The sequence below is a fragment of the Ectopseudomonas oleovorans genome, from assembly GCF_029845265.1.
Classification (GTDB): Bacteria; Pseudomonadota; Gammaproteobacteria; order Pseudomonadales; family Pseudomonadaceae; genus Aquipseudomonas; species Aquipseudomonas oleovorans.
On record NZ_JAOCLK010000029.1, the window covers coordinates 1 to 57,671 of the forward strand.

The 57,671-nt window shown below is 61.3% G+C and carries 46 protein-coding genes, 2 tRNA genes and 5 pseudogenes; 13 read left to right on the top strand and 40 right to left on the bottom strand.

Annotated features, from left to right (window positions below):
- Nucleotides 1-109: 109 nt before the first annotated feature.
- The 15 genes and pseudogenes from pnp to N5J71_RS15050 form a co-directional block, all read right to left on the bottom strand.
- Nucleotides 110-2,215, bottom strand: a complete 2,106-nt coding sequence (gene pnp, locus N5J71_RS14980; RefSeq protein ID WP_004424390.1) for a polyribonucleotide nucleotidyltransferase — start codon at nt 2,213-2,215, stop codon at nt 110-112.
- Between the two features lie 171 nt (nt 2,216-2,386).
- On the bottom strand, nt 2,387-2,656 hold the full coding sequence (gene rpsO / locus N5J71_RS14985; protein WP_074860168.1) for a 30S ribosomal protein S15: 270 nt from the start codon (nt 2,654-2,656) through the stop codon (nt 2,387-2,389).
- Between the two features lie 170 nt (nt 2,657-2,826).
- Nucleotides 2,827-3,747: a tRNA pseudouridine(55) synthase TruB gene (gene truB / locus N5J71_RS14990; protein WP_279917162.1), complete on the bottom strand. Its 921-nt coding sequence runs from the start codon at nt 3,745-3,747 to the stop codon at nt 2,827-2,829.
- A gap of 2 nt (nt 3,748-3,749) precedes the next feature.
- The gene (gene rbfA, locus N5J71_RS14995) at nt 3,750-4,139 is read right to left on the bottom strand and encodes a 30S ribosome-binding factor RbfA (protein WP_013716991.1); all 390 of its coding nucleotides are present in this window, start codon (nt 4,137-4,139) and stop codon (nt 3,750-3,752) included.
- 111 nt (nt 4,140-4,250) lie between these two features.
- Nucleotides 4,251-6,737, bottom strand: coding sequence for a translation initiation factor IF-2 (infB, locus tag N5J71_RS15000; RefSeq protein ID WP_084340908.1), 2,487 nt, complete (start codon nt 6,735-6,737; stop codon nt 4,251-4,253).
- Nucleotides 6,738-6,764: 27 nt separating this feature from the next.
- The gene (gene nusA, locus N5J71_RS15005) at nt 6,765-8,246 is read right to left on the bottom strand and encodes a transcription termination factor NusA (protein WP_104729468.1); all 1,482 of its coding nucleotides are present in this window, start codon (nt 8,244-8,246) and stop codon (nt 6,765-6,767) included.
- A gap of 161 nt (nt 8,247-8,407) precedes the next feature.
- Nucleotides 8,408-8,866, bottom strand: coding sequence for a ribosome maturation factor RimP (rimP, locus tag N5J71_RS15010; RefSeq protein ID WP_004424406.1), 459 nt, complete (start codon nt 8,864-8,866; stop codon nt 8,408-8,410).
- 129 nt (nt 8,867-8,995) lie between these two features.
- Nucleotides 8,996-9,072 (bottom strand) — tRNA-Met (locus N5J71_RS15015).
- 97 nt (nt 9,073-9,169) lie between these two features.
- Nucleotides 9,170-9,255: transfer RNA gene (locus N5J71_RS15020), tRNA-Leu, on the bottom strand.
- A 7-nt stretch (nt 9,256-9,262) separates the two neighbouring features.
- Entirely contained in the window at nt 9,263-9,640 is a 378-nt protein-coding gene (gene secG / locus N5J71_RS15025; RefSeq protein ID WP_279917163.1) for a preprotein translocase subunit SecG, read from the bottom strand.
- A 3-nt stretch (nt 9,641-9,643) separates the two neighbouring features.
- On the bottom strand, nt 9,644-10,399 hold the full coding sequence (gene tpiA / locus N5J71_RS15030; RefSeq protein ID WP_074860157.1) for a triose-phosphate isomerase: 756 nt from the start codon (nt 10,397-10,399) through the stop codon (nt 9,644-9,646).
- Between the two features lie 65 nt (nt 10,400-10,464).
- Nucleotides 10,465-11,802, bottom strand: a complete 1,338-nt coding sequence (glmM, locus tag N5J71_RS15035; RefSeq protein WP_104729467.1) for a phosphoglucosamine mutase — start codon at nt 11,800-11,802, stop codon at nt 10,465-10,467.
- Between the two features lie 13 nt (nt 11,803-11,815).
- Nucleotides 11,816-12,667, bottom strand: coding sequence for a dihydropteroate synthase (gene folP / locus N5J71_RS15040; protein WP_104729466.1), 852 nt, complete (start codon nt 12,665-12,667; stop codon nt 11,816-11,818).
- A gap of 8 nt (nt 12,668-12,675) precedes the next feature.
- Nucleotides 12,676-14,589, bottom strand: a complete 1,914-nt coding sequence (gene ftsH / locus N5J71_RS15045) for an ATP-dependent zinc metalloprotease FtsH (RefSeq protein WP_257597770.1) — start codon at nt 14,587-14,589, stop codon at nt 12,676-12,678.
- A 172-nt stretch (nt 14,590-14,761) separates the two neighbouring features.
- A pseudogene (locus N5J71_RS15050) lies at nt 14,762-15,366 on the bottom strand (RlmE family RNA methyltransferase).
- 90 nt (nt 15,367-15,456) lie between these two features.
- Between N5J71_RS15050 and yhbY the strand changes: the two are divergent.
- Nucleotides 15,457-15,768, top strand: coding sequence for a ribosome assembly RNA-binding protein YhbY (yhbY, locus tag N5J71_RS15055; protein WP_004424422.1), 312 nt, complete (start codon nt 15,457-15,459; stop codon nt 15,766-15,768).
- Nucleotides 15,769-15,794: 26 nt separating this feature from the next.
- Here the strand turns inward: yhbY and N5J71_RS15060 are convergent, their stop codons facing one another.
- The 4 genes from N5J71_RS15060 to carA are packed head-to-tail and all read right to left on the bottom strand — an operon-like array spanning nt 15,795 to nt 21,092.
- A complete protein-coding gene (locus N5J71_RS15060; protein ID WP_004424423.1) occupies nt 15,795-16,235 on the bottom strand; it encodes a hypothetical protein in 441 nt (146 codons plus the stop codon).
- Nucleotides 16,213-16,689, bottom strand: a complete 477-nt coding sequence (greA, locus tag N5J71_RS15065; protein ID WP_074860149.1) for a transcription elongation factor GreA — start codon at nt 16,687-16,689, stop codon at nt 16,213-16,215. Before greA ends, N5J71_RS15060 begins: the two co-directional genes overlap by 23 nt.
- Entirely contained in the window at nt 16,686-19,907 is a 3,222-nt protein-coding gene (gene carB / locus N5J71_RS15070) for a carbamoyl-phosphate synthase large subunit (protein ID WP_074860147.1), read from the bottom strand. Before carB ends, greA begins: the two co-directional genes overlap by 4 nt.
- Nucleotides 19,908-19,943: 36 nt before the next feature.
- Nucleotides 19,944-21,092, bottom strand: coding sequence for a glutamine-hydrolyzing carbamoyl-phosphate synthase small subunit (gene carA, locus N5J71_RS15075; protein WP_074860145.1), 1,149 nt, complete (start codon nt 21,090-21,092; stop codon nt 19,944-19,946).
- Between the two features lie 277 nt (nt 21,093-21,369).
- Between carA and N5J71_RS15080 the strand changes: the two genes are divergently transcribed.
- Nucleotides 21,370-22,782 (top strand): DNA cytosine methyltransferase, encoded by a 1,413-nt coding sequence (locus N5J71_RS15080; protein WP_074860144.1) that lies wholly within the window; start codon nt 21,370-21,372, stop codon nt 22,780-22,782.
- Nucleotides 22,783-22,786: 4 nt separating this feature from the next.
- On the opposite strand, the gene N5J71_RS15085 is transcribed toward N5J71_RS15080, so the two are convergent.
- From N5J71_RS15085 to grpE, 5 genes are all read right to left on the bottom strand, one after another.
- Nucleotides 22,787-23,518, bottom strand: a complete 732-nt coding sequence (locus N5J71_RS15085) for a PmeII family type II restriction endonuclease (protein ID WP_004424432.1) — start codon at nt 23,516-23,518, stop codon at nt 22,787-22,789.
- Between the two features lie 57 nt (nt 23,519-23,575).
- Entirely contained in the window at nt 23,576-24,379 is an 804-nt protein-coding gene (gene dapB, locus N5J71_RS15090; protein ID WP_004424433.1) for a 4-hydroxy-tetrahydrodipicolinate reductase, read from the bottom strand.
- A gap of 62 nt (nt 24,380-24,441) precedes the next feature.
- Nucleotides 24,442-25,569, bottom strand: a complete 1,128-nt coding sequence (dnaJ, locus tag N5J71_RS15095) for a molecular chaperone DnaJ (protein ID WP_004424434.1) — start codon at nt 25,567-25,569, stop codon at nt 24,442-24,444.
- 135 nt (nt 25,570-25,704) lie between these two features.
- Complete coding sequence (gene dnaK, locus N5J71_RS15100; protein ID WP_074860142.1) at nt 25,705-27,621, bottom strand: molecular chaperone DnaK; 1,917 nt, start codon at nt 27,619-27,621, stop codon at nt 25,705-25,707.
- 99 nt (nt 27,622-27,720) lie between these two features.
- Nucleotides 27,721-28,467, bottom strand: a complete 747-nt coding sequence (gene grpE, locus N5J71_RS15105; RefSeq protein ID WP_306811897.1) for a nucleotide exchange factor GrpE — start codon at nt 28,465-28,467, stop codon at nt 27,721-27,723.
- On the opposite strand from grpE, the gene recN reads away from it, so the two are divergent.
- The gene (gene recN, locus N5J71_RS15110) at nt 28,448-30,124 is read left to right on the top strand and encodes a DNA repair protein RecN (protein WP_004424438.1); all 1,677 of its coding nucleotides are present in this window, start codon (nt 28,448-28,450) and stop codon (nt 30,122-30,124) included. The genes grpE and recN overlap by 20 nt on opposite strands.
- A gap of 280 nt (nt 30,125-30,404) precedes the next feature.
- On the opposite strand, the gene fur is transcribed toward recN, so the two are convergent.
- Complete coding sequence (fur, locus tag N5J71_RS15115; RefSeq protein ID WP_003240531.1) at nt 30,405-30,809, bottom strand: ferric iron uptake transcriptional regulator; 405 nt, start codon at nt 30,807-30,809, stop codon at nt 30,405-30,407.
- 94 nt (nt 30,810-30,903) lie between these two features.
- Between fur and N5J71_RS15120 the strand changes: the two genes are divergently transcribed.
- Nucleotides 30,904-31,422, top strand: coding sequence for an outer membrane protein assembly factor BamE (locus tag N5J71_RS15120; RefSeq protein WP_206408280.1), 519 nt, complete (start codon nt 30,904-30,906; stop codon nt 31,420-31,422).
- 69 nt (nt 31,423-31,491) lie between these two features.
- Here the strand turns inward: N5J71_RS15120 and N5J71_RS15125 are convergent, their stop codons facing one another.
- From N5J71_RS15125 to N5J71_RS15135, 3 genes are read right to left on the bottom strand one after another with little or no spacing between them, the layout of a single operon-like run.
- Entirely contained in the window at nt 31,492-31,812 is a 321-nt protein-coding gene (locus tag N5J71_RS15125) for an RnfH family protein (RefSeq protein WP_279917164.1), read from the bottom strand.
- Nucleotides 31,805-32,239 carry a type II toxin-antitoxin system RatA family toxin gene (locus tag N5J71_RS15130; protein WP_074855250.1) on the bottom strand — a complete coding sequence of 145 codons (435 nt, stop codon included), beginning with the start codon at nt 32,237-32,239 and terminating at the stop codon, nt 31,805-31,807. The genes N5J71_RS15125 and N5J71_RS15130 overlap by 8 nt, the downstream gene beginning before the upstream one ends.
- 5 nt (nt 32,240-32,244) lie before the next feature.
- Complete coding sequence (locus N5J71_RS15135; protein ID WP_004424450.1) at nt 32,245-33,648, bottom strand: sodium-dependent transporter; 1,404 nt, start codon at nt 33,646-33,648, stop codon at nt 32,245-32,247.
- 128 nt (nt 33,649-33,776) lie between these two features.
- On the opposite strand from N5J71_RS15135, the gene smpB reads away from it, so the two are divergent.
- A complete protein-coding gene (gene smpB / locus N5J71_RS15140) occupies nt 33,777-34,259 on the top strand; it encodes an SsrA-binding protein SmpB (RefSeq protein WP_039965015.1) in 483 nt (160 codons plus the stop codon).
- 186 nt (nt 34,260-34,445) lie between these two features.
- On the opposite strand, the gene N5J71_RS15145 is transcribed toward smpB, so the two are convergent.
- On the bottom strand, nt 34,446-35,213 hold the full coding sequence (locus tag N5J71_RS15145) for an FCD domain-containing protein (RefSeq protein WP_004424455.1): 768 nt from the start codon (nt 35,211-35,213) through the stop codon (nt 34,446-34,448).
- A 294-nt stretch (nt 35,214-35,507) separates the two neighbouring features.
- On the opposite strand from N5J71_RS15145, the gene N5J71_RS15150 reads away from it, so the two are divergent.
- The 3 genes from N5J71_RS15150 (at nt 35,508) to dld (ending at nt 40,140) form a co-directional block, all read left to right on the top strand.
- Nucleotides 35,508-37,199: an L-lactate permease gene (locus N5J71_RS15150; RefSeq protein ID WP_279917165.1), complete on the top strand. Its 1,692-nt coding sequence runs from the start codon at nt 35,508-35,510 to the stop codon at nt 37,197-37,199.
- An 84-nt stretch (nt 37,200-37,283) separates the two neighbouring features.
- Nucleotides 37,284-38,423, top strand: a complete 1,140-nt coding sequence (gene lldD / locus N5J71_RS15155) for an FMN-dependent L-lactate dehydrogenase LldD (RefSeq protein ID WP_004424458.1) — start codon at nt 37,284-37,286, stop codon at nt 38,421-38,423.
- A 4-nt stretch (nt 38,424-38,427) separates the two neighbouring features.
- Nucleotides 38,428-40,140, top strand: a complete 1,713-nt coding sequence (dld, locus tag N5J71_RS15160; protein WP_279917166.1) for a D-lactate dehydrogenase — start codon at nt 38,428-38,430, stop codon at nt 40,138-40,140.
- A 200-nt stretch (nt 40,141-40,340) separates the two neighbouring features.
- On the opposite strand, the gene clpB is transcribed toward dld, so the two are convergent.
- From clpB to N5J71_RS15180, 4 genes are all read right to left on the bottom strand, one after another.
- Nucleotides 40,341-42,905: an ATP-dependent chaperone ClpB gene (gene clpB, locus N5J71_RS15165; protein ID WP_074855253.1), complete on the bottom strand. Its 2,565-nt coding sequence runs from the start codon at nt 42,903-42,905 to the stop codon at nt 40,341-40,343.
- 119 nt (nt 42,906-43,024) lie between these two features.
- Nucleotides 43,025-43,762: a nitroreductase family protein gene (locus N5J71_RS15170; RefSeq protein ID WP_279917167.1), complete on the bottom strand. Its 738-nt coding sequence runs from the start codon at nt 43,760-43,762 to the stop codon at nt 43,025-43,027.
- 134 nt (nt 43,763-43,896) lie between these two features.
- Nucleotides 43,897-44,382, bottom strand: a complete 486-nt coding sequence (locus N5J71_RS15175; protein ID WP_279917168.1) for a glutathione peroxidase — start codon at nt 44,380-44,382, stop codon at nt 43,897-43,899.
- A gap of 180 nt (nt 44,383-44,562) precedes the next feature.
- Nucleotides 44,563-45,048: an FKBP-type peptidyl-prolyl cis-trans isomerase gene (locus N5J71_RS15180; RefSeq protein ID WP_108235101.1), complete on the bottom strand. Its 486-nt coding sequence runs from the start codon at nt 45,046-45,048 to the stop codon at nt 44,563-44,565.
- 87 nt (nt 45,049-45,135) lie between these two features.
- On the opposite strand from N5J71_RS15180, the gene N5J71_RS15185 reads away from it, so the two are divergent.
- From N5J71_RS15185 to N5J71_RS15200, 4 genes are all read left to right on the top strand, one after another.
- Complete coding sequence (locus N5J71_RS15185; RefSeq protein WP_371254512.1) at nt 45,136-45,345, top strand: DUF3565 domain-containing protein; 210 nt, start codon at nt 45,136-45,138, stop codon at nt 45,343-45,345.
- Nucleotides 45,346-46,530, top strand: a complete 1,185-nt coding sequence (locus tag N5J71_RS15190) for an acetate kinase (RefSeq protein ID WP_279917169.1) — start codon at nt 45,346-45,348, stop codon at nt 46,528-46,530.
- A 9-nt stretch (nt 46,531-46,539) separates the two neighbouring features.
- On the top strand, nt 46,540-48,633 hold the full coding sequence (gene pta / locus N5J71_RS15195; RefSeq protein ID WP_116617985.1) for a phosphate acetyltransferase: 2,094 nt from the start codon (nt 46,540-46,542) through the stop codon (nt 48,631-48,633).
- Nucleotides 48,634-48,876: 243 nt separating this feature from the next.
- Entirely contained in the window at nt 48,877-49,773 is an 897-nt protein-coding gene (locus N5J71_RS15200) for a 1-acylglycerol-3-phosphate O-acyltransferase, YihG family (protein ID WP_279917170.1), read from the top strand.
- Nucleotides 49,774-49,788: 15 nt separating this feature from the next.
- On the opposite strand, the pseudogene N5J71_RS15205 reads toward N5J71_RS15200, so the two are convergent.
- From N5J71_RS15205 to N5J71_RS15230, 6 genes and pseudogenes are all read right to left on the bottom strand, one after another.
- Nucleotides 49,789-50,318, bottom strand: a pseudogene (locus N5J71_RS15205) (EAL domain-containing protein); the annotation flags it as partial.
- Nucleotides 50,296-50,940: pseudogene (locus N5J71_RS22420) on the bottom strand (CHASE domain-containing protein). The pseudogenes N5J71_RS15205 and N5J71_RS22420, both read right to left, overlap by 23 nt.
- 204 nt (nt 50,941-51,144) lie before the next feature.
- Nucleotides 51,145-51,801, bottom strand: coding sequence for a YiaD family glycine zipper/OmpA-like lipoprotein (locus N5J71_RS15215; RefSeq protein WP_084340893.1), 657 nt, complete (start codon nt 51,799-51,801; stop codon nt 51,145-51,147).
- A gap of 144 nt (nt 51,802-51,945) precedes the next feature.
- Nucleotides 51,946-52,614, bottom strand: coding sequence for a YiaD family glycine zipper/OmpA-like lipoprotein (locus N5J71_RS15220; protein WP_004424484.1), 669 nt, complete (start codon nt 52,612-52,614; stop codon nt 51,946-51,948).
- A 64-nt stretch (nt 52,615-52,678) separates the two neighbouring features.
- Nucleotides 52,679-53,326 (bottom strand): MBL fold metallo-hydrolase, encoded by a 648-nt coding sequence (locus N5J71_RS15225; protein ID WP_004424486.1) that lies wholly within the window; start codon nt 53,324-53,326, stop codon nt 52,679-52,681.
- A pseudogene (locus N5J71_RS15230) lies at nt 53,326-54,126 on the bottom strand (AraC family transcriptional regulator); the annotation flags it as partial. The pseudogene N5J71_RS15230 and the gene N5J71_RS15225, both read right to left, overlap by 1 nt.
- Nucleotides 54,127-54,253: 127 nt before the next feature.
- Here N5J71_RS15230 and N5J71_RS15235 point away from each other — a divergent pair.
- A pseudogene (locus tag N5J71_RS15235) lies at nt 54,254-54,628 on the top strand (IS5 family transposase); the annotation flags it as partial.
- Nucleotides 54,629-54,678: 50 nt separating this feature from the next.
- Here the strand turns inward: N5J71_RS15235 and N5J71_RS15240 are convergent.
- Nucleotides 54,679-57,420: a winged helix-turn-helix domain-containing protein gene (locus N5J71_RS15240; protein WP_279917171.1), complete on the bottom strand. Its 2,742-nt coding sequence runs from the start codon at nt 57,418-57,420 to the stop codon at nt 54,679-54,681.
- Nucleotides 57,421-57,671 lie beyond the last annotated feature (251 nt).

Genomic DNA, 57,671 nt, shown 5'->3' on the forward strand with positions numbered 1-57,671 from the left:
TTACGAAGCGCGGCGTCAGTATCTGGTGCGGACGGTTGCGCGCCATGCCTGGCGCACCACAAAAAAGGGCTCCCGCAGGAGCCCTCTCGTTCGAACAGGCGAACCGTGCTTAGACGCCAGAGGCCTCGGCAGCAGCTACGTCCTTGATCGACAGTTTGATACGGCCGCGGTTGTCCACGTCCAGTACCAGTACCTTCACTTCCTGGCCTTCCTGCAGCACGTCGGTGACCTTCTCTACGCGCTGATCACTGAGCATGGAGATGTGCACCAGACCGTCCTTGCCCGGCAGGATGTTGACGAAGGCACCGAAGTCGACGATGCGCTCGACCTTGCCGACGTAGATCTTGCCGATCTCGGCTTCGGCAGTGATGGCCAGCACGCGCTGCTTGGCAGCCTCGGCCGCGTCCTTGGTTTCGCCGAAGATCTTGATCGAGCCGTCGTCTTCGATATCGATCGAAGCCTTGGTCTCTTCGCAGATGGCGCGGATGGTGGCACCACCCTTGCCGATGACGTCGCGGATCTTGTCCTGGTCGATCTTCATCGCAATCATGGTTGGCGCGTTAGCCGACAGCTCGCTGCGCGATTGGGCGATGACCTGGTTCATCTGACCAAGGATGTTCAGACGAGCTTCCAGCGCCTGCTCCAGCGCCTGCTCCATGATCTCTTCGGTGATGCCCTGGATCTTGATGTCCATCTGCAGCGCGGTAACACCCTTGGCGGTACCGGCTACTTTGAAGTCCATGTCGCCCAGGTGATCTTCGTCACCGAGGATGTCGGTCAGCACGGCGAATTTCTCACCTTCCAGTACCAGGCCCATGGCGATACCGGCAACCGGTGCCTTCATCGGCACACCGGCGTCCATCAGCGCCAGGGAAGCGCCGCACACCGAAGCCATGGAGGAAGAGCCGTTGGACTCGGTGATCTCCGACACCACACGGATGGTGTACGGGAACTCGTCGGCGCTCGGCAGCATGGCGGCAACGCCACGACGGGCGAGACGGCCGTGGCCGATTTCGCGGCGGCCAGTGGCGCCCATGCGACCACACTCACCGACCGAGTACGGCGGGAAGTTGTAGTGCAGCATGAAGGGGTCTTTCTTCTCGCCTTCGAGGGTGTCCAGCAGCTGTGCGTCGCGGGCGGTACCGAGGGTGGCAACCACCAGCGCCTGGGTTTCGCCACGGGTGAACAGCGCCGAGCCGTGGGTCTTGTCCAGTACCCCGACTTCGATATTCAGGCCACGTACGGTGCGGGTGTCACGACCATCGATACGCGGTTTGCCGTTAACGATGTTCTCGCGCACGGTGCGGTATTCGATCTCGCCGAAGGCTTCCTTGACTTCACCGGCAGTAGGCTGACCTTCTTCGCCGGAGAACTTGGCGACGACCTGATCGCGCAGCTCGCCCAGACGCGCATAGCGATCCTGCTTGACGGTGATGGTGTAGGCCTGGGAAATCGCCTCGCCGAATTCGCCACGGATGGCGTTCAGCAGAGCGGTGTTTTCCGGCTTCGGCTGCCAGTCCCAGGTCGGTTTTCCGGCTTCGGCAGCCAGCTCCGCGACAGCCTGGATGACCACCTGGAACTCCTCATGGGCAAACAGCACGGCGCCCAACATCTGGTCTTCGGTCAGCTCTTTGGCTTCCGACTCGACCATCAGCACGGCGTCCTTGGTACCGGCCACGACCATGTCCAGGCTGGAGGCCTTGAGCTGCTCGTAATTCGGGTTCAGCAGGTAGCCAGTTTCCGGATGGAAGGCGACGCGCGCGGCACCGATCGGGCCGTTGAACGGGATACCGGAGATGGCCAGAGCGGCCGAGGTACCGATCATCGCCGCGATGTCCGGATCGGTCTTCTTGCTGGTGGAAACCACGGTGCAGATGACCTGCACTTCGTTCTGGAAACCTTCCGGGAACAGCGGGCGGATCGGACGGTCGATCAGGCGCGAGGTCAGGGTTTCTTTCTCGGAAGGACGCGCTTCACGCTTGAAGAAACCGCCAGGGATCTTGCCGGCTGCGTAGGTCTTTTCCTGATAGTGAACGGAGAGCGGGAAGAAGCCCTTGCTCGGGTCGGCGCTCTTGGCGCCTACCACGGTGACCAGCACGCTGACGTCGTCATCGACAGTGACCAGCACGGCGCCGGAAGCCTGACGGGCGATACGGCCAGTCTCGAGGGTAACGGTCGACTGACCGAACTGGAATTTCTTGATTACCGGGTTCACGGTGTTTTCCTTCTCTTTGTTGCCTTGGGGGAAATTGGAAAGAAGCGCGGGAGTCGGACCCGGTGCATCCCTCGAAAAGCCAAAAGCTGGAAGCCCAGCGCCACGAGGTGAGGATCACTCCCCACTCGCGACGCCGAACTCCCAGCTTCCAACTTGTGCAGCTCGCGTCTATTAACGACGCAGGCCCAGGCGACCGATCAGGGCGCTGTAACGACTGGAGTCTTTACCCTTCAGGTAGTCCAGCAGCTTACGACGCTGGTTCACCATACGGATCAGACCACGACGGCTGTGGTGATCTTTACCGTTGGCCTTGAAGTGGCCTTGCAGCTTGTTGATGTTGGCGGTCAGCAGGGCAACCTGCACTTCCGGGCTACCGGTATCGCCTTCAGCTTGCTTGTAGTCGTTAACGATCTGGGCTTTTTCTTCAACGCTGAGTGCCATGTTGGCTTCCTCTCATCTGGAAACTGCCGAAGCAGTCTCAATAGGCCGGGAATCGCTCCCCGTGTTTTAAAAAGAGGTATGACCGTGCCTACTAACAGCCACCCTCGCAGCACCTGATGACGACGTCGTCAGCATCAGGCTTTCAGCCTTCTCGGCCGAACCGTTCGGTGCTACGCACCGGTATAAATCAATCGACGCGGGGCGATACGCCCATCGTCACTCACTTCACCGATGCCGATGAAGCGACCATTGTGATCCTGCACCCGCACCATGCCGAACTTCGGTGCTTCCGGCGCTCGCACCGGCTGCCCTTGCAACCAGTAGAACGCACTGTGCTCGGAGAACTGCAGCAGCGGCCAGTCCTGCAGACCGCTATCGGCCGGTAGCAGGAAGCGATCCAGCGCCTCGTTACCACCTTCGGCGTGTGCAGCCTCCAGTTCTTCCAGCGTCACGGTACGCGCCAGATCGAACGGGCCGGCCTTGGTACGACGCAACTTGGCGACATGTGCACCGCAGCCGAGCAACTGGCCGAGGTCCTCGACCAGCGTACGAATATAGGTGCCTTTGCTGCAATCAACCGCCAGACGGGCCTGCTCGCCTTCGCAGGCCAGCAGTTCCAGGCGCGCAATAGTAACAGAACGCGCTTCGCGCTCCACTACTTCACCCGCACGAGCCAGCTTGTAGAGTGGCTGACCATCCTTCTTCAAGGCCGAGTACATTGGTGGTATCTGTTTGATTTCACCGCGAAAACGCGGCAACAGCGCCTCAATCTCGGCGCGACCGACGGTCACCGGGCGCCGCTCGATAACATCGCCTTCGGCATCACCAGTGGTGGTAGTGACGCCCAGCTGAGCGACGGTCTCGTAGCCCTTGTCAGCGTCGAGCAGATACTGAGAAAACTTGGTCGCCTCACCGAAACACAGCGGCAGCACACCGGTGGCCAACGGGTCGAGGCTACCGGTGTGACCGGCCTTCTCGGCATTGAGCAGCCAACGCACCTTTTGCAGGGCTGCGTTGGAAGTGAAGCCGCGCGGCTTGTCGAGCAAGATGATGCCATCGACCTTGCGGCGAATACGTTTGACCTGCGCCACGCTTAACCCTCGCTGCCGTCCTGATGCTTGCGGTCTTCCGCCACCGCGCGCTCGATCAGCGCCGACAGCTCGGCGCCGCGACGAATGCTGGCGTCGTACTGGAAGTGCAATTGCGGGATGGTGCGCACTTTCATCGACTTGCCCAGCAGCATGCGCAAGTAACCAGCTGCCTCGCCGAGGATCTCCAGGTTGAGCTTGATCTGCTCGGCATCGTCGTCCTTGCCCATCACGGTGATGAACACCTTGGCATGGGAAAGGTCGCGACTCACGTCGACCGCAGTGATGGTTACCAGACCCAGTCGTGGGTCCTTGATCTCGCGCTGGATCAGTACCGCCAGCTCACGCTGCATCTGATCACCGATACGCTGGGTACGGCTGTAATCTTTGGCCATTTCTTACTTACCTTTCCTTCGTCTGCAGCCTAGCCGGCAGCGGACGTAAAAGCGGCAAACGCCCGGCCGCGCTTGAGCGGGGCCGGGCGTTGCATGATCGGCATGGTGCGCTTACAGGCTGCGCGCCACCTGGACCTTCTCGAACACTTCGATCTTGTCGCCGACCTTGACGTCGTTGTAGCTCTTCACGCCGATACCGCACTCCATGCCGTTGCGCACTTCGGCAACGTCGTCCTTGAAGCGACGCAGCGATTCCAGCTCGCCTTCGAAGATCACCACGTCCTCGCGCAGTACGCGGATCGGACGGTTGCGGTAGACGGTGCCCTCGATGACCATGCAGCCAGCGACAGCGCCGAATTTCGGCGAACGGAATACGTCACGCACTTCGGCGGTGCCCAGGATGTTCTCGCGAACATCGCTGCCGAGCATACCGGTGAGCGCCTTCTTGACGTCTTCGATGATGTCGTAGATGACGTTGTAGTAGCGCATGTCCAGGCCTTCGGCCTCGACGATCTTGCGCGCACCAGCGTCAGCACGGACGTTGAAGCCGAACAGCACGGCATTGGAAGCCAGCGCCAGGTTGGCATCGGACTCGGTGATACCACCGACGCCGCCACCGACCACACGCACTTGCACTTCGTCGTTGCCCAGGGTGCTGAGCGAGCCTTGCAGGGCTTCCAGAGAACCACGAACGTCGGCCTTGAGGACGATGTTGAGGGTCTTCTTCTCTTCCTGGCCCATGTTCTCGAAGATGTTTTCCAGCTTGCCGGCGTGAGCACGGGCGAGCTTGACCTCGCGGAACTTGCCCTGGCGGAACAGCGCAACTTCGCGGGCCTTCTTCTCGTCGGCCACCACCATCATCTCGTCACCGGCATCCGGCGTACCGTCCAGGCCGAGAATCTCGACCGGAATCGACGGACCGGCTTCCTTGATCGACTTGCCGTTCTCGTCGAGCATGGCACGCACGCGGCCGTAGTTGACGCCGACCAGCACCATGTCGCCCTGACGCAGGGTACCGTCCTGAACCAGCACGGTAGCCACCGGGCCACGGCCCTTGTCCAGACGCGATTCGACCACCACACCACGACCCGGAGCCGACGGCGTGGCTTTCAGCTCGAGCACTTCAGCCTGCAGCAGCACGGCTTCGAGCAACTCGTCGATACCGGTACCCATCTTCGCCGAGACATGTACGTAAGGTGCATCGCCGCCCCACTCTTCCGGGATCACGTCAAGCGCGGCCAGGCCGTTCTTGATGTTGTCCGGATTGGCATCGGGCTTGTCGATCTTGTTCACCGCGACCACGATCGGCACGCCGGCTGCTTTCGCATGCTGTACGGCTTCCTGGGTCTGCGGCATCACGCCGTCGTCAGCGGCGACGACCAGAATGACGATATCGGTGGCCTTGGCACCACGAGCACGCATCTGGGTGAACGCAGCGTGACCGGGGGTATCGAGGAAGGTGACCATGCCTCGCTCGGTTTCGACGTGGTAGGCACCGATGTGCTGGGTGATACCACCGGCTTCACCGGAAGCCACCTTGGCACGACGGATATAGTCGAGCAGCGAAGTCTTACCATGGTCGACGTGGCCCATCACGGTCACGACCGGTGCACGATGGAAGGTTTCACCCTCGAACTTCAGGGATTCGGCCAGTTGTTCTTCCAGGGCGTTGTCGCTGACCAGCTTGACCTTGTGACCGAACTCTTCGGCGACCAGTTGAGCGGTTTCCTGATCCAGCACCTGGTTGATGGTCACCGGGGTGCCCATCTTGAACATGAACTTGACGATCTCCGCACCCTTGATGGCCATTTGCTGAGCCAGATCGGAAACGGTGATGGTCTCGCCAATCGATACGTCACGCACGATAGGACCAGTCGGGCTCTGGAAGCCGTGCTGGTTGCGCTTCTTCATCTTGGCCTTGCCACGACCACCACGACGGAAGCCGTCGCTCTCTTCGTCAACACTACGCGGCGCGACACGCGGCGCCGGCGCCTTTTCCTTGAGGGTCGGGCGGTGCTGTGCGTGCTTGCGCTCACGGCGCTCGTCTTCGTCACTGCGCGCCTTCTCGGGGCGACGCACTTCCTCTTTCTTGCGCTCGGCGTCGACGACCGGAGCGGCAACAACCGGCTCGCTGACCGGAGCTGGCGCAGCAGCAGGTGCGGACGCTGGGCTGGTCGCCGTGGCTGCCTGACGCTTGGCTTCTTCTTCGGCCTTGCGCTTGGCTTCTTCCTCGGCTTTCAGGCGCTCGGCTTCGGCAGCAGCCTGCTGAGCTTCCAGCTCACGCTGCTTCTCGGCTTCGAGCTCTTCCGGGCTGCGCTTGACGAAGGTCTTCTTCTTGCGCACTTCCACGCTGATGGTCTTGCTGCCAGCAACACGCAGGGTGCTGGTGGTCTTGCGCTGCAAGGTAATCTTGCGCGGCTCTTCGACCTTGTCGCCGTGACTGCTCTTGAGATGGGCCAGCAAGGCCTGCTTCTCACTATCGGTCACTACCTGTTCGGCACTTTCATGGGACAGGCCGGCTTCACGCATCTGCTGCAGCAGGCGCTCAACCGGGGTGTCGACCACTTTGGCCAGTTCTTTTACCGTGACTTGCGTCATGCATCTTTCTCCTCAGGCCGCAACCGCTTATTCGAACCAGTGGGCTCGAGCGGCCATGATCAGCTTGCCGGCACGTTCTTCGTCGATGCCGTCGATGTCGAGCAGGTCGTCGATCGACTGCTCGGCCAGGTCTTCACGGGTAATCACGCCGCGCAGCGCGAGCTCGAGAGCCAGCGCCTTGTCCATGCCTTCCAGTTCCAGCAGATCATCTGCCGGATGGGCATCGGCCAACTTCTCCTCGTTGGCGATCGCCTTGGTCAGCAGACGATCCTTAGCCCGTGCACGTAGCTCATTGACGATCTCCTCGTCGAAGCCGTCGATACTGAGCATTTCTTCCATGGGTACGTAGGCAATCTCTTCGAGACTGGTGAAACCCTCTTCGACCAGGACTTGAGCCAGTTCTTCGTCGACTTCCAGCTCGTCGATGAAGGACTGCATGATGTCGCCGGTTTCTGCCTGTTGCTTGGCCTGGATATCCGCTTCGGTCATCACGTTCAGCGTCCAGCCAGTCAGCTGACTGGCCAGGCGCACGTTCTGACCGCCACGGCCGATGGCCTGCGCCAGGTTGTCTTCGGCGACGGCGATGTCCATGGCATGGGCATCTTCATCGACGATGATCGCAGCCACTTCAGCCGGAGACATGGCATTGATCACGAACTGCGCGGGGTTGTCGTCCCACAGCACGATATCCACACGCTCGCCACCCAGTTCGCCGGAAACGGCCTGGACACGCGAACCGCGCATGCCGATGCAGGCGCCTTGCGGGTCGATACGTTTGTCCTTGGAGCGTACGGCGATCTTAGCGCGCGAACCCGGATCACGGGAGGCAGCCTTGACGTCGATCAGCCCTTCGGCGATTTCCGGTACTTCGATGCGGAAAAGCTCGATCAGCATTTCCGGCGCGGTACGCGACAGGATCAGTTGCGGGCCGCGGTTCTCGGTACGAATTTCCTTGAGCAGGGCACGCAGACGCACACCCACGCGGAAAGTCTCGCGCGGGATGATGTCTTCACGGGCCAGCAGCGCCTCGGCGTTGTTGCCCAGGTCGACGATGACGTTGTCGCGGGTGACCTTCTTGACGGTGCCGGAGACGATCTCACCCAGCCGCTCGCGGTAGGCGTCTACCACTTGAGCACGCTCAGCCTCGCGCACTTTCTGCACGATGACCTGCTTGGCGGTTTGCGCGGCGATGCGACCGAACTCGATGGAGTCGACCTTCTCTTCGAGCACGTCACCGATCTTGGCGTTGGCCTCAACGGCCTGCGGCATGTCCTCGGTCACCTGATAGGCCGGGTCCTCGAACTCGGACTCATCGACCACGGTCCAGCGGCGGAAAGTTTCGTAACTACCGTTCTGACGATTGATCGACACACGCAGATCGACCTCGTCCTCGAAACGTTTCTTGGTCGCGGTCGCCAGAGCCAGCTCCAGCGCCTCGAAAATCACGCCGGCCGGTACACCCTTCTCGTTGGATACCGACTCAACAACCAGCAGTACTTCTTTGCTCATCGTACGCCTCGCCTTTCGCAATCCATTGGTTCTGCACAGTCCGCGTCACGCTTACGCCATCGGCGCCAAAATACGTGCGCTACCGCGCTACCTTCGCGCCATCTGTGTCGCTTGCGCTGCGCCGACAATCGACAGTCCAGCAGCGCCACAGAATCCGCATCTCAATCAAATCGGGGGATGATATTGGCCTTGTCGATCAGGTCGATCGGCAACAGATACTCGTGGTCATCCACCTGAACTACCACGTCCTGCTCCTCCACACCGCGAAGGAGGCCCTGGAAGTTACGACGCCCGTCGAAAGGCGAACGCAGCTTGATCTTCACCTGTTCACCGGCATGCGTCGCAAACTGTTCGAGGGTGAACAACGGACGATCCATGCCAGGAGAAGAAACTTCCAGTGTGTACTCCGAGGTAATCGGATCCTCGACATCGAGTACACCACTGAGCTGACGGCTGACGATTTCACAATCGTCGATCAGGATGCCATCGGCTTTATCGATATAGACACGCAGCAGCGAATGACGCCCCTGCGACAGGAACTCGATGCCCCAACATTGGTAACCGAGTGCCTCGATTACTGGGGCCAACAAGGCCTGCAACTGTTCTAGCTTGCTCGACACTTAACGGCCCTCGTGCATGCTGTGCAAATAAAAAATGGGCGAAACGCCCATCCCATCAATCCGCCGTAAATACCAACGGACACTGTCTTTCAGCTAACAAAAAGCCCCTGAAAAGGGGCCTGCTGAAACTGGTTGCGGGGGCAGGATTTGAACCTACGACCTTCGGGTTATGAGCCCGACGAGCTACCAGACTGCTCCACCCCGCGTCAAAGCTGGGCCGGAATTATACGGCCACCCCCTGGCAAGGGTCAACCAAACACTCCAGCAACAAGAAAGCCCGCGAACTGCGGGCTTTCTTGAGTATGGTACCGAGGAGGGGACTCGAACCCCTACAGCCTATGGCCACTACCACCTCAAGGTAGCGTGTCTACCAATTCCACCACCTCGGCAAAACTGTTACTGCCCTGGAGCCTCCGGCACATCCGAAGCATCGGATGCTGGAGCTTGCTCTTCGAGCACCGGCACACCTTCGACAGCCGGTTTTTGTTGAACTTCCAGAACCGCTGGATCTGGCAGACCAACTTGAGTCAGTGCATCAGCTTTTTCTTTAGCAAAGAACGCTAAACCCAAGCTGGTAATGAAAAAAGCCGCGGCAAGTATACCAGTAAACTTACTCAGAAAGGTAGAGGAACCTTGGCTTCCGAATACAGTTGCCGAAGCACCCGAACCGAACGACGCACCCGCGTCAGCGCCTTTACCCTGCTGCAACAGCACCAGCACTACAATCCCGATCGCACCCAGCAGGTGCAGAACAACAATGACTGTTTCCAGCATTCTTCAGTTTCCTGCAGCGCGACAGATCGCACCGAATTCATCCGCATTCAGAGAGGCTCCACCCACGAGCCCCCCATCGATATCTCGCATGCCGAACAACTCGGCAGCACTGGCGGCCTTCACACTGCCACCATAAAGAATTCTCAGCCCGCTCGCGACACCAGCATCGAGCTGCGCAACTTGCGCACGGATTGCTGCGTGCACTTCCTGAGCCTGCTCAGGCGTAGCGGTCAACCCTGTACCAATGGCCCAGACAGGCTCATAGGCAACTACGGCATTCTTTAGCGCTTCGACACCCAGGGCATCGATCACTGCAGCCAATTGGCCGCCCACCACATCCAGCGTTTCACTCGCTTCGCGCTGCTCACGCGTCTCACCGACACAGAGCACCGGCACCAGGCCGGCAGCCTGAATTGCAGCAAACTTGCGCACGATCACTTCGTCACTCTCACCCAGAATCAGGCGACGCTCGGAATGACCCACCAGCACCAACCCACAGCCGCCATCGACCAACTGACTGACCGCAAGCTCACCGGTCAAGGCGCCCTGCTCGACTTGCGCCGCGCAATCCTGCGCTCCAACCTTTACAGCCTTGCCATCCAGGCCTTCGACGACCTGAGCGATATGCAGACTGGAGGGGAACACCGCGACCTCGACATCGGCAGGCAAGTCCTGCTGACGCAACCCTTCAATCAGCTCTGCGACGCTGGCGCGGGTACCGTGCATTTTCCAGTTACCGGCGACCAAGGGGCGACGCATGTTCTACCTCGTCGATCAAAGAGGGCGCAGATGTTACCCAAGAGCCCTGCGCGTAGCAAGCGCAATCATGCACAGACTTCAGCAACAATCTTAGCCAATTCATCGGCATAGCTGCGCACGGCAGCTTCGTCATCACCTTCGACCATCACGCGCAAAAGAGGCTCGGTGCCGGACTTGCGCAGCAACACGCGACCACGCCCGGCCATACGCTCGGTAACCCGCGCACAGGCTTCTTTCACCGAAGGATGCTCAAGCGGATCGAGCTCACCGGAAAAGCGCACATTGATCAGCACCTGCGGGCACTTCTTGACGCCCATGCGCGCCTCGGCCAGCGATTGATCACGACGCTTGAGCGCTACCAGTACCTGCAGCGCAGCAATGATGGCATCCCCCGTAGTGGTGTGCTGGAAACACACCAGATGCCCGGAATTTTCCCCGCCGAGCAACCAGTTGCGCGCCATCAGCTCGGCGATCACATAACGATCACCAACCTTGGCCCGCACAAAGGGGATATTCAACTCGGCCAGCGCCAACTCCAGCCCCAGGTTACTCATCAAGGTACCGACCACGCCGCCATGCAGGCGCCCGCGCTCCTGCAAATCACGGGCGATGATGAACAGCAGTTCATCACCATCGACCACAGTCCCCGTGTGATCGACCATCAATACGCGGTCGGCATCACCATCGAAGGCAATGCCAAGGTCAGCCCCCTGCGCGAGAACCTCAGCCTGCAACCCGGCGATATGCGTCGAACCGCACTCATGGTTGATATTGAGGCCGTCCGGCTGCGCCGCCATGACCTTGACCTCAGCGCCCAGCTCGCGAAATACGCTGGGGGCAACCTTGTAGGCGGCGCCATGGGCGCAGTCGACGACGATTTTCAGGTGCTTGAAATTGGTACCCGTAGGTACGCTGCCCTTGCAGAATTCGATATAGCGCCCGGACGCATCGTTGATGCGCGATGCCTTGCCAATGGCAGCAGACTCCACCACGGTCATCGGCTGGTCGAGCAGTTCCTCGATCATCAGCTCCACATCATCAGGCAGCTTGGTGCCCTCGCTGGAAAAGAACTTGATGCCGTTGTCGTCGTGCGGATTGTGCGATGCGCTGATGACGATGCCCGCATCAGCCTGAAAGGTCCGCGTCAGATACGCAATGGCCGGAGTCGGCATCGGCCCGAGCAACTGCACGTCAGCGCCCGCGGCAGCCAGACCCGCCTCAAGGGCAGACTCGAACATGTAGCCGGAAATGCGCGTGTCCTTACCGATCAGGATGCGGCACTTGCCCTGTTTGCGAAACGCCATGCCGGCAGCCCAGCCGAGCTTGAGCATGAAATCCGGGGTGATGGGGAACTGCCCGACACGACCCCGAATACCATCGGTGCCGAAGTACTTTCTAGCCATAATGCTTTCCTTGTTATTGCGCTGCCTCGACCGCAGCGATCATGCGCACCACATCGACCGTTTCAGCAACGTCGTGCACACGCAGAATATGTGCGCCCTTGGTCAGGGCCAGCGCCGCCAATCCTAGACTCCCGTAGAGACGCCCGCCAACCTCATGACCGAGCACCTTGCCGATCATGCTTTTGCGCGAAACACCCACCAACAAGGGACGCCCAAGGGCTGAAAGCTCATGCATGCGCCTGAACAAGACCAGATTGTGCTCCAGGGTCTTGGCGAAACCAAAGCCCGGATCGAGCACGATCCGCTCAGCGGGAATACCGGCTGTCGCGCACGCTGCCATGCGCTCGACAAGAAAATCACGCACTTCGCTGATGATGTCCGGGTAGTGCGGATTGTCCTGCATATTGCCCGGCTCACCACGCATGTGCATCAGACACACCGGCAGACCGGTATCGACAGCCGCATCCAGAGCGCCATCCCGCTGCAACGAGCGCACGTCATTGATCAGCCCCGCGCCCACTCGCGCACTTTCGCGCATGACGGCCGGAGTCGAGGTATCCACGGAGATGATCACGTCCAGATTACGCGCAATGGCCTCGACCACTGGCACGACCCGCTCCAGCTCCTCGGTCGGCGAAACGGCACGGGCGCCCGGGCGGGTGGACTCACCACCGATATCGATCAGCGTCGCACCCGCGGCGACCATCTGCTCGGCGTGACGCAATGCAGCATCGCGCGCCGTAAAGCGCCCACCGTCAGAGAAAGAATCCGGAGTGACATTGAGGATGCCCATCACCTGCGGACGGGACAAATCAAGAAGCCGGCTACCACAGGGTAGCCGGCTCGGGTGTTGCGCTTGAGACATATGAAACCTTAGTGCTCGGCCGCCGGCCCACCAATGGGCTTTTCAGAACGATCTGGCTCGTCGACCTTGGCCTGCGGAGCACCGGAGTCACCGCCACCATCCCAGCCGCGCGGCTCACGAGGCTCGCGACCATTCATGATGTCGTCGATCTGCTCGGCATCGATGGTTTCGTACTTCATCAGTGCTTCGGCCATGGCATCGAGCTTGTCACGGTTCTCTACCAGCAGTTTCTTGGCCGTGGCGTAGCATTCATCGATGATGCGACGCACTTCTTCATCGATCTGCCTGGCAGTCTCGCCGGAAACGTTGCTGGCCTGGCTGCCCATGCTGCGACCGAGGAAGACTTCACCCTCTTCTTCCGCATACATCAGCGGGCCCAGCTTCTCCGACAACCCCCACTTGGTGACCATGTTCTTGGCCAACTGCGTGGCACGCATGATGTCGTTGGAGGCACCGGTGGTAACGCCATCGAAACCAAGGGTCATTTCTTCGGCAATACGACCACCGAACAGCGAGCAGATCTGGCTGGTCAGCGCGCGCTTGCTCAGGCTGTAACGATCCTCTTCCGGCAGGAACATGGTCACGCCCAACGCACGACCACGCGGAATGATGGACACCTTGTAAACCGGATCATGCTCAGGCACCAGACGACCGACGATGGCGTGGCCCGCCTCGTGGTAAGCGGTATTGAGCTTCTCCTTGTCGGACATGACCATGGTCTTGCGCTCAGCGCCCATCATGATCTTGTCCTTGGCCAGCTCGAATTCCTTCATTTCCACCAGGCGCTTGCCGGCACGGGCTGCGAACAGCGAAGCCTCGTTGACCAGGTTGGCCAGATCGGCACCGGAGAAGCCCGGCGTACCACGGGCAATGACCGCCGGATTGACGTCGTCACCCACCGGCACCTTGCGCATGTGCACTTTCAGAATCTGCTCGCGACCACGGATATCCGGCAAACCAACGACTACCTGGCGGTCGAAACGACCGGGACGCAGCAGCGCCGGATCCAGAACGTCAGGGCGGTTGGTGGCGGCAATGACGATGATGCCATCATTCATTTCAAAACCATCCATCTCCACCAGCAACTGGTTGAGGGTCTGCTCACGCTCGTCGTGACCGCCGCCCATGCCGGCGCCACGATGGCGACCAACGGCGTCGATCTCATCGATGAAGATAATGCACGGCGCGTGCTTCTTGGCCTGATCGAACATGTCGCGAACACGGCTGGCACCAACACCGACGAACATCTCAACGAAGTCGGAACCGGAAATGGTGAAGAACGGCACTTTCGCCTCGCCGGCCACGGCTTTGGCGAGCAAGGTCTTGCCGGTACCCGGCGAGCCAACCATCAGTACGCCACGCGGGATGCGACCGCCCAGGCGCTGGAACTTGCCCGGATCGCGGAGGAATTCCACCAGTTCGCTGACTTCTTCCTTGGCCTCGTCGCACCCGGCAACGTCAGCGAAGGTAGTCTTGACCTGATCTTCGGAAAGCAGACGCGCCTTGGACTTGCCGAAGCTCATCGGCCCGCCCTTGCCACCAACACCGCCCTGCATCTGGCGCATGAAGAACATGAATACGGCGATGATCACCAGAATCGGGAAGCTGGCGACCAGCAGCTGAGTCCAGATGCTCTGCTGCTCAGGCAGCTTGCCCTCGATGACCACATTGTTGTCGATCAGATCACCGATCAGACCGCCATCCTGGATGGCCGGACGGATGGTCCTGAAGCCCTCGCCGTCGGTACGCTTGCCGGTGATCACGTAACCGTCGACGGTCACGCGCTCGACACGCCCTTCCTTCACCTGCTCGATGAATTGCGAGTAGCTCAGTGTCTGCGGCTCGCTCGGGCTGGAAAAGTTATTCATCACGGTAACCAGCACCGCCGCGATGATCAGCCACAGGATCAGATTCTTTGCCATGTCGTTCAATTAGCTACCCTCTGAAGCAGGCCTCGTGGCGAAGCGAGCTTCCCATGACGACCAATGATATACCGACTAACTTACACCAAACGCCCGCGCCCCGCAGGCACCGTCTGTAACCCTTTATGAGGTTTCTGCAACTGAGACCGACAGGGCGGACACCAGTTTCAACTCACATCCCGCGAAAACCGCGCGCCAACAGGCACTGCTCGCGCGAGCGATCGCGCGACGACAACGGCTTGCGCATCTGCACCTTATCGAAGGTCTCACGCACCTGCTTGTGATACGCATCGAAACCTTCGCCGTGGAAAATCTTGATCAGGAAATCGCCACCCGGGCGTAGAACCCGCCCGGCCAGATCCAGCGCCAGCTCGCACAAGTACATCGCGCGCGCCTGCTCGGCAGTCCTTACCCCACTCATATTGGGGCCATATCGGAAATAACAAGGTCGACCGGATTTTCACCGATAGCCTCGAGAATCCGCACGAACACCGCGTCATCGGTGAAATCACCCTGAATAAAGGTAACGTCGGGAATGCTGTCCATCTCCAGGATATCGGAGGCGATCAGACGCCCTTTGTCGCCGGTCACTCGACTGGTAACCTGCGACCAGCCACCCGGCGCTGCGCCGAGGTCGACCACAGTCATATCCTTCTCCTGGATTTCCAGCAGCTTGTAGCTGGCGCGCGAACGATAGCCGTCCTTCTGCGCCATCTTCACGTAAGGATCGTCGAAATGTTCTTTCAGCCAACGCTGGCTGGTCTTGGAACGTGCCACTGAAACCTCTGACTCAACGGATCATGAATAACTGCGCGGGCTCGGGTAAGATAAGCGCCGTTTTCCTGACCGAATTAGGTACTAACGATTATGCCGCTCACTCAAGAGCAGAAGAAACAATTCAAATCTATCGGCCACCACCTGAAACCTGTATTGATCGTGGCGGACAATGGTTTGACCGAGGGCGTACTGGCCGAACTGGATCGCGCCCTGAACGATCACGAGCTGATCAAGGTACAACTGCGCCTCACCGAACGCGAGGATCGCCAGGCCGCCATCGCTGCCCTGTGCGCAAGTGGACGCGCCGAACTGGTTCAGTCGATTGGCAAGGTCGCCCTGCTCTATCGCAAGAACCCCAAGCCCAATCGCAACCTATCCAACGTGATTCGTTACCAGGGCTGACGGCTGCGTGCAGCGCCTGTCAGACGTCAGGCGCCGCGCAATTTACCCGGAACCGGTTGCAGTACCAGCAACAGACCGCAAAAGGCCATCACCAAGTAACTGAATCGCAGCCAGCGCTCGGCATCGGGCCAGTAACGCAGCACAGCGAAGTAGCTCAGGGCCATGGCCGCAACGGTCAGCAGTAGTTGCCCACGTATATCCCGCAACAGACTCGACAGACCTTCACTGCGCAGCAAGGCAAAAGCCTGCAGCGCAACGCATACCGCTGTCAGACCGACCAGTAGCGGCACCAGCCGCGTGGCTATCTCCTGCACCAGCAGAGGCGCCAGACCGCTTTGGCCGATGGCCGGCAGAATGACGAACTGCAACAACCACAAGCCGCCGACCCAGAGAGTCTGGGCCAGCTGCCAGCTAACGGCAGCGGCCCGCGACGGTTGTTGCGGTTTAGATATGACGGACTTCGACAATCTCGTACTCGATCAGGCCACTGGGGGTCTGCACTGCCACCACATCGCCCTCATTCTTGCCGATCAGGGCACGAGCGATAGGCGAACCGACAGAAATCTTGCCCTGCTTGATGTCGGCTTCGTCCTCGCCAACGATCTGGTAGGTCACGCTTTCGTCGGTGTCGACGTTGGCGATTTCCACCGTGGTGCCGAAGATCACCTTGCCGGTGTGCTCGATGGTAGTGACATCGATGATCACCGCGTTCTGCAGACGACCCTCGATATCACGCACACGCGCCTCGACCATGCCCTGCTCTTCACGCGCGGCGTGGTATTCGGCGTTTTCCTTGAGATCGCCCAGCTCGCGTGCCTCGGCAATCGCCTGACTCAGTGCGGGGCGACGCACCTTGGTCAGGTGCGCCAGCTCTTCTTCCAGGGCGCGAGCGCCCTGGACGGTCATGGGGTACTTGTTCATGCCTTGATTCCTGCATGCAGATCCTGCAGCCGGCGCACGGTCTTCTCGGGACCGAACTTGAGCGCTTCACAGACCGCCTGACCCGCCGCGATGGTGGTGGTGCAGTAGATCTTGTGCTGCAGGGCGTTACGACGGATCGAGTAGGAGTCAGCGATGGACTGACGCCCCTCGGTGGTGTTGATGATCAGGGTGACCTCATCATTCTTGATCATGTCGACCACATGCGGACGACCTTCGGTCACCTTGTTCACCCGGCGTACCGGCAGACCGGCGGCCTCGATCACCTTGGCGGTGCCGGCAGTGGCAACCACCTCGAAACCCAGTGCGACCAGGTCACGGGCGACCTGAACGGCTTCCGGCTTGTCATCCTCACGCACGCTGATGAACGCGCAACCGGAGTTCGGCAGAATCTCGCTGGCACCCAGCTGCGCCTTGGCGAAGGCTTCGCCGAAGGTATCACCGACGCCCATTACCTCACCGGTGGATTTCATCTCTGGGCCGAGGATCGGGTCGACACCCGGGAACTTGGCGAAGGGGAACACCGCTTCCTTGACGCTGAAGAACGGCGGGATGATTTCCTTGCTGTAACCGGCCTCGGCCAGGCTCTTGCCGGCCATGACGCGCGCAGCGACCTTGGCCAGCGACTCGCCAACGCACTTGGAGACGAACGGCACGGTACGCGAGGCGCGCGGGTTCACTTCGATGACGTAGATGTCTTCGCCCTGTACGGCCATCTGCACGTTCATCAGGCCGACGACGCCGAGTTCCAGGGCCATTTTCTTGACCTGTTCGCGGATCTCGTCCTGGATGTGCATCGGCAGCGAGTACGGCGGCAGCGAGCAGGCGGAGTCACCGGAGTGCACGCCAGCCTGTTCGATGTGCTGCATGATCGCGCCGATCACCACGGTCTCGCCGTCACACACCGCATCCACGTCCACCTCGATGGCGCAGTTGAGGAAGCGATCCAGCAGCACCGGGCTGTCGTTGGACACTTTCACCGCTTCGCGCATGTAGCGCTTGAGTTCTTCTTCCTGGTAGACGATTTCCATCGCCCGGCCGCCCAGCACGTAGGACGGACGCACCACCATCGGGTAACCGATGTTCTTCGACAGGGCCAGGGCCTCGTCTTCGCTGCGCGCAGTGGCGTTGGCCGGCTGACGCAGGTTGAGGCGCTGCACCATCTGCTGGAAGCGCTCGCGGTCTTCGGCGCGGTCGATGGCCTCGGGGCTGGTGCCGATGATCGGCACGCCCGCTTCTTCCAGGGCGCGGCAGATCTTCAGCGGCGTCTGGCCGCCGTACTGCACGATCACGCCTTTCGGCTGTTCGACGCGGACGATTTCCAGCACGTCTTCCAGTGTCACTGGCTCGAAGTAGAGGCGATCGGAGGTGTCGTAGTCGGTGGAGACAGTTTCCGGGTTGCAGTTGACCATGATGGTCTCGTAACCGTCTTCACGCATGGCCAGCGCGGCGTGTACGCAGCAGTAGTCGAACTCGATGCCTTGGCCGATACGGTTGGGGCCACCGCCGAGGATCATGATCTTCTCGCGGCTCGACGGATTGGCCTCACACTCTTCCTCGTAGGTCGAGTACATGTAGGCGGTGTCAGTGGCGAATTCGGCGGCGCAGGTGTCCACACGCTTGTACACCGGCAGCACTTTCAGCTTGTGACGATGAGCACGCAGGCTCTTCTCGGACACACCCAGCAGCTTGGCCAGGCGCGCATCGGAGAAGCCCTTACGCTTGAGCTTGAACATCAGGTCACGGTCGATGGCCGACAGACCCAAGGTCTGCACGGTAGCCTCGTCCTTGATCAGATCTTCGATCTGCACCAGGAACCACTCGTCGATACGGGTCAGCTCGAACACTTCGGCGACGCTCTTGCCGGCGCGGAAGGCATCGGCCACGTACCAGATGCGGTCGGCACTGGGCACGGTCAGCTCGCGACGCAGAGTGCTTTCAGCCTCCGGGTCGTTCAGGTCGAGCTTCGGATCGAAGCCGGCAACGCCCACTTCCAGGCCGCGCAGGGCTTTCTGCATGGACTCCTGGAAGGTACGGCCGATGGCCATGACTTCGCCCACGGATTTCATCTGAGTGGTCAGGCGGGCGTCGGCTTTCGGGAATTTCTCGAAGGCGAAGCGCGGCACCTTGGTCACCACGTAGTCGATCGCCGGCTCGAACGACGCCGGGGTACGCCCGCCGGTGATGTCGTTGGACAGCTCATCGAGGGTGTAGCCGACAGCCAGCTTGGCGGCAATCTTGGCGATCGGGAAGCCGGTGGCCTTGGAGGCCAGCGCCGAGCTACGCGATACACGCGGGTTCATTTCGATGACGACCATACGACCGGTGTTCGGGCAGATGCCGAACTGCACGTTGGAACCGCCGGTCTCCACGCCGATCTCGCGCAGCACTGCCAGCGAGGCGTTACGCAGGATCTGGTATTCCTTGTCGGTCAGGGTCTGTGCCGGCGCCACGGTGATCGAGTCACCGGTGTGTACCCCCATCGGGTCGAAGTTCTCGATGGAGCAGACGATGATGCAGTTGTCCTTCTTGTCACGGACCACCTCCATCTCGTATTCCTTCCAGCCGATCAGCGACTCGTCGATCAGCAGTTCGCTGGTCGGCGACAGATCCAGGCCGCGGGCGCAGATTTCCTCGAATTCTTCACGGTTGTAGGCGATGCCGCCACCGGTACCGCCCATGGTGAAGGACGGACGGATGATGCACGGGAAGCCCACCTGCTCCAGCACGCCGTACGCTTCTTCCATGTTGTGGGCGATGCCGGAAACCGGGCAGGCCAGGCCGATGCTCTTCATCGCCTTGTCGAAGCGCGAACGGTCTTCGGCTTTGTCGATGGTGTCGGCGTTGGCACCGATCATCTCGACGCCGAACTTCTCCAGGATGCCGTGCTTTTCCAGGTCCAGGGCGCAGTTCAGCGCGGTCTGGCCGCCCATGGTCGGCAACAGTGCGTCCGGGCGCTCCTTCTCGATGATCTTGGCCACGGTGGCCCACTTGATCGGCTCGATGTAGGTGGCGTCGGCCATGGCCGGGTCGGTCATGATGGTGGCCGGGTTGGAGTTCACCAGAATGACGCGAAAACCTTCTTCCTTCAGCGCCTTGCACGCTTGTGCGCCGGAGTAGTCGAACTCACAGGCCTGGCCGATGACGATGGGGCCGGCACCGAGGATCAGGATGCTTTTGATGTCTGTACGTTTTGGCATTTTCTTACTCTCGAATCCTTGGGTCAGTCGGCAGGCTTAGCGGCGCTTGGCCATGGCTTCGATGAAGCGGTCGAACAATGGCGCCACATCGTGCGGGCCGGGGCTGGCCTCCGGGTGACCCTGGAAGCTGAAAGCGTCCTTGTCGGTACGCTCGATGCCCTGCAGGGTGCCATCGAACAGCGACTTGTGGATCGGCCGCACATTGCTCGGCAGGCTGTTCTCGTCCACGGCGAAACCGTGGTTCTGGCTGGTGATCATCACCACGCCCGTGTCGAGATCCTGTACCGGGTGGTTGGCACCGTGGTGGCCATGACCCATTTTCAGGGTCTTGGCGCCGGAGGCCAGGGCCAGCAGTTGGTGGCCGAGACAGATGCCGAATACCGGAATATCGGTTTCCAGGACTTCCTTGATCGCCTGGATCGCGTAGTCGCACGGCTCGGGATCGCCAGGACCGTTGGAGAGGAACACGCCATCAGGATTGAGCGCCAGCACGTCACTGGCCGGAGTCTGTGCCGGTACCACGGTCAGGCGGCAGCCACGGGCAACCAGCATACGCAGAATGTTCAGCTTGACGCCGTAGTCATAGGCAACCACGTGGTATGGCAGCTCGGCAGCAGCGACTTCCGGGTGGCTGTCGTTTTCCAGATTCCACACGCTGGAGCGCCATTCGTATGGCTTGTCGCAGGTGACTTCCTTGGCCAGATCCATGCCCTTGAGGCCGGGGAAGCTGCGCGCCAGTTCCAGGGCCTTTTCTTCGGTGGCGTCGTCACCCACCAGAATGCAGCCATTCTGCGAGCCTTTCTCACGCAGGATGCGGGTCAGGCGACGGGTATCGATACCGGCGATGGCGACGGTGCCATTTTCCTTCAGGTACTCATCGAGCGGTTGCTTGTCGCGCCAGTTGCTGGAAATCAGCGGCAGGTCGCGAATGATCAGACCAGCGGCCCAGACGCGGTTGGACTCGGCATCTTCCGGCGTGGTGCCGGTGTTGCCGATGTGCGGGTAAGTCAGGGTAACGATCTGCTGGGCATAGGATGGATCGGTAAGGATTTCCTGATAGCCGGTCATGGCGGTGTTGAACACCACCTCTCCGATCGTCTGGCCATCGGCCCCGATGGAATCGCCGCGAAAAATGCTGCCGTCAGCAAGGGCCAAAATGGCAGGTTTGGGGGCTGGCTTAGTCAAGAAGACCTCCGTCTCGATCAAGGCTTGAAGCAAACGCAGGTTGTAAAAAAGCGGGATGACGTGTGAAGGTCATCCCGCTTTTTTATTTGAGCCATTCTGCGTAACTTTTAGTGGACACACTAAAACAGGAAGCCTACAGGAAAACCCTCGAAATCGAAAGGCGCAAAGACCAAAAAGGCTTTCACTCCCACCATGGTTTTCCCAGCTCAGGGTTGACAGCTACAAGATGCCGGGAAACCATTGGTACCTCCTGCAGGTTTCGTATGAGAAACCCCACATGAGTACCAAGCTCAGCATCGAAGAAGCGGCGCGCCAGCTTCAGATAAGCCCGCAGCGCACCCGAACGCTCTGCAGAACCCAAAAGGTCGACGCAGAGCGAGTCGGCAAGACCTGGATAATCGACCCGCAAAGCGTGACCCAATACGGATTGAAAACAGCACACATGATTGCAGAGGATCATCCTGCCTATCACGCGCCCAAGCGCGACAAGAACGCCCCCATCGCCCTGAGCTTCTTTTCCGGCGCCATGGGGCTTGATCTGGGCATGGAAAAGGCCGGTTTCGATATCCGCCTGGCCTGCGAGCTCGACAAATACTGTCGCCAGACCATTGCCCTGAATCGCCCCAATACGGCGCTGTTAGGCGACATCAATACCTGCACGGCCGAGCAGGTGATCGAGGCTGCCGGCGTTTCTCGTGAAGAAATCGACGTCATTATCGGTGGCCCTCCCTGCCAAGCGTTCAGCACCGCAGGAAAGCGCAAAGCGTTTAATGACGAGCGCGGCAATGCTTTCTTGAAGTTTATCGACCTGGCCCTGGAGATCAGGCCACCCTACATCGTGATCGAGAACGTGCGCGGCCTGCTGTCTTGCCCGATGGATCACCGCCCGCATGATCAACGCGGCCCGGACTTCCCGGATCTTTCCCTAGACGAGATGAAAGGCGGCGCACTCAACTTCGTGCTGAGCAAATTGAGCAACGCCGGCTACGCCAGCTCGTTCAACCTTTACAACTCGGCCAACTTCGGCACGCCCCAGATTCGTGAGCGCGTCATCATCATCTGCTCACGAGATGGCAAACCTGCGCCCTTCCTGACACCGACCCACAGCGAGGACGGTGCTCAAGGGCTACCGGCCTGGCGCACTGTCCGCCAGGCACTGGAGGGACTGAACAACCACAACCACCTGAACTTCCCGGAAAAGCGCCTGCGCTTCTATCGCCTACTCAAGGCCGGGCAGAACTGGCGCAACCTGCCCGAGGATCAGCAGCGTGAGGCACTGGGCAAATCCTACTTCGCCGGAGGCGGCAAGACCGGCTTCCTGCGTCGCCTGGCCTGGGACAAACCATCACCCACCCTGGTAACGCACCCCGCCATGCCAGCCACCGACCTGGCACACCCGGAAGCGGATCGTCCGCTGTCGATCGAGGAATACAAACGCATCCAGGAGTTTCCGGATGACTGGCAACTGGCCGGACCACTGATCCAGCAATACAAACAGGTCGGCAATGCCGTTCCGATCAGCCTGGGACATGCCGTTGGCAAACTGTTGCGGGATCTGCTGACAGGCAAGGCAAAAGAGGCACCACGCAATTTCCGCTTCTCGCGCTACCAGGCCACCTGCCATGAAGAATGGCGCAAGGCCTTCGAGCAGCAACGACGCAAGGCGCAACTGGAGCTGGCGATCAGCTGATGATTCAGGCCTCGGAATTGAAACGCAGCAGGCGCGTCCAGTCGATGGAGCCCTGCTCGTCACAGAATTCGAGGGTGAATTCACGGGTGAACTTGTTGATCATCTGCCCGTAGCTTTCAGCGAACTCGTCGTTGCGTTCGCGCGCCTTGAAGCCCAGCGGCTCGATCAGCTCCACGTAGAGCTGGTCGTCCCCCGAGATGAATGACCAGAAGCGCTGACCGCAGTATTTGTAGTAGCTGCCCTTGTCCGGGTTGTTGTCGCGGCCATAGCAGCAGCCATTGACAGCGACGACCTGCAAACCGGAATTACCCGTGCGCAAGGTGCGCTGCGCGGTCAGGAAATTGGTTTTCATCTGACCGATCTGCGAACTGTTGCCCCAGTTCGGGCCGGACTTGATGGCCACGATGTAGCGCCGTCCGTCGCGATCGAACTCAAGATCGACGCCGGTAATACCGGACTTCCAGCCACCGTAGACCTGGCCATTGATGAAAATGGCCAGTCCCTCCAGCCAGTCACCGAACAGCGTCTCCTCGTTGGAGGAAATGTGCGCATCGACGATGCCGCGAATGATCTGCTCCGCGGTCAGCACGTGCTTGGCCCTGTACATGTAGGGGTTCTTGCGCTTGAGCACGTCCTTGAGTTTCAGGCGCTCCAGACTGGCGATGCGCTTCTCGTGGAAGGCACCAATGTTCAGTTCGACGTAGCGGGCCACGTCATCCAGATTCAAAGGCGTCATCAGTTACCCCAGAACATCCATGCACGAGCGGGAGGCAAGCTCCCGCCTCCCTTTGCCCTATTTCAGGCCCAGCACATCCTGCATGTCGTACAGGGCAGCCTCACGCCCCTGTAACCACAGCGCCGAACGCACCGCCCCCTTGGCAAAGGTCATGCGGCTGGAGGCCTTGTGCGTGATTTCCACACGCTCGCCGTCGGCGGCGAACAGCACGGTGTGATCGCCCACCACATCGCCGGCACGTACGGTGGCGAAGCCAATGGTTTCACGCTCACGCGCGCCGGTCTGACCTTCACGACCGTACACGGCAACCTTGTGCAGATCACGCCCCAGTGCATCGGCCACCACTTCACCCATGCGCAGCGCAGTGCCGGACGGCGCATCGACCTTGTGCCGGTGATGGGCTTCGATGATCTCGATATCCACGTCGTCGCCCAGCACACGGGCGGCGGTATCCAGCAGCTTCAGGCACAGGTTGACGCCCACGCTGTAGTTGGCAGCAAAGACAATGGGAATCTGCTTGGCAGCCTCAACCAGCAGCTGTTTTTCCTCAGGAGAGAAGCCGGTGGTACCGATGACCATGGCCTTACCTGCCTGACGGCAGACTTCCAGGTTCTTCAGGGTTACCGAGGGGTGGGTGAAGTCGATCAGCACGTCGAAATCGGCAACCACCGACGCCAGATCGCCAACCAGCTTCACGCCGATCTTGCCCAGACCGGCCAGCTCACCGGCGTCGGCGCCGATCAGGCTGCTGTCGGGACGATCGATGGCGGCCTTGAGCGCGGCGCCCTCGGTCTGCTGTACGGCTTCGATCAGAATCTTGCCCATGCGCCCGGCGGCGCCCATTACTGCGATACGTTGCATAGCAATTCAGCTCCAAGCTGACGCATCGAGGCGCGGACGAGATCCGCGCCCGATACGCTGTTTTATACGTCGCCGAAGAAGCGCTTTACGCCCTCGAACCAGCCGCTGACCTTGGGCGAGTGGGAATCGTCACCCTGCAGCGACTTGCGAAACTCTTCGAGCAACTCGCGCTGACGCTTGTTCAGGTTGACCGGCGTTTCCACCACGACCCGACACATCAGGTCGCCAGCCGCGCCACCACGAACAGGGGCCACGCCTTTGCCGCGCAAGCGGAACAGCTTGCCGGTCTGCGTGCCCTCGGGGATCTTCAGCTTGACCCGACCATCGAGGGTCGGCACTTCCAGTTCGCCACCCAGGGCAGCATCAGCGAAGCTGATCGGCACTTCACAATACAGATGCTTACCATCACGCTGGAAGATCGCATGCTCACGGACGTTGACCACCACGTAGAGATCACCGGCCGGACCGCCATGCGCACCAGCCTCACCTTCGCCGGACAGGCGAATGCGATCACCGGTATCGACACCTGGCGGCACCTTGACCGACAGCGTCTTGCTCTCTTCCACGCGCCCCTGACCGTGACAGCTGCCGCAAGGGTCGGTGATCATCTTGCCGCTGCCATGGCAGCGCGGGCAGGTCTGCTGTACCGAGAAGAAGCCCTGCTGCATGCGCACCTGACCGATACCACCGCAAGCTGTGCAAGTGACCGGGCTGGCGCCCTTCTTGGCACCGCTGCCATCACAGGTCTTGCAACCGACCAGGGTCGGAACACGGATGGTCACGGTCGTGCCACGCACCGCTTCTTCCAGATCCAACTCCAGGGTATAGCGCAGGTCACTGCCACGCTGAGCGCCACCGCGCGAGCCGCCGCGAGCACCGCCGAAGAAGTCGCTGAAGACATCGCCGAAGATGTCGGAGAAGTTGGCACCACCGAAACCGGCACCGCCGCCACCGCCCATCTGCGGGTCGACCCCGGCGTGGCCGTACTGGTCGTAGGCTGAACGCTTGCTGGCGTCGGAAAGCACTTCGTAGGCCTCGTTGGCCTCCTTGAATTTCTCTTCGGCGTCTTTATCGTCCGGGTTGCGGTCCGGGTGATATTTCATCGCCAGGCGCCGATAGGCCTTCTTCAGCTCGGCTTCACTAGCGCCGCGCTCGACCCCCAGGATCTCGTAATAATCACGTTTTGCCATAGTTGTGCTGCACTCTCAGATTCGTGAGCTCCAGATACGCCGACGCGGGAGAAGACTCCCGCGCGGCGAAACCTGCCCGTCGCGAGCGACGGTGGAGCGTAAAGAAGAGGCGGCCCGCCGAGCAGACCGCATCCCTTACTTGTTCTCCTTGACCTCTTCAAACTCAGCGTCGACCACGTCGTCACCCGCATCCTTGGCATCGCCGGCGTCAGCCTGCGCGGCACCACCTTGCGGCTGCTCGGCGTACATCTTCTGCGCCAGTGACGTGGTGGCTTCAGACAGTGCGTTCATCTTGGCTTCGATGGCCGCCTTGTCGTCGCCCTTCACGGCGACTTCCAGCTCGCCGATGGCCTTCTCGATGGCCGCCTTCTCGTCGGCAGTGGCCTTGTCACCCGCCTCGGTGAGCATCTTGCGGGTGGCATGCACCAGCTGATCACCCTGGTTACGGGCAGTGACCAGCTCTTCGAACTTGCGGTCCTCCTCGGCGTTGGCCTCGGCGTCACGCACCATACGCTCAATCTCTTCCTCGGACAGACCCGAGTTGGCCTTGATCACGATGGACTGCTGCTTGCCAGTGGCCTTGTCCTTGGCGGACACATGCAGGATACCGTTGGCATCGATGTCGAAGGTCACTTCGATCTGCGGCACGCCACGCGGAGCCGGCGGAATCTCGGCCAGATCGAACTTGCCCAGCGACTTGTTCTGCGCAGCCTGCTTACGCTCACCCTGCAGCACGTGAATGGTCACGGCGCTCTGGTTGTCGTCAGCGGTGGAGAACACCTGCGACTTCTTGGTCGGGATGGTGGTGTTCTTCTCGATCAGCGGCGTCATCACGCCACCCATGGTTTCGATACCCAAGGTCAGCGGGGAAACGTCCAGCAGCAGCACGTCCTTGACGTCACCAGCCAGAACCGCGCCCTGAATGGCAGCGCCCATGGCCACGGCTTCGTCCGGGTTGACGTCCTTGCGCGGCTCCTTGCCGAAGAACTCGGCAACAGTCTTCTGTACCAGCGGCATACGGGTCTGACCGCCGACCAGGATCACGTCGTCGATCTTGCCGACATCGATACCGGCGTCTTTCAGTGCAGTGCGGCACGGCTCGATGGTGCGCTGCACCAGATCCTCGACCAGCGATTCGAGCTTGGAACGGGAAATCTTCACGTTCAGGTGCTTAGGGCCGGTGGCATCTGCAGTGATGTACGGCAGGTTGACGTCGGTCTGCTGGCTCGAGGACAGCTCGATCTTGGCCTTCTCGGCAGCTTCCTTCAGGCGCTGCATGGCCAGCGGGTCGCCCTTGAGGTTCATGCCGCTTTCTTTCTTGAATTCGTCGACGAGGTAGTCGATCAGACGAATATCGAAGTCTTCACCGCCGAGGAAGGTGTCACCGTTGGTGGCCAACACTTCGAACTGGTGCTCACCATCGACTTCGGCGATCTCGATAACGGAAACGTCGAAGGTACCACCACCCAGGTCATAGACGATCACGGTGCGGTCGCCCTTGGCCTTGTCCATGCCATAAGCCAGCGCAGCCGCGGTCGGCTCGTTGATGATGCGCTTGACGTCCAGACCGGCGATACGACCAGCATCCTTGGTGGCCTGACGCTGGCTGTCGTTGAAATAGGCCGGAACGGTGATGACCGCTTCAGTGACTGGCTCGCCCAGGTATTCCTCGGCAGTTTTCTTCATCTTCTTGAGAATTTCAGCCGAGATTTGCGGCGGCGCCATCTTCTGGCCGTTCACTTCAACCCAGGCGTCACCGTTGTCAGCCTTGACGATCTTGTACGGCACCATCTGAATGTCTTTCTGCACGACTTCTTCGTCGAAACGACGACCGATCAGACGCTTCACCGCATACAGGGTGTTGTGCGGGTTGGTCACGGCCTGACGCTTGGCCGACTGCCCCACGAGGATTTCACCGTCGTTGGCGTAAGCGATGATGGACGGCGTGGTACGAGCGCCTTCGGCGTTCTCGATTACCTTGACGTTGCCATTTTCCAAAATAGAGACACAGGAGTTGGTGGTCCCCAGGTCGATACCGATAATTTTGCCCATGAATGTTCTCCCGATACTTTGATTTTTCCGTCGCCTCGTTTCTCAGGCGCCGGCAGAACTAAAACGCTTGACTTAAAAATGGGGTCGTTACTACTGATTTCAAGCCTGCTCGTCGATACTCGGCGGCGGCGTGGTTGTTGCCTTGCTGACCACGACCATCGCCGGGCGCAGCAGGCGACCGTTGAGCAGATAGCCTTTCTGGAATACCTTGAGCACCGAGTTCGGCTCGGCGTGGATGCTCTCTTCCATGGCCATGGCCTGGTGATGCTCCGGGTTGAACGGCGCACCATGCGGGTCAATGGCTTCCAGGTTGTAGCGAGCCAGGGTGTCGTGGAACAGCTTGAGGGTCAGCTGCATGCCCTCACGCACGGCCTTGATCGACACATCGTCAGGGCTCGACAGCTCCAGGCCGCGCTCCAGACTGTCGATTACCGGCAGCAGATCGCCGGCGAACTTTTCCAGCGCAAATTTGTGTGCCTTCTCTACATCCTGCTCCGCGCGACGACGTACGTTTTGCAGGTCGGCAGCCATGCGCAGCGACTGATCCTGTGCAGCGGCCAGTTGCTCTTCCAGCGTTTGCACGCGAGCAGCCAGGTCGTCAGCAGGCGCCACAGCTTCTGCTGCCTGCGCCTCGAAATTCTGCGTATCCAAGGTCTGTTCGTCAGCCATGCCTTTCTCCTCTCGAAAAAACTGGCGCGATACCGACTCGCGCTCCTGCCGCCTATATGGAGTCAATTCCACAGCTTTCAAGGGGCAATAGGGAGGATTGCCAGAGAAAGAAAAAACACTGTATAAATAACCAGACATAAATTCGGGAGCGTTCGCCATGCTGGTGCACCTGTCCATTCACAACTACGCCATCGTCGACCACCTGGATCTCGAGCTGGATACCGGCATGAGCGCCATCAGCGGCGAGACCGGCGCGGGCAAATCAATCATGCTCGACGCCCTCGGCTTGTGCCTGGGTGATCGTGCCGACAGCGGCGTGGTACGCCCAGGCGCAGACAAGGCTGACATTCTCGCCAGCTTCGACCTGGCGGACATTCCCGAAGCCCGCACCTGGCTCGCCGAACGGGATCTGGACAACGACGGCCCGTGCATCCTGCGCCGGGTGATCACCGCCGAAGGGCGCTCGCGCGGCTATATCAACGGCAGCCCCTGCCCACAGGCCGACCTCAAGGCCCTTGGCGAGCTGATCATCGATATCCATAGCCAGCACGAGCATCAGTCTCTGCTCAAGACCGACACCCATCGCCGCCTGCTCGATGAATACGCCGGCAGCCAGGACCTCGCGCGCCAGGTACAACTCGCCGCGCAACGCTGGAAGCAGACACGTAACGAACTGGAGCGTATCTCCAGCCAGGGTGACGAACAGCGCGCCCGCCACCAGTTGCTCAGCTATCAACTGGAAGAGCTGGAAAATCTGGCGCTGGGCGACAACGAACTGGAACAGCTGGAACAGGAGCACAAGGCGCTGAGCAATGCTGAAGCGCTGCTCGCGGCCTGTCGCCAGGTACTCGATCTGTGCAGCGAGAGCGATGCCGGCAACGTGCTGTCCGCGCTGACCGCCAGCCTCAACCGCTTGGGCGCCTTTGGTGGCCAGGGCAGTGCCTTGAACGAAGCCAGCAACCTGCTGGCCAGTGCGCAGATCCAGGTCGAAGAAGCAGTCGGCGAGCTGAATCGTTTCCTCGATCACTTCGACGCCGACCCAGAGCGTCAGCAGTTTCTCGAAGAGCGCCTGGACACCATTTATACCCTGGCACGCAAGCATCGCACCCAACCCACCGAGCTGGCCGCCTTGCAGCAACAGTTGTTCGAGGAGCTTGAAGGCCTCAATGCCGACGACCAGGCCAGTGAGCGCCTGGCTGAAGAGCTGGCCGCCTATGAGCGCCACTACCGGGAGAAAGCAGCCGAGCTCAGCACTCTGCGCAGCAATGCTGCCGAGCGCCTGGCCGCAGCCGTAGAGCAGGAAATGCAGGCACTGGGCATGCCCGGCGGTCGCTTCAATATTCAACTCCAAGCCATGAGCAGCGAAGAACCACACGCAAGCGGCCTGGAGACAGTGGAATTTCTGGTCAGCGCCAACCCTGGTCAGCCGCTACGCGGCCTGGCCAAGGTGGCATCTGGCGGTGAACTGTCACGCATCAGCCTGGCGATTCAGGTGATCACCGCACAGACCTCGCGCGTACCGACCCTGGTATTCGACGAAGTGGACGTCGGTATCGGCGGCCCAACCGCCGAAGTGGTCGGCCAGCTGTTACGCCGCCTCGGCGAACGCGGGCAAGTGCTGTGCGTCACCCACTTGCCGCAAGTCGCAGCACAGGGCCACCAGCACCTGTTCGTGCACAAGCGGCGCGGTGAAGATGCCACGTCTACCGTCGTGAGCAAGCTGGACGAGAGCGGCCGCGTCGAGGAAATAGCCCGCATGCTCGGTGGCGTCGACCTGACCGAGGAATCCCTGGCTCACGCGCGCAAGATGGTCACCAGCGCTCAGGCTGCCTGAAGCGACGTAGCCTGGATGCAATCCGGGAGCACCAAATCACCCGGATTGCATCCAGGCCACGACAAAGCAAAAAGGCGACCCGAGGGTTAATGCTGATCAGATAAGTTAGTCACCACCCCCTCCTACTTGCAGTAGAGGGGGCGCTTTTCGTAGGAGCCAGCTTGCTGGCGATGCTTTTTATGGCGGATCGCCGGCAAGCCGGCTCCTACAAAGATCGAGTGCAACGGCTTAACTGACTGGCATTAACCCGAGGGTCGCCTTTCTGATTGCCGCGGAAGGATCAGCTCTTCTTGCGTACGTAAAGCACCAGATTGTGGTCGACCAGCTCGAAACCGTGTTCCTTGACGATCTCCTTCTGACGCTTCTCGATCTCGGCGTCGAAGAACTCGATCACTTCACCAGAATCGACGCAGACCATATGGTCGTGATGGCCGCTGTCAGCCAGCTCGAATACGGCATGGCCGCCATCGAAGTTGTGACGCACCACCAGGCCGGCCGCTTCGAACTGGGTCAGCACGCGGTACACGGTGGCCAGGCCAACGTCCTCACCCGCCTCCATCAGAGCCTTGTAGACGTCCTCCGCACTCATGTGGCGGTGCTCGGCGTTGTCGAGCATTTGCAGGATTTTGACTCGTGGCAGAGTCACCTTCAGTCCAGCTTTGCGCAGTTCGTTATTTTCAACCATGGTCTGCTTTCTCATGGATGCTGCTTCGCAGCACCCTTCAATACGGGTATGATCCGGGGTTCAAGTTGCCCAAGATAGTGGAAGTCACCCTCCGATGCAAAAAACCAAGCTCTTGCTGACCAGCCTGTCGCTGACCGGGCTCTTCGCACTCGCCGGTTGTTCATTCCCCGGGGTTTACAAGATCGACATTCAACAGGGCAATGTCGTGACACAGGACATGATAGACCAGCTTCGCCCGGGAATGACCCGACGCCAAGTGCGGTTTATCATGGGTACCCCGTTGATCACCGACACCTTCCATGCCAATCGCTGGGATTATCTGTACAGCATCCAGCCTGGCGGCGGTCAGCGCCTGCAGGAACGCGTCAGCCTGGTATTCGACGGCAGCGACCAACTGGTTGGCCTGGCCGGCGACTTCATGCCCGGCGTCAGCCGTGACCAGGCAATCATGGGCCAGACTAGCGACACCAGCAGCGCTCAGCCGCAAGGCCAACCGCAGGATGAAACGCCGCCCGCCCCCGGCTCGCTGCTGGAGCAGATTCAGCGCGAAGTGGACCAGGTCGAGACCGTTCCGGTCCCTACGCCCGAGCCGCTGGACACCGATCCGCAGTAACACATGCACACAAAAAAGCCCGGAGCGAATCCGGGCTTTTTCATATCTGCCGCCTAACGAGCTAACGGGTTAGCTCGACTCCTCGCCTTCTTCCCTGGCCTTGGCTTTGGCCGCACGCTGCTTGCGCACCTCCTTCGGGTCGGCGATCAGCGGTCGATAGATCTCGACGCGCTCACCCTCCTCCAGCACCCGCTCTTCCGGCTTGCCTACCGCTTTGCCAAAAATGCCCAGCGGCGCCTGGCTCAGATCCAGCTCCGGAAAGAACTGTTGCATACCAGAACGCAGCGCGGCCTCGCGCACCGTGGTGCCGGTCGGTACCGACAGGCGCAACAGCTTCTGCCGCTCGGCAAGGGCATAAACCACTTCGACGGCGATACTCGGCTTATCCATACAGTTGCTTGGCTCGCTGGCAGAAGGCATCGACCATGGTATTGGCCGCCTGATTGAACAGCGGGCCCAGCGTGGCACGTACCAGTGGCCCAGCATAGTCGAAGGTCAGGTCCAGGCTGATCTTGCAAGCCTTGTCGCCCAGCGCCTTGAACTCCCAGACGCCATGGAGACTGGTAAAAGGCCCTTCCTGCAGGTTCATCTCGATACGCTGCCCAGGCAGCAGCACGTTACGCGTGACGAAGCGCTGGCCGATGCTGCCCTTGGCCACCTCGAGGCTGGCCAGCATATGCGTTTCGCTGACTTCCAAAACCTCGCTGGCCCGGCACCAGGGCAGAAACTGCGGATAGCTGGCGACATCATTGACGAGGTCAAACAGCGCTTGTGCCGGATAAGGCAGCAAGGCCGAGCGTTGAATACGGGTCGTCATAACGGTTACTTCCACAACTCAACGGCGAACACCACGAGGATGCCTGCCGGCGCTATATAGCGCATCAGGAAAAAAGCCAGGGAGAACAGGCGCGGATTGCGCATGGCCAGCTCATCACGCACGGCCTCACGCCCCATTACCCAGCCGGCAAAGATGACAAAACACAGACAGCCAAGTGGAAGCATCAGACGCGATGTCAGAAAGTCGATCACACCAAAGAAGTCCAGGCCACCAGCGGCTCCCCACTGATAGAGATGGAAACCTTCCGGGCCGCTGACGAAGAATTTCGCCTCTTTCCAGATATTGAAGGAAAACACCGTACCCAGGCCAACGAACCAGCACAGGAACGCCAGAGCACTGGTGATCGCCAGGCGACTGCGGCGAGTCCGCTCGACCAGGTAGGCCACCATCGGCTCAAGCATGGAGATCGCCGATGTCCAGGCTGCCAGCAGCACAAGCACGAAGAACACCACCCCCATCAACTGTCCGAGGGTCACGTTACCAAAGGCCAAAGGCAAGGTAACGAACATCAACCCTGGCCCCTCGCCGGGATCGAGTCCTGCGGAAAACACGATAGGAAACAGCGCCAGCCCGGCGAGCAGAGAGACCAGCGTGTCCATCAGCGCGACGATCATCACCGTGCCGCCAATCGAGACCTGCTTGGGCATGTAGGCGCCGTACACCATAATCGATCCAACACCCACGCTCAGTGAAAAGAATGCGTGCCCCATGGCGGGTAGCAAGCCATCGGCCAGCCGCTCAGGCTCGAAGGAGAACATGAAGCGCAGGCCTTCCATGAAGTATCCGCTGGTCAGTGCATAGCCCAGTAGAACCAACAGCAACAGGAACAGCAGAGGCATCAGGATGCGCAGGCAACGTTCCAGGCCGGCGATTACACCGCTGGCGATGACCCAGGCCGACAGTGCCAGGAAGATGCTGTGCCAGAGAATCATGCGCCAGGGATCACTGATAAGGGCGGCAAACAGGGAGCCGACCTCATCGGCCGTCACCCCCTGAAAGTCGCCACGCCCCATGCCCAGTATGTAGTCCAGCGACCAACCACCCACCACGCTGTAGAAGGACAGGATCAACAGCGCCGTAACCATGCCGGCAAAGGCCGCCCATGACCAGCGTGGAGAACGCCCTGCGGCGCTGGCCAGTTGGAGCAAGGCATTGGCCGGGCTTTGTCGGGCACGCCGTCCGATCAGCGTTTCGGCCAGCATGACGGGTACGCCGACCAACACGATGAATACCAGGAACATCAACACGAAGGCACCACCACCGTAGATGCCGGTCATGTACGGGAACTTCCAGATGCTGCCCAGGCCGACTGCCGAGCCAATCGCAGCCATGATGAATACCCAGCGACTGCTCCAGCCCCCGTGAATTGAAACTTTGTCGCTCGCCATTGCGGCCAAGACCCATATCTGTGGGAAAAAAGATCGCGCATTGTCGAAGATTCGCAGCATGGGCTCAAGTTTGGCTCGGTACAGCCCCCATGGCGCAGGCGCGGACGACTCCTTATAATGCGCGTCCTATGGCTAAGCAAAAGAAACATCCCCAAGGCACCATCGCGCTGAACAAGAAGGCGCTTCATGACTATTTCATCGAACACAAGTTCGAGGCCGGCCTGGTGCTGTCCGGCTGGGAAGTGAAAAGTCTGCGGGCCGGCAAGGCACAGCTGGTCGACAGCTACGTGCTGCTCAAGGACGGCGAGGCCTGGTTGATGGGCTGCCACATCACGCCACTGAAAACCGCCAGTACCCATGTCATCGCTGACCCGACCCGCACGCGCAAGCTGCTGCTGAACAAGCGCGAGCTGGAGAAGCTGTTCGGCTCCGTACAGCAGAAGGGCTACACCGCCGTAGCGCTGTCGCTGTACTGGAAGCAGCATCTGATCAAGTGCGAGATAGCCTTGGCCAAGGGCAAGAAGGACTTCGACAAGCGCCACACCGAGAAGGAACGTGACGCCGACCGCGAGGTTCAACGCGCGATGCGCAGCAAGGGCAAGGACGACTAAAAGCGGCGACAGGCTGCAAGTCCAAGCAATGCAAAATGCAACAGGCGTAGGGCGGACTCAGGAACCCAAGCGAATAGTCCGCCATGCCAGACCTGGCATCACAACATTCCGTTGAGGCTCAACAGCGTATTGCTTCGCCAACGGACCGCCCCCCGACACGCCCGGCTCCAGTACAGCCTGTAGCACCTACGACCCCAGCCGGCGCTGCGCACGCGCCACGCGCTGAGCTTCCTGCTGCACTTCCGAAAGGACTTCCTGCACATAGTCGATGTGCTGATTGGAGAGCTCGCGGGCGTCTTCCGCGCGACCTTCGATGATCGCCTGGTACAGCGCGCGGTGCTGCCCGATCAGCATATCGCGGGTCTCTTCGCGCTGGGCATACATCCCACCGATGTTGGTTACCACGTTGCGCTTGAGCAGGTCGAACAAACCCCGAATAGTGTGCAGCAGAACGGCGTTGTGGCTGGCCTCGGCAATCGCCAGGTGAAAACGCGCATCGGCCGCCCCCTCCTCGGCGCGAGTCACCTTACCGACTCGCGCGTAGCAATCCTGCAAGGCTTCGAACGCTTCGGCGAGGCGCTGGCGATCGATATCAGTAGCTCGCCTGGCTGCGTAGTAGGCGCAGGAGCCTTCCAGCGTGTGACGAAATTCCAGCAGATCGCGCTGGGCGTCTTCCTTGTGCTCCAGCAGCTGCAACAGCGGGTCGCTGAAGGTCGAGCCGAGTGATTCGGCGACATAGTTACCGCCGCCCTGGCGACTGACCAGCAGCCCCTTGGCCACCAGTTTCTGGATCGCCTCACGCAGGGACGGGCGAGATACACCGAACTGCTCAGCCAGCGCACGCTCTGCAGGCAGCCTCTCACCGACACGCAAGGTGCCCTCGAGAATCATGGTTTCCAGTTGCGCGACGATGTCATCAGAGAGACGACGCTGCCGCACCTGACCTACTTCCATTACCCACATCTCCATTGGTTTGACCAAGCCGATGACCTCACAGGGCAAGCCTATAGCGCCCCCTTCGCTGAACAAGCAAGCACTCTACGACCAAAGTCTTAGCCTCTCGATTTGACAGCCTATTGAGCAACTTTTAACCTGAGCCCGCCATCTTGTAAATTGGTATTACCAATTTAACCAGCAAGAACAACAACCCCTCGAGGTCACGCCATGACAGCCCAACACGCTGCCAGCCAGTTCGATAACGCCTCATCCCTGTCGCGCCAGACGCGCGCTCGTGTGGAGTAAGCCCTGATGTCCAACGGAATTCTCGCCCTGCTGGCGTTCTCGCCGATCCTGCTTGCTGCAATCTTGTTGATCGGTCTGCGCTGGCCGGCCAAACACGCCATGCCGCTGGTCTACCTGGTCACTGCCGCTGTCGGCCTGTTCGCCTGGGACATGACCCTCAACCGCGTGCTCGCCTCCACCCTGCAAGGCCTACTGATCACACTGGGGCTGTTGTGGATCATCTTTGGCGCGATTCTGCTGCTGAACACCCTCAAGCACTCCGGCGGTATCACCGCCATTCGTGCCGGCTTCACCACCATCAGCCCTGACCGCCGCATCCAGGCGATCATCATTGCCTGGTTGTTCGGCTGCTTCATCGAGGGTGCCTCGGGCTTCGGTACACCAGCCGCCATCGCCGCGCCGTTGCTGGTGGCGATCGGTTTTCCGGCAATGGCCGCCGTTTTGCTGGGCATGCTGGTGCAAAGCACACCGGTATCCTTCGGCGCCGTCGGTACGCCGATCATCGTTGGCATCAACACCGGCCTGGATACCGCCAGTATTGGCGCACAACTGGTCGAACAGGGTTCGTCCTGGGGGCAATTCCTGCAACTGATCACCAGCCAGGTAGCGATCATTCATGCCACCGTTGGCGTGGTCATGCCACTGATCATGGTCATGATGCTGACACGCTTCTTCGGTCAGGAAAAAAGCTGGAAAGCAGGTCTGGAAGTGCTGCCATTTGCCATCTTCGGTGGCCTGGCTTTCGTACTGCCCTACGCGGCTACCGGTATTTTCCTTGGGCCGGAATTTCCGTCGTTGCTGGGCGGCCTGATCGGTCTGGCCATCGTCACCAGCGCCGCACGTTTTGGTTTCCTGGTGCCGAAGAATACCTGGGACTTCGCGCCGGCGGACAAATGGCCAAGCGAGTGGCTGGGCAGTGTCGAGATGAAACTGGACGAGCTGACCGCCAAACCCATGAGCGCGCTGCGTGCCTGGCTGCCCTACGTAATGGTCGGCGCCCTGCTGGTGATCAGCCGCGTATTCCCGGAAGTGGGTAATGCACTGAAAGCCGTGGTAGTGAACTTCCCCGACCTGCTCGGCGAGGCCGGCGTCAGTGCCAATTTCCAGCCGCTGTACCTGCCGGGGGGCATTCTGGTCGCCGTGGTGCTGGCCACCTTCTTCCTGCACGGCATGAAGGTGCGTGAGCTGAGCAAGGCGGTGAAGGAATCGTCCAGCGTGCTGCTCAGCGCCGGCTTCGTGCTGCTGTTCACCGTGCCGATGGTGCGCATCCTGATCAACTCCGGTGTCAACGGCGCCGAGCTGGCCAGCATGCCGATCCTCATGGCGCGCTGGGTGGCCGACAGCGTTGGCGGGATCTATCCGCTGCTGGCGCCAAGTATCGGCGCACTGGGCGCCTTCATCGCCGGCTCCAATACCGTCAGCAACATGATGTTCAGCCAGTTCCAGTTCGGCGTGGCCAGCAGCCTGGGCATCTCCAGCGCACTGATCGTCTCCGTTCAGGCCATCGGCGCCGCAGCCGGCAACATGGTGGCGATTCACAACGTGGTTGCTGCCTCGGCCACCGTCGGTCTGCTCGGGCGCGAAGGCAGCACCCTGCGCAAGACCATCTGGCCGACGCTGTACTACGTGCTGTTCACCGGCATCATCGCGATGATCGCGATCTACGTGCTGGGTGTGACTGACCCACTGATGCACTGAACCTCGTCACACGAAAGCGCCCCGACCATGTCGGGGCATTTTCCGTCAGGCTACGCTTTCTCTTTTTAGTAACAGGATGAGCCCATGATCATTTCTGCCTCCACCGACTACCGCGCCGCGGCCCAGCGCAAGCTGCCGCCCTTCCTGTTCCATTACATCGACGGCGGCGCCTACGCCGAGCACACCCTGCGCCGTAACGTTGCCGACCTGTCGGACATCGCACTGCGCCAGCGGGTGCTGAAGAACATGTCCGACCTGAGCCTGTCCACCGAGCTGTTCGGCGAACAGCTGTCCATGCCTGTTGCCCTGGCTCCGGTCGGCCTGACCGGCATGTATGCCCGTCGCGGTGAAGTGCAGGCGGCCAAGGCCGCAGCAGCCAAAGGTATTCCCTTTACGCTGTCCACCGTTTCGGTGTGCCCGATCGAGGAAGTCGCGCCGGCCATCGACCGGCCCATGTGGTTCCAGCTCTACGTGCTGAAGGATCGCGGCTTCATGAAGAATGCCCTGGAGCGCGCCAAGGCGGCCGGTTGCTCGACCCTGGTGTTCACCGTCGATATGCCCGTACCCGGTGCGCGCTATCGCGATGCCCACTCCGGCATGAGCGGCCCGAACGCGCCGTTTCGACGCATGTTGCAGGCCATGACCCATCCGCAGTGGGCCTGGGATGTCGGCCTGCTGGGTAAGCCGCACGACCTGGGCAACATCTCAGCTTATCGCGGCAACCCCACCGGCCTGGCCGACTACATCGGCTGGCTGGGCGCCAACTTCGACCCGTCGATTTCCTGGAAGGATCTGGAATGGATTCGCGACTTCTGGGACGGCCCGATGGTGATCAAAGGCATCCTCGACCCTGAAGATGCCCGCGACGCGGTGACCTTCGGCGCCGACGGAATCATCGTTTCCAACCACGGCGGACGTCAGCTCGACGGCGTGCTGTCCAGCGCCCGGGCGCTGCCGGCCATCGCCGACGCGGTCAAGGGCGAGCTGAAAATCCTCGCCGACTCTGGCATCCGTACCGGTCTCGATGTGGTACGCATGCTGGCCCTGGGTGCCGACACCGTGCTGCTCGGCCGCGCCTTCATCTACGCCCTGGCAGCAGCCGGTGGCGCCGGTGTGAGCAACCTTCTCGATCTGATCGAGAAGGAAATGCGCGTGGCCATGGTGCTGACCGGCGCCAAGTCCATCGCCGAAATCACTCCGGATCTACTGGTAAAGGAGCGTTGAGCCAATGACTGCTGCCGCCTCCATCACCCGTGACGCCCTGCTGGCGCAGATGCGCCAGATCGTCGGCAGCAGCCACGTGCTGACCGACGAACAAGCCACACGGCGTTTCCGCAAGGGCCACCGTACGGGTGAAGGCAACGTGCTGGCGGTGGTGCGCCCAGGCTCCTTGCTGGAGCAGTGGCGCATCCTGCAGGCGGCAGTAGCGGCCGACCGCATCGTCATCATGCAGGCGGCCAACACCGGCCTGACCGGGGGCTCGACTCCCGATGGCGACGACTACGACCGCGAGATCGTGTTGATCAACACCCTGCGCATCACCGGCGTACAGTTGATCAACGGTGGCGAGCAGGTGGTGTGCCTGCCCGGCGCCACCCTGGATCGCCTGGAACAGGCATTGGCGCCGCTGAATCGCGAACCGCACTCGGTGATCGGCTCGTCCTGCATCGGCGCCTCGGTACTCGGCGGCATCTGCAACAACTCCGGCGGCGCCCTGGTGCGCCGTGGCCCGGCCTATACCGAGCTGGCGCTGTATGCACAGGTTAAAGATGACGGTTCGCTGGAACTGGTCAACCACCTGGGGATCGAGCTGGGCAACGATCCGGAGGAAATCCTCACCCGCCTGCAGAGCGGCGACTACACACCGCAGCAGGTGCGCAACGAAGAGACGGCAAAGGCCTCCGACGCGCGCTACGGCGAGCACGTGCGCGACGTCGATGCCGACACTCCGGCGCGCTTCAACGCCGACCCATCGCGCCTGTTCGAGGCCTCCGGTTCGGCCGGCAAACTGTGCCTGTTCGCGGTGCGCCTGGACACCTTCCCGAAAGAGCCGAGCACGGTGTTTTATATCGGCAGCAACGACCCGCACGATCTGACCGAAGTTCGCCGCCACCTGCTGGCCAGGCTGCCGCGCCTGCCAATTGCCGGGGAATACATCCACCGCACCGCCTTCGACATCGGCGAGAAATACGGCAAGGACACCTTCCTGGTGATCGACAAGTTCGGTACGTCCAAGGTGCCGGCTGCCTTCGCCATGAAGAGCCGGGTCGACGGCTTCTTCGAACGTTTCGGCCTGCGTGGCGTGACCGACAAGGTCATCCAGGCCCTGATGAACCTACTGCCCAGCCACCTGCCGCCACGCATGCGCGAGTACCGTGACCGTTTTGAGCATCACCTGCTGGTGCGTGTATCCAACGACACGTTGGAACAGACCCGCAGCTTCCTCAACGAGTACTTCGCCAACAGCACCAGCGGCGCCTATTTCGAATGCGATGCCGATGAGGGACGCAAGGCCTTCCTCCATCGCTTCGCCGTGGCCGGTGCCGCGATCCGCTACCGCGAGTCGCACCGCAGCAGCGTCGAAGACATCCTCGCCCTGGACATCGCCCTACGCCGCAACGACCGCGACTGGGTCGAGACGCTGCCGGCCGAGATGGAAGAGCGGATCATCCACAAGCTGTACTACGGGCATTTCTTCTGCCATGTGTTCCACCAGGACTATATCGTCAAGAAAGGTAATGACCCGCTCGCCATGGAACATGCCATGTGGAAGCTGCTGGACGAACGCCGCGCCGAGTATCCGGCCGAGCACAACGTTGGCCATCTCTACGTGGCCAAGCCGGCATTGGCCGGCTTCTACCGCGAACTCGACCCGACCAACACCTTCAACCCCGGCATCGGCCACACCTCGAAGAAGAAGCATTGGGGCAATTGCTGCTAAGACGCTGAATCCGCTATTACGGATGTGGGAGGCGCTTCAGCGGCGACGTTCGCGGCTGAAGCCCCTCCCACAATAGTTCTGCTGCACCGTAGCCCGGATGCAATCCGGGGCAACCTGACGCTGACTTCCCGGATTGCATCCGGGCTACAAACGCAAAGGCCCGCCGATTTGGCGGGCCTTTGTGCTTACGCGGCAATCGATCAGGCGAAGACGATCTCCTCGCCGTCCACCTTGGCATGCACCGTCGCGCCCGGGGCGAAATCGCCGGCGAGTATCTGCTGTGCCAGCGGGTTCTCGATCCAGCGCTGGATCGCACGCTTGAGTGGACGCGCGCCGTACACAGGGTCGTAACCGACAGCGATCAGCTTGTCGAGCGCCTCCGGCGTCAGCTCCAGGCTCAGCTCACGCTCGGCCAGACGACTACGCAGGCGCTGCAGCTGAATCTCGGCAATACCGGCGATCTGCTCGCGGCCCAACGGTTCGAACACCACCACCTCGTCGATACGGTTGATGAATTCCGGACGGAAGTGGCTGCCCACCGCATCCATCACCGCGGCGCGCTGCGCTTCCTTGTCGCCCACCAACTCCTGGATCTGCGCCGAGCCGAGGTTGGAGGTCATCACAATCACGGTGTTCTTGAAGTCGACGGTGCGCCCGTGGCTGTCGGTCAGGCGGCCGTCTTCAAGCACCTGCAACAGCACGTTGAACACGTCCGGGTGGGCCTTCTCCACCTCGTCCATCAGCACCACCGAATACGGCTTGCGACGCACCGCCTCGGTCAGGTAACCGCCTTCCTCGTAACCTACGTAGCCGGGCGGTGCACCGATCAGGCGAGCGACGCTGTGCTTCTCCATGAACTCGGACATGTCGATGCGAACCAGCGCCTCTTCGGTGTCGAAGAGGAACTCGGCCAGCGCCTTGCACAGCTCGGTCTTGCCCACCCCGGTCGGGCCGAGGAAGAGGAACGAGCCGCTCGGCCGGTTGGGGTCGGCCAGGCCGGCGCGCGAGCGGCGCACCGCGTTGGCCACCGCGACCACTGCCTCGTGCTGGCCAATGACGCGCTGGTGCAGCAGGTCTTCCATTTTCAGCAGTTTCTCGCGCTCGCCTTCGAGCATCTTGCTCACCGGGATGCCCGTCCACTTGGAAACGACTTCGGCGATTTCCTCATCGGTAACCTTGTTGCGTAGCAGCTGGTTCTCAGCCTTGCCGTGCGCATCGACCATCTGCAGACTACGCTCCAGATCCGGAATGATGCCGTACTGCAGCTCGGCCATGCGATTGAGATCGCCCTTGCGGCGCGCGGCTTCCAGTTCGGTCTTGGCCTGCTCGATCTTCTGCTGAATCTGCGCCGAGCCCTGCACCTCGGCCTTCTCCGACTTCCAGATTTCCTCCAGGTCGGCGTATTCCTTCTCCAGCTTGGCGATGTCGTCCTCGAGTTTCTCCAGGCGCTTCCTGGTGGCCTCGTCGTCTTCCTTCTTCAGCGCCTCGCGCTCGATCTTCAGCTGGATCAGGCGGCGGTCAAGGCGGTCCAGCTCCTCGGGCTTGGAGTCGATCTCCATGCGGATGCGGCTGGCGGCTTCATCGATCAGGTCGATGGCCTTGTCCGGCAATTGGCGGTCGGTGATGTAGCGATGGCTGAGCTTGGCCGCGGCGATGATCGCGCCATCGGTGATGGTCACACCGTGGTGCACCTCGTAGCGCTCCTTCAGGCCACGCAGGATGGCGATGGTGTCCTCCTCGCTCGGCTCGTCCACCAGCACCTTCTGGAAGCGTCGCTCCAGCGCAGCGTCCTTCTCAATGTACTGACGGTATTCGTCCAGGGTGGTGGCACCAACGCAATGCAGCTCGCCGCGCGCCAGCGCCGGCTTGAGCATGTTGCCGGCATCCATGGCGCCCTCGGCCTTGCCGGCGCCGACCATGGTGTGCAGCTCGTCGATGAACAGGATCACCCGCCCTTCCTGCTTGCCCAGCTCGTTGAGGACGGCTTTCAGGCGCTCCTCAAACTCGCCGCGGAACTTGGCGCCGGCAATCAGCGCGCCCATGTCCAGCGCCAGCAGGCGCTTATCCTTGAGGCCATCGGGCACCTCGCCATTGACGATGCGCTGGGCCAGGCCCTCGACGATGGCGGTCTTGCCCACGCCGGGCTCGCCAATCAGCACCGGGTTGTTCTTGGTGCGCCGCTGCAGAACCTGAATGGTGCGACGAATCTCGTCGTCACGGCCGATCACCGGATCAAGCTTGCCCTCTTCGGCACGCTTGGTCAGGTCGACGGTGTACTTGTCCAGCGCCTGGCGCGACTCTTCGGCGTTGGGGTCGTTGACCGCCTGGCCGCCGCGCAGGTTGGCGATGGCATTTTCCAGGGCCTTCTTCGACACGCCCTGGCCGAGCAGCAGCTTGCCCAGCCTGGTGTTCTCGTCCATGGCGGCGAGCAGCACCAGCTCGCTGGAAATGAACTGGTCGCCGCGTTGCTGTGACAGGCGGTCGGCCTGGTTGAGCAGACGCGCCAGATCATGCGACAGGTTGATATCGCCGGTGGGGTTCTGCAGCTTGCCGAGCTGATCCAGCTCGCGGGTCAAACCTTGGCGCAGGCTATTGATGTCGAAGCCGACCTGCATCAGCAGCGGCTTGATCGACCCACCCTGCTGTTCGAGCAGCGCCTGCATCAGGTGCAGCGGCTCGATGGCGGCATGATCCATGCCCACCGCTAGGGATTGGGCATCAGAGAGTGCAAGTTGCAGCTTGCTGGTCAAACGATCGATACGCATATATGTCCTTCCTCCAGAATGGCGGGCCGGGACTACATCCCCGAAAAAAGAAACTCGCTGAGATGCAGACTAGATAAGGACGATTACGCCGTATTCAAGAGACAACGAGTTGACCCAGATCAGCGCCAGATCACCTGCTGCTCCAGCGGAAAGCGCAGGCGCGGATTGTAGACGCCCTTCTCGCCCTGCCCCCCGACGGCCAGCAGCATGATGGGGATGGCCTGGCGCGGGATATCCAGCACACGACGCAAACGCGGCTCGTCGAAGCCTTCCATCGGACAAGTGGCATAACCATGGCTCTGGAAGGCCAGCATCAGGTTCTGCGCCGCCAGCGCGGTGGATTTGACCGCCCACAGGCGCATGTCGGCCTTGCTGTTGGGCGTGCGCATCAGCGGCTTGCGCAACGCCATCAGCCTTACCAACTGACGCTTGAACAGCCCCAACAGGCCCAACGGCCCCTGGTTGTACTGAAACGGCGCAGTCTTACTGTAGAAGTGGCGGATGCGCGCCGGCACGTCGGCCTCGGGCCACTGCTCGATGATGTTCTGGCAGGCCTGGCGCCAGGTATCCGGGCGCGCCAACACGGCGATGATCAAGGGTGCACGGGCGGCGTTCTGGCTCATGCATACCGGGTGCAGTTGCGCCAGCAGCGCCGGATCGCGAATCACCTGAAAACTCCAGGGCTGCAGGTTGCAGGAACTTGGCGCCAGCACGGCCAGCTCTAGGCAATCGCGAATCACCGCATCCGGCACCAGCTCAGGGGTGAAACGGCGCACTGAACGGCGACTTTCAATCAGTGCACGCAGCTCGCCTGGTGAGGCCATGGCAGGCGGTTGCTCGTGGGGAAAGCTGGTCATGGGCGTACTCCTCGGCAGGTCGGCCGATTAGGCAAGCGGATGACGATGAGAACAAGGGGGCAAGGGGAAATGGCCGGGAATTTGGCCGATTAGCCTCACCTGCGCCCAGAATAGCGAGCGCAGGCGTTGCTACTTCACAGGCCCAGGGCTTTTTCGATGGCCTGGATCAAGGCCGGATCGTCCGGCGTGGTGCGCGGCGAGAATCGCGCCAGCACGCGGCCATCCTCGCCGACCAGAAACTTCTCGAAATTCCAGGTGATGTCACCTGGAGACTCGGCGCCCTCGCCCGCCAGCAGGCGATACAACGGGTGCCGACCTGGGCCATTGACCTCCAGCTTGCTACCCAGCGGAAAGGTCACGCCATAGTTGAGGCTGCAGAACGAGCGGATCTCGTCCTCGCTGCCCGGCTCCTGACCGGCAAACTGATTGCAGGGCACGCCGAGCACGGTGAAACCATTGCCCTTGTATTGCTGATAGAGCTTTTCCAGCCCGGCGTATTGAGGTGTCAGGCCGCATTTGGAGGCGACATTGACCACCAGCACTACCTGCCCCTTGTAGGGCGCCAGCGGCAGCTCCTGACCGTCCAGCGCGCGCAGATTGAGATCGTGAAAGGCACTCATGACGAACTTCCTCGGCGAATCCAGTACAACGGGCGCAAGGCCCGTAAACCTTCAAGGCGGCCGCGAATGAGCACGCCTACGTAGTACATGAAAAAGGCGCCGTGAGGCGCCTTGATCGCAAGCTTGAGCTTAGCAGCGGTTGCTCCGCTCGGAACGACCGCAAGTCGCCTGACAGACGACTCAGTGGTGGTGACCACCTTCGCCATGAATGTGACCATGAGCCACTTCTTCTTCGCTGGCGTCACGCACACCTACGACCTTGACCTTGAAGTTCAGGCGCTGGCCGGCCAGCGGGTGGTTGCCGTCGACGGTCACGTCGTCGCCGTCGATGTCGCGGATGGTGACGATCTGCATGCTGCCGTCCGGGCCCGAAGCGTGGAACTGCATGCCCACTTCCAGGGTATCGACACCTTCGAACATGGCGCGACTCAGGGTGGCGACCAGCTCGGCGCTGTATTCGCCGTAGGCTTCTTCCGGCTCGACGGAAACGTCCAGCTCATCGCCGGCTTGCTTGCCGACCAGAGCCTTCTCCAGGCCGGCGATGATGTTGCCGGCACCATGCAGATACACCAGCGGCGCGCCGCCAGCGGAGCTGTCGATCACCTCACCGGCATCGTTGGTCAGGGTATAGTCGATGGAGACGGCCTTGTTGGCGGCGATCAGCATGGGGAGACCTTTTTGCAAAAGAGAAATGAATGGGTAAGTTTAACCAAGGCCGCCCACGATTGCGACCCGAACCCGGACAAACGGGCTGTGCGTATCGTTGATTTTCGTCAGGACGAGCACGGCGACTGGGTGGCAGTCTTGTCCTGTGGTCACACTCAGCATGTGCGCCACCGACCACCCTGGCAGAATCGGCCCTGGGTACTCGACCCCGAACAGCGCCAGGCCAGACTGGGCAGCCCCTTCGGCTGCGGCTGGTGTGCCGGGGAGCGGTCGCACGATGAATTCAAGGAAATCTAAATGCCTGCACGCAACATTCTGGTGATCAACTGCGGCAGTTCGTCGATCAAGTTCGCCTTGGTCAACGAAGCCCAGGAGCACTTCCCCCTCAGTGGCCTGGCCGAACGCCTGGGCAGCCCCGAAGCCATCCTGCACTGGCAGCAGGGTGATGAGCGCGACAGCCTGGTAATTGCCGGCGCCGACCATCGCCTGGCGCTGTCGCACCTGCTGCCTATCGTGCGGCGCGTCGCCGCTGGCGAACTGCATGGCATCGGCCATCGCGTGGTACACGGCGGCGAGTATTTCTCCGGGGCCACGCGCCTGGACACTATCAGCCTGCAGGCTATCCGCCAGGTCGCGCCGCTGGCGCCCCTGCACAACCCCGCCAACCTGCTGGGCATCGAAGCGGCGATGAAGCTGTTTCCCGGCCTGATGCAGGTTGCCGTGTTCGATACCGCCTTCCACCAGAGTCTGCCCGAACACGCCTATCGCTACGCCGTACCGGCCGCGCTGTACCGTGAGCATGGTGTGCGCCGCTACGGCTTTCATGGCACCAGCCATCGCTACGTCAGCCACAAAGCGGCACAGATGACCGGTCTGCCGCCAGAGGCCAGTAGTTGGCTGGTGGCCCACCTGGGCAATGGCTGTTCGACCTGCGCTGTGGAGAACGGCCACAGCCGTGACACCAGCATGGGCCTGACCCCGCTGGAAGGCCTGGTGATGGGCACACGCAGCGGTGACGTCGACCCCAACCTGCACAGCCACTTGGCGCGCACCCTGGGCTGGAGTCTGGAGCAGATCGACGCCATGCTCAACAAGGACAGCGGCCTGCTCGGCCTGTCCGGCCTGTCCAACGACATGCGCACCCTGGAACAAGCCCGCGAACAGGGCCATGCCGGCGCCACGCTGGCCATCGAGGTGTTCTGCTACCGCCTGGCCAAGTCGCTGGCGGCGATGAGTTGTGCGCTGCGCCGGCTCGACGGCCTGATCTTCACCGGCGGTATCGGCGAGAACTCGGCGCTGATCCGCAGCAAGACGCTCGACCACCTCGGCCTGCTCGGTTTTACCCTCGACCCTGCGGCCAATGCGCGCTGCATTCGTGGCGTCGCCGGTGCCATTCACGCCGACGGTCACCCGCGCGTACTGGTGGTACCCACCAATGAAGAGCGGCAGATCGCCCTCGATACCCTTGCCCTGCTCGACTGAGGCTATTTCATGCATACCTTTTTCATCGCCCCCACCGGCTTCGGTGTCGGTCTTACCTCCATCAGCCTCGGTCTGGTCGGTGCGCTGGAGCGCAGCGGCCTCAAGGTCGGCTTCTTCAAACCCATCGCCCAGCCACATGCCGGCGACCTCGGACCCGAGCGTTCCAGCGAGCTGATCGCCCGCACCCACGGTCTGAACTCGCCCAAGCCGCTGCCGCTCAGCCATGTCGAGCGCATGCTCGGCGATGGCCAACTGGATGAATTACTGGAAGAGATCATCAGCCTCTATCAGCAGGCCGCCGCCGACAAGGACGTGGTCATCGTCGAAGGCATGGTGCCGACGCGCCACGCCAGCTACGCCGCGCGGGTCAACTTCCACCTGGCCAAGAGCCTGGATGCCGACGTGATTCTGGTCAGCGCACCGGAGGATGAGAGCCTCACCGAGCTGTCGGATCGTATCGAGATCCAGGCGCAGCTGTTCGGCGGGCCGAAGGATCCCAAGGTACTCGGCGTGATTCTCAACAAGGTGCGCAGCGAAGACGGCATCGAGGCCTTCGCCGAACGCCTGCAGGAGTTCTCACCCTTGCTCAAGACCGAGGACTTCCGCCTGCTCGGCTGCATTCCCTGGCAGGACGAGCTGAACGCACCACGCACCAAGGACATTGCCGAGCTGCTCGGCGCACGCATCCTCAATGCCGGCGACTACGAACAGCGGCGCATGCTGAAGATCGTGCTCTGTGCCCGCGCCGTGGCCAACAGCGTGCAGTTGCTCAAGCCCGGCACCCTGGTGGTCACTCCCGGGGACCGCGACGACATCATCCTCTCCGCCAGCCTGGCGGCGATGAATGGCGTGCCGCTGGCCGGTCTGCTGCTGTGCAGCGATTTCGCCCCGGATCCGCGCATCATGGAGCTGTGCCAGGGTGCCCTGGCCAGCGGCCTGCCGGTGATGACCGTCAGTACCGGCTCCTACGACACCGCCACTCACCTCAACCGTCTGAACAAGGAAATCCCGCTGGATGACCGTGAACGCGCGGAAAAGGTTGCCGACTTCGTCGCCGGGCATATCGATCACGACTGGCTGACCACCCGCTGCGGCACGCCCCGCGAGCTGCGCATGTCGCCACCGGTGTTCCGTTACCAACTGGTGCAACGGGCCAAGGCAGCGGCCAAGCGCATTGTCCTGCCCGAGGGTAGCGAGCCACGCACCGTTCAGGCGGCCGCCATCTGCCAGGCACGCGGCATTGCCCGCTGCGTGCTGCTGGCCAAGCCGGAAGAGGTACATGCAGTCGCCCGAGCACAGGGTATCGAGCTGCCGGAAGGTCTGGAAATTCTCGACCCGGACCTGATTCGCGGTCGCTATGTCGAGCCGATGGTCGAACTGCGCAAGGGCAAGGGCCTCAACGCGCCGATGGCCGAGGCGCAGCTGGAGGACACCGTGGTGCTCGGCACCATGATGCTGGCACTGGACGAAGTGGACGGCCTGGTGTCTGGCGCCATTCACACCACCGCCAACACCATTCGCCCGGCGCTGCAGTTGATCAAGACTGCACCGGGTTACAACCTGGTGTCCTCGGTGTTCTTCATGCTGCTGCCGGATCAGGTGCTGGTCTATGGCGACTGCGCGGTAAACCCGGACCCGAATGCCGAACAACTGGCGGAGATCGCCCTGCAGAGCGCCGCCTCGGCGCAGGCCTTCGGCATCCCGCCGCGGGTGGCCATGATCAGCTACTCCACCGGCGACTCCGGCAGCGGTGAGGAGGTGGAAAAGGTACGGGCCGCGACCCGCCTGGCTCGCGAGAAACGCCCGGATCTGCTGATCGACGGCCCGCTGCAGTACGACGCCGCGGCCATCGAGAGCGTCGGGCGGCAGAAGGCGCCGAACAGCCCGGTAGCCGGTCGTGCCACGGTGTTCGTGTTCCCTGATCTGAACACCGGCAACACCACCTACAAGGCGGTGCAGCGCAGCGCCGAGTGCATCAGTGTCGGGCCGATGCTGCAGGGCCTGCGCAAGCCGGTGAACGACCTGTCGCGCGGTGCGCTGGTCGACGACATCGTCTACACCATCGCACTGACGGCCATTCAGGCGGCCGATCTGCCGAACTGAAGCGCCTGCCGGGCGCGCCGTGGCGCACAGGCGTTGCCTGCGGCGCGCTCGGCGCCCCACACCACGGCACCCACTGGTCATGGCTGGCACTTGCAGGTCAGTGCACAACCGTTACCCTTGGCGCCGAACCCGCTCGCTGCACGGAACGCCGCAGCTGTTTCGACTGATACGGGGCGCGCAGAGAAAGCCCCTTTCTCAGGCTGCCCGCCGGACGTGCAGCCTGCTTATGGAGGCGTTCGCCCGATGCTGCACTTTCTTCCCGCGCCGCTGCGCGGCCTGATCGCAAGCCTGCTGCTGGCTCTCAATACCCTGTTCTGGTGCTGGCCGCTGTTCTTCGTCGCCCTGCTCAAACTGCTGCTGCCCTTCGCGCCGATCCAGCGCGCGCTGCGCTTCGTCATGCACGGCATCGCCGAAAGCTGGATCGGTATCAATAAATTCTGGATGCGCCTGGTTGGCCACATCGAGTGGAAGGTTCAGGGGCTGGAGCACTTCGATACGCGTCATTCCTATCTGGTGACCAGCAACCACCAGAGCTGGGTGGACATCCTGGTGCTGCAGTACCTGCTCAACCAGCGCATGCCGCTGCTGAAATTCTTCCTCAAGCAGGAGTTGATCTGGGTACCAGTGATCGGCCTGTGCTGGTGGGCACTGGAGTTTCCCTTCATGAAGCGTTTCAGCAAGGAATACCTGGCCAAGTACCCGGAAAAGCGCGGCCAGGATCTGGCCACCACGCGCAAGGCCTGCGCGCGTTACAAGACCAATCCCGTGGCGGTATTCAACTTCCTCGAGGGCACCCGCCTGACTCCGGCCAAGCATGCGCAGCAGCAATCGCCGTTCAAGTACCTGCTCAAGCCCAAGGCCGGCGGCATCGCCTTCGTGCTCGACGCGATGGGTGAACAGCTGCATGCCATCGTCAATGTCACCATTCACTACCCACATGGTGTGCCGGGCTTCTGGGACCTGCTCTGTGGCCGCCTGGATACCGTGCAGGTGATTTTCAAGCAGGTCGATATTCCGCGCGAATTCATCGGCCGCAACTACGATCAGGACGACGACTACCGCCTGGCATTCCAGCAGTGGGTCAACCGTCTGTGGGAAGAAAAGGACGCTGAGCTCGCCAGCCTGCACCGGCAAGCCTGAAGCGCGCCTGGCCCGTCATTCACTGCGCGGCAGGGGCACCTTGCTCCAGTCCAGTAGCGCCGGTACCTGCATGGCGCTGCTGGCCGACACACCCGGCGCCACCAGAAAGCCCTGCATGATGCTGCAGTGGTGGCGCGTCAGCCACTCACGCTGGGCCTGGGTCTCGACGCCTTCGGCGATGACCTCAAGGCCCAGATGGCGCCCGAGATCGATGATGGTGCTGACCACCGCCGCGTCGCGCGGTGAGTCGAGCATGTTAGCAATGAACAGGCGGTCGATCTTCAGCGTATCCAGCTCGAAATGACGCAGATACGCCAGTGACGAGTAGCCAGTACCGAAGTCGTCGATGGCGATCTTCACCCCCAGCTCAAGCAATTGATCAGGCGGGTTTCTTCGAGCAGCGGTATGAACACGTTCGGCGCAACGGTACCCACGACACGATGCTGCCAGCGCAGCAAGGCCTCGAAGCCGCGCAGGCGGCCGCTATTGAGATGGAGCTGGGGCTGATAGACCAGCACGAAGTCATCGTTCTCGATGGCGTGACGCCACCGGCCCACTCAGGCTGGCATCACCGCTCTCAAGGCTGCGCTCAATGGCCTGACGACGGATCGCCTCGCTGAACATGTCGAAACCAAGTACGCGCCGGTTACGCCAATCCAGAGGACTGACGTAATCGATGGGCAAGTAGTACTCGCGCTCCCCCCTCGGGAAACACCTGATAATCGAGGTGCTCATCCGCTTTCAGCTCGGCTCGGCTCGAAAATCGTCCAACTGCGCGTGGCTCAGGTAGCGCGACCAGGCGACGGCCTGTATTCCCGGATAACGATCCTGCAATTGCAGCTGATCCAGTGCCCGCTCCCACTCGATGGGAGAAACCCGGTCACTCCCGTTCATCAGCCCCGAAACGCCACGCAGGACCATTTCATAAGCCTGCATGCGCGCCATCACTCGCTGACCAATATCCTGCGCCTCAAGCGCAAAGCGATGCTGACTATCTTCCCGCTCACGTTCCTGCAGGGTATTCCACTGCCAATAAATCAACCCACCCAGCGCGATAAACAGGCCAAGTGCAGCCAGCAGCGGTATCCAGGGCCTTGGCGTCCACTCGACAGCTCTGTCGTCCATTCGCGCTCCCTCGGTCATCCAGAACCAACGCACACGGGGCATCCGCGCGCGGACATCACAGAACCACAGCAAGCATTCTAGTCAGGTTTTGAATGAGTGGCCTTTGACCACAAAGGACACGACGGGCGGTCACGAAGGTTGTCGGAAACGCCCTCTAGCGCCTCGCCGAAAGACGTCAGCAACAGTGCTTGTCAATCAACATGAAAAAGCCTCCCAGAGGGAGGCTTCGTTCAACGCAATGCGGCCTTAGAGCGGACGCAGGTTGATCTCGACACGGCGGTTCTGCGCACGGCCAGCATCGGTGGCGTTGCTGGCAATCGGCTGGCTCGGCCCGGCACCGTATGCCGAGATGCGCTGCCCCGGCACGCCGTTGGCAGTCAGGTAGTTGGCCACGCTCTGAGCACGACGCTGCGACAGGCTCTGATTAAGCTCCAGGGAGCCGGTGTTATCGGTATGACCGACGATGTTCACGCCGTTCTTGTTGAACTCCTTGAACACCAGCACCAGCGAATTGAGGGTCGGGTAGAAGCTGCTGGAGATATCCGCCGAGTTGCTGGCGAAGGTGATATTGCCCGGCATGATCAGTTTCAGATCATCGCCGTTGCGTTGCACCTGCACGCCAGTGCCCTGCAGGGTCTGGCGCAATTTGGCCTCCTGGGTGTCGACGTAATAGCCGTAACCACCACCGGCGGCGCCACCGACGGCAGCACCGATCAGCGCGCCTTTGGTGCGATCCTTTTTGCTAGAAGTCGCAGCACCGATCACCGCACCGGTCGCGGCGCCGATGCCGCCATAGATGCCAGCTTTGCCGGCCTGACTTTCGCCGGTATAGGGGTTGGTGGTGCAGCCAGCCAGCATGGCCATGAGCGCAGTTGCTGCGATCAGATTGCGTCTGGTCTTCATAGGGATTCCTTAGGATTTCTTCTGGTATCGGGCAGACATGCCACAATCTTCGAGCCGCCAAGGCGCGGTGAAGTTCCGCCCTAGCTTATCAGCCCGGGCGGATAGGGACTGCGATCCAGAGCAGTTCTGCCCCGTACACGCGCGTTACTGCATACCTGGCAGCGGTCGCAGTATCACTTCGACACGGCGATTCTGCGCACGGCCTTCAGCGGTGGCGTTGCTGGCTACGGGCTGATCCGGCCCCATACCACGGGTACTCAAGCGACTGGGGTCGACACCCTGCGCCAACAGATAGTCGGCCACGCTTTGCGCGCGACGCTGCGACAGCTCCATGTTGTAGCTATACGAGCCGGTGCTGTCGGTATGCCCGACAACCTCGATGCTGTTCTGGTTGTACTGGCGGAAGGAATTGGCCAGGTTGTTCAGCGGCTGATAGAAGCTGCTGGCGATCTGCGCCGAGTCGGTAGCGAAGGTGATGTTGCCGGGCATGATCAACTGAATCACATCGCCTTGGCGCTGCACCTCGACGCCGGTGCCCTGCATGCTGCGGCGCAGCTCCTCTTCCTGCTTGTCGGCGTAGTAGCCATAACCTGCCGCTGCGGCACCGGCCACGGCCGCGCCGATCAGCGCGCCCTTGCCGCGGTTGTCATGGTTGATCAGCGCACCGGCAGCCGCGCCGGCCAGCGCACCGATACCACCGTAGGTGGCGGTGCGGTTGGAGCTCGGTGCGCTCTGATCGTAGGGGTTCTGCGAGGCGCAACCGCCAAGCAGCAGCGCAGAGGTGCAAAGGGCAATAACAGGCAGGCGAAACATGAAGGCGTCTCCATGAACGGTGGGTGATGGCTCTTTGAGTCATCACGCCGCCATTAGTGCCCTCTCACGCGCGAATAAAGGGGTTCTCGCGCATCTCATCGCCCAGGCGAGTGTCCGGGCCATGGCCGGTAACCACGGTGGCATCCTCGTCGAGGCTGTACAGGCGCTGCTTGATCGAACGCTCGATGGTCGCGTAATCACCGCCCCACAGATCGGTACGGCCGATACCGCGACGGAACAGAGTGTCACCGGCGATCAGCAGCTTGGCACCCTCGAACCAGAAGCTCATCGAACCCGGCGTGTGCCCTGGCGTATGCAAGGCCACGCCGCAGCCACAGGCCAGCTCCTCGTCATCGGCCAGCCATTTGTCCGGCGCCGGCACGGGCGTGTAAGGCACGCCGAACATGCTGCACTGCATCTCCAGATTGTCCCAGAGGAACTGATCCTCCTTGTGCAGGTGCAGCGTGGCACCGGTCTTCTCCTTCATCTGCCCCGAGGCAAGGAAGTGATCGAGGTGCGCATGGGTGTGGATGATGCTCACCACCTTGAGGCCATGAGCCTCCAGCCGCGCCATGATCAGATTGGGATTGCCACCCGGATCGACCACGATGGCCTTCTTGGTAATCGGGTCGCCGATGATGGTGCAGTTGCACTGCAAGGGGCCGACAGGGAAGGTTTCGCGGATCAGGGCGGGGCGTTCGACAGAGCTCATCAGGGAACCTCATTTCGGTAATCGCCGGGAAGTTTACCGGTCCATTTGCGGAATGCACGGCGGAAGTTGGACGGATCGCTGAAACCCAGCAACTGGGAGATTTCATGCAGCGGCAAATGCGTGGCGGTCAGGTACTGCAGGGCCAGCCGTTTGCGCCCGTCGTCGAGCACCTGCTGATAGCTGGTACCCATCTGCGTCACGTGCCGGCGCAGGCTGCGGCCGCTGGTGTGCAGGGCGCTGGCGGCGCTTTCCAGGTCGGGGAAGTCGCCGGGGCGCGTCAACAACAGGCGTCGCACCCGTGTGAGTAGGCCGTCCTGCACATCTAGTCTGGCCAGCAGCGCTTCGCACTGTTGCTCGCACATTTGCACCGTGGCCGGGTTGGCCAGCGCCATGGGCCGTTGCAGGTAATGCCGGGGTAAACGCAGCCAGTGATGGGGTTGTTCGAACTGCGCCGCTATGCCGAACACCTCGACATAGCGCTCGGCATACTCCGGCGCGGGATGAGCGAAACCGACGGCCAAGCCCTGCAGCTCTTCGCCCAGGAGAAAGCGCGCAATTGTGTGGATGCTGGTCAGCAGGCCTTCGGCGGTAAAGCGCGATTGCGGCCCCATGGGGAAAGACTCGACGGCGCGTAATTCAATGTCCTCGCCCTGCTCCACCAGTTCCAGCTCGAAGGACAGACCAAGCACGCGATAGTATTTCAGGGCGAACTGCAGAGCCTTGCCCAGGTTGGCGCTAGACAGCACCGCGTAGCCCAGAATGCCGTGGGTGGAAACGTTCAAACGCTGGCCCAGTACTAGGGTCTGTTGCCATTTCGCGCTAACCCATTGATCTACAAGAGCAAACCCGTATCATTGAAGCTCTGACCCAACATCGATACGAGCTTGCAATGCCCCGATTACTGCTCAGCGATGAGCATTGGTCGAAGCAGTGGACGCCCACGGCTTACCCATCGAGTTTGAAATCACGGGAGGTCAAATCAATGACTGTACTCAGGCACCCGGATTGATTTCCAAGCTCCCGGCGGCAGAAACCATCGTTGCGGATAAGGGCTATGACAGCGAGAGAATCCGAGAGCAGGTTGAGCGACAAGGGGCCAAGGCCGTGATCCCGAGGAAGCGTAGCTCTGTGAAAGGCAACGCGGATCTGGACAGAGGTCTATACCGAAATCGCCACCTGGTGGAAAACGCCTTCGCCCGGCTGAAGCACTACCGGGCGGTGGCCTCTCGATTCGACAAACTCAAGAGAAATTACGAGAGCGTGGTGGCCATGGCCTGTGCCTTCCTATGGTTGCCCATGTAAAACGGCAACACGCCCTAGATGCGTTCCAGGCATTTCCTGTGAGGCACACATCAGCGCAGCAGGCCGAGCCCCTTGGCCCGCGCCACCGCCTGAGTACGCCGCTCGACGCCAAGTTTGCTGTTGATGTGACGGGCGTGGGTCTTGACCGTATGCAAGGAGATGAACAGACGCTCGCTGATCTCCTGATTGGAACAGCCACGCGCGATCAACTGCAGCACGGCCAACTCGCGGCCACTGAGTTTTTCCGCCAGGCCGCCCGCCTCTACGACCACCTCTTCGTCCGAATCCCGGCTGCCTGGTAACTGCGCGAGCAGCGCGTCGCACAGCGGACACGGCGGACGCAACTGCAGACGCTCGCGCAGCCAGCGTGGCTGATGCTGCAACAGCTCGATGAAAGGCAGCAGCGCACCGCCCTGAGCGAGATCCAGGCAACTATCGAGCTGCTGCTGCGCCTCCCGCTCTCGCCCGGTCTGCTTCAATAGCTGAGCAAGCTGCGCCTGCGCAGCCAGACCGACCAGTTGACCACCCAGCCCCTGCGCACGCTGTTGCAACGCACGCAGACGACGCTCTGCATGCTCCAGCCCGCCCTGCAGGCGCTCCAGCGCCGCCTGCTGCAGATCGATATGCAACGCCAGTTGCGGGTGAAACTCCGGCGCCAGCGCACGCCCCTGCTCACCATAGGTTTCCGCCAACTGAGGTAGCCAGGCGGCAGCCAACTCGACCTGTCCTTGCCGCAGCCACAGCTCACACTTGATCAGCGTGATCATCGCCAGGTAATAGATCGCCGGCACATCCCAGACATGCATCAAGCGCTCAGCCTCGCCAAGCAGCGCAAACGCTTCGGCTGGCCGTCCATCACGCCCTTCCAGGCTGGCCAGCACGCAATAGCCAATCAACGCACCGACGTCGCGGCAAGCCCTGGCTTCGGCAATCCCCACTCGTAAGCGCTCCACGGCCTGAGGCTGCAGACGCAAACTGAGCAGATAGCCCTCATAAATCGTCAATCGCGCCCGCACCGAGTAATTACGCTGTGCCGGCAAACGCTGCACCAGCAGCAATCCCTGGTGCACCTCCTCTTGCGCGCGCAGCACCTCACCACGGGCCTGCAGCACGCGGGCACGCTCGTAGTGAGCAAGCGCCTCGAGCAGAGGGTTGTCGATACGCTGCGCCAGCTCCAGGGCGTCGCGGTTCAGCCCACGCGCACGCCACAGATCGCCACGCACCATGGCCAGGTTGGACAACGCCGACAGGCACATGAAGTGCGGGCCATAACGCTCCGCCGGTAAACCGGCCAAGGCCTCGCTGCATTGCCGTTCGGCACGCACACCATCGCCACGGCCACGGGCGATGACCCCATCGAGCGCCTGCCATTGCGCCAGCAGGCTGCGCTGGGCGGCAGGCTCGGCAGCCGGCAGGAAGCGTGCGAGCTGATCAAGCAGCTCTTGGGCGGCATCCAGCTTGCAGGCCAATGCCAGTGCCCAGCCATAGAGCATGATCAGTCGTGGCGTGCTGGCCAGCAGATCGTCCGGCAGATTGGTTTTCCAGCGCAGCAGCATGGCGATGTTCTGTTCCGCCAGCATCTGCTCCTCGGACAGGTTCTGCACCAGGCTGGCGGCCACGTCTGCCTGCCCCGCCAGCAGCGCCTGCTCGATGGCGGCATCCAGCATGCCTTGCGCAGTGAACCAGCGACAGGCACGCAGGTGGGCGCTACCGTGCGAACGACTCAATCCGTCGGCAGAGCGCGCATTGAGCAAGTCGGAGAACAGGTGGTGATAGCGAAACCAGCGGCCCTGCTCGTCGAGCGGCACCAGAAACACCTGATTGGCCTGCAGATGGCGGATGATCGCGGCGCTGTCATGGCTGTCACGAACCGCATCGCACAGCTCAGCGCAGAAGCGCTCCATGCAGGCGGTTTCATAAAGGAACTGTTGCACCTCGGCGGGCTGTCGCTCGATGACTTCCTCGCGCAGGTATTCACGTATCAGCCCTTCACCGCCGTGCAGTTGAAGCACCTCGCCAGCTTCCGCCAGTTCCTCGACAGCCAACAGCCAAAGACGTAAACCAGCGATCCACCCCTCGCTGCGCTGCAGAATCCCGCTGACCTGCTGCTGCTCGAGGCGCGCGCCCTGACTTGCCAACAGCGCGTCGAGCTCGGCAGCCGTCAGACGCAGATCCTGCTCGTTGAGCTCCAGCAACTGTCGCGACAGACGCAGGCGCGCCAGGTGCCAGTCAGGCCGCTGACGGCTGGTGACCAACAGCAGCACACCAGGAGGTAAATGGTTGAGGAAGAATTGCAGACAACGATCCAGCACCGGCCCCTGCGCCAGATGGTAGTCGTCCAGCACCAGCAACAGCGGTTGACCATCATCGAGTTGCTGGGTCAGCTCATCGAGTAAACCGTCGAGCCACTGCTCGAATGCGAAGGGTTGATGGCGCTGGCGCATCTTCAGCAGCCCGAGCGCTTCCTCGCCGAGGCCAGGGTAGAGCTGCTGCAGCCCGTTCAGGAGACGCTCGAGAAAGCGCCCCGGATCATGATCGCGCTCGCTCAGCCCGAGCCAGAGGCTGTGCCAGTGATCGGGTAGTCGTTCGCAGAACTCGATGGCCAGCGAGCTTTTGCCAAAGCCTGCTGGCGCACTGACCAGCAGCAATCGCCCTTGCAGACCCTTCTCAAGACGCTCGCACAGTCTGGGCCGCGGCATATGTCCTGCCGGCAGCGGCGGACGATAAAAACGCGCTTCCACCGGCGTGGCCGGCGCGCAGGGAAAACCTGGCGAGCGGGAGAGATCTGTCATCGGCCTATTCTTGGAAGTCTTCTATGTGCATCGGCGGGCTCGATCTGGACCCAGCCTAGCGACTTGCAATGGCCATTTGAAGCGCCCGCTACAGTCCGTAACGAAAAAGCCGGCACAAGGCCTAATGCTGATCAGATAAGTTCGTCACCACCCCCTCCTACTTGCAGTAGAGGGGGCGCTTTTCGTAGGAGCCAGCTTGCTGGCGATGCTTTTTATGGCGGATCGCCGGCAAGCCGGCTCCTACAAAGATC

Bases quoted from the DNA above. Each gene is read 5' to 3' on its own strand.
- rpsO (WP_074860168.1), bottom strand. From the start codon at position 2,656: ATGGCACTCAGCGTTGAAGAAAAAGCCCAGATCGTTAACGACTACAAG.
- rbfA (WP_013716991.1), bottom strand. From the start codon at position 4,139: ATGGCCAAAGATTACAGCCGTACCCAGCGTATCGGTGATCAGATGCAG.
- infB (WP_084340908.1), bottom strand. From the start codon at position 6,737: ATGACGCAAGTCACGGTAAAAGAACTGGCCAAAGTGGTCGACACCCCG.
- nusA (WP_104729468.1), bottom strand. From the start codon at position 8,246: ATGAGCAAAGAAGTACTGCTGGTTGTTGAGTCGGTATCCAACGAGAAG.
- secG (WP_279917163.1), bottom strand. From the start codon at position 9,640: ATGCTGGAAACAGTCATTGTTGTTCTGCACCTGCTGGGTGCGATCGGG.
- tpiA (WP_074860157.1), bottom strand. From the start codon at position 10,399: ATGCGTCGCCCCTTGGTCGCCGGTAACTGGAAAATGCACGGTACCCGC.
- glmM (WP_104729467.1), bottom strand. From the start codon at position 11,802: ATGGCTAGAAAGTACTTCGGCACCGATGGTATTCGGGGTCGTGTCGGG.
- folP (WP_104729466.1), bottom strand. From the start codon at position 12,667: ATGTCTCAAGCGCAACACCCGAGCCGGCTACCCTGTGGTAGCCGGCTT.
- ftsH (WP_257597770.1), bottom strand. From the start codon at position 14,589: ATGGCAAAGAATCTGATCCTGTGGCTGATCATCGCGGCGGTGCTGGTT.
- yhbY (WP_004424422.1), top strand. From the start codon at position 15,457: ATGCCGCTCACTCAAGAGCAGAAGAAACAATTCAAATCTATCGGCCAC.
- greA (WP_074860149.1), bottom strand. From the start codon at position 16,689: ATGAACAAGTACCCCATGACCGTCCAGGGCGCTCGCGCCCTGGAAGAA.
- carB (WP_074860147.1), bottom strand. From the start codon at position 19,907: ATGCCAAAACGTACAGACATCAAAAGCATCCTGATCCTCGGTGCCGGC.
- N5J71_RS15080 (WP_074860144.1), top strand. From the start codon at position 21,370: ATGAGTACCAAGCTCAGCATCGAAGAAGCGGCGCGCCAGCTTCAGATA.
- N5J71_RS15085 (WP_004424432.1), bottom strand. From the start codon at position 23,518: ATGACGCCTTTGAATCTGGATGACGTGGCCCGCTACGTCGAACTGAAC.
- dapB (WP_004424433.1), bottom strand. From the start codon at position 24,379: ATGCAACGTATCGCAGTAATGGGCGCCGCCGGGCGCATGGGCAAGATT.
- dnaJ (WP_004424434.1), bottom strand. From the start codon at position 25,569: ATGGCAAAACGTGATTATTACGAGATCCTGGGGGTCGAGCGCGGCGCT.
- dnaK (WP_074860142.1), bottom strand. From the start codon at position 27,621: ATGGGCAAAATTATCGGTATCGACCTGGGGACCACCAACTCCTGTGTC.
- recN (WP_004424438.1), top strand. From the start codon at position 28,448: ATGCTGGTGCACCTGTCCATTCACAACTACGCCATCGTCGACCACCTG.
- grpE (WP_306811897.1), bottom strand. From the start codon at position 28,467: ATGGACAGGTGCACCAGCATGGCGAACGCTCCCGAATTTATGTCTGGT.
- fur (WP_003240531.1), bottom strand. From the start codon at position 30,809: ATGGTTGAAAATAACGAACTGCGCAAAGCTGGACTGAAGGTGACTCTG.
- N5J71_RS15120 (WP_206408280.1), top strand. From the start codon at position 30,904: ATGCAAAAAACCAAGCTCTTGCTGACCAGCCTGTCGCTGACCGGGCTC.
- N5J71_RS15125 (WP_279917164.1), bottom strand. From the start codon at position 31,812: ATGGATAAGCCGAGTATCGCCGTCGAAGTGGTTTATGCCCTTGCCGAG.
- N5J71_RS15130 (WP_074855250.1), bottom strand. From the start codon at position 32,239: ATGACGACCCGTATTCAACGCTCGGCCTTGCTGCCTTATCCGGCACAA.
- N5J71_RS15135 (WP_004424450.1), bottom strand. From the start codon at position 33,648: ATGGCGAGCGACAAAGTTTCAATTCACGGGGGCTGGAGCAGTCGCTGG.
- smpB (WP_039965015.1), top strand. From the start codon at position 33,777: ATGGCTAAGCAAAAGAAACATCCCCAAGGCACCATCGCGCTGAACAAG.
- N5J71_RS15145 (WP_004424455.1), bottom strand. From the start codon at position 35,213: ATGGAAGTAGGTCAGGTGCGGCAGCGTCGTCTCTCTGATGACATCGTC.
- N5J71_RS15150 (WP_279917165.1), top strand. From the start codon at position 35,508: ATGTCCAACGGAATTCTCGCCCTGCTGGCGTTCTCGCCGATCCTGCTT.
- lldD (WP_004424458.1), top strand. From the start codon at position 37,284: ATGATCATTTCTGCCTCCACCGACTACCGCGCCGCGGCCCAGCGCAAG.
- dld (WP_279917166.1), top strand. From the start codon at position 38,428: ATGACTGCTGCCGCCTCCATCACCCGTGACGCCCTGCTGGCGCAGATG.
- clpB (WP_074855253.1), bottom strand. From the start codon at position 42,905: ATGCGTATCGATCGTTTGACCAGCAAGCTGCAACTTGCACTCTCTGAT.
- N5J71_RS15170 (WP_279917167.1), bottom strand. From the start codon at position 43,762: ATGACCAGCTTTCCCCACGAGCAACCGCCTGCCATGGCCTCACCAGGC.
- N5J71_RS15175 (WP_279917168.1), bottom strand. From the start codon at position 44,382: ATGAGTGCCTTTCACGATCTCAATCTGCGCGCGCTGGACGGTCAGGAG.
- N5J71_RS15180 (WP_108235101.1), bottom strand. From the start codon at position 45,048: ATGCTGATCGCCGCCAACAAGGCCGTCTCCATCGACTATACCCTGACC.
- N5J71_RS15190 (WP_279917169.1), top strand. From the start codon at position 45,346: ATGCCTGCACGCAACATTCTGGTGATCAACTGCGGCAGTTCGTCGATC.
- pta (WP_116617985.1), top strand. From the start codon at position 46,540: ATGCATACCTTTTTCATCGCCCCCACCGGCTTCGGTGTCGGTCTTACC.
- N5J71_RS15200 (WP_279917170.1), top strand. From the start codon at position 48,877: ATGCTGCACTTTCTTCCCGCGCCGCTGCGCGGCCTGATCGCAAGCCTG.
- N5J71_RS15215 (WP_084340893.1), bottom strand. From the start codon at position 51,801: ATGAAGACCAGACGCAATCTGATCGCAGCAACTGCGCTCATGGCCATG.
- N5J71_RS15220 (WP_004424484.1), bottom strand. From the start codon at position 52,614: ATGTTTCGCCTGCCTGTTATTGCCCTTTGCACCTCTGCGCTGCTGCTT.
- N5J71_RS15225 (WP_004424486.1), bottom strand. From the start codon at position 53,326: ATGAGCTCTGTCGAACGCCCCGCCCTGATCCGCGAAACCTTCCCTGTC.
- N5J71_RS15240 (WP_279917171.1), bottom strand. From the start codon at position 57,420: ATGACAGATCTCTCCCGCTCGCCAGGTTTTCCCTGCGCGCCGGCCACG.